The sequence below is a fragment of the Thioalkalivibrio sp. AKL10 genome, assembly GCF_000381845.1.
GTDB lineage: Bacteria > Pseudomonadota > Gammaproteobacteria > Ectothiorhodospirales > Ectothiorhodospiraceae > Thioalkalivibrio > Thioalkalivibrio versutus.
Genome location: NZ_KB907142.1, coordinates 1137398 through 1192747 on the forward strand (window position 1 = coordinate 1137398; position 55350 = coordinate 1192747).

Below are 55350 nucleotides of genomic sequence, written 5' to 3' on the forward strand. Positions count from 1 at the left end.
GTTGCGCGAGCAGCGGCGGGTGCATGCTCACTTCGAGCAGGTATTCAGTGCCCCGCAGCGTGCGGACGGGGAGGCCATGGAGGCCTCGCCCGAGACCGGGCGCGAGCAGCAGCTCAATCGTCTGTGGCAGGGCTCGCTGCCGGAGGCGGATGCCCGGGCGGTGCTGGGGGCGATGGACTTTCAGGATGCGGACGAGGCTCTGCGCGGGATCGCCGATCTGCGCGAGAGTCCGGGCGTGCGCGCGATGAGCGTGACCGGGCGCCAGCGCCTGGACCGCCTGATGCCGTTGCTGATCGGGGCGATCGCGGAGATGGACGCGCCGGATGCGGTATTGCCGCGGGCGCTGCAGATGGTGCGCACGATTGCCCGGCGCTCGGTGTACCTGTCGCTGCTGGTGGAGAACCCCCTGGCGCTGTCGCAGCTGGTCAAGCTGGTGGCCGCCAGCCCGTGGATCAACGAGCAGTTGACCCGCCACCCGGTGCTGCTGGACGAGCTACTGGACCCGCGCGCGCTGTACGCGCCACCTGATCGTGACGGGCTGCGCGAGGAGCTGGAGGCCGAGCTGGCGCAGTTCCCCGGGCAGGACCACGAGCAGATGCTGGACCGGCTGCGCCAGTTCAAGCAGGTGCAGACGCTGCGCGTGGCGGCCGCCGACATCATGGGCTTTCTGCCGCTGATGAAGATCTCCGACCATCTCACCTGGCTGGCCGAGGTGCTTCTGGAGCGGGTGCTGCAGCTGGCCTGGGACAAGATGGTGGAGCGCCACGGCGAGCCGCAGTGCGGGGCCACGGATGCGCGCCGCGTCGCGCGCTTTGCGGTGATCGGGTACGGCAAGCTGGGTGGCTTCGAGCTGGGCTATGGTTCGGATCTGGACGTGGTGTTCCTGCACGACAGCGAGGGCGACGAGGCGCAGACCGCGGGGCCCAAGGTGATCGACAACACCGAATTCTTCGCCCGCGTCGCCCAGCGGGTGGTGCACCTGCTGGGGGCCTTTACCCCGGCGGGCCGCTTGTACGAGGTGGATACCCGGTTGCGCCCTAGTGGTACCGCGGGTCTGCTGGTCAGCGGCTTGCAGGCGTTCCGGCGTTACCAGGACGAGTCGGCCTGGACCTGGGAGCATCAGGCGCTGGTGCGTGCGCGCTTCGTGACCGGGGATGCCGAACTGGGCGAGCAGTTCGATGCCCTGCGTCGCGAGGTGCTGACTCGTGAAAGGGATACCGATGCACTGCGCGCCGAGGTGGTCGAGATGCGCAACCGCATGCTGGCCGAGCACGCCTCGAAGCGGGGCCACGGCTTCCATCTCAAGCGCGACCGGGGCGGTATCACTGATATCGAATTCATGGTTCAATACTGGGTTTTGGTATCTGCTCACGATCATCCCGCCGTGTGTGACTGGCCGGACAAGATCCGCACGCTGGATGCACTGGGGCGCGAGGGCGTGATCGACGCGGCGTTGAGCGAGGCGCTGGCGGATGCATACCGCGATCTGCGCAACCGCATCCACCGCCTGACGCTGGCGGGCCTGGACGCCCGGGTCGAAAAGCCCGACGACGAGCTCTGCGCCGTGCGCGATGGCGTGATCGATGCCTGGAATGACCTGTTCGGCGAGCCGGAATCGGCCGCGAACGAGCCCACATAGAGGAACAAGACAATGTCGATGGCCGACCGCGACGGGGTGATCTGGCTGGACGGGCAGATGGTGCCCTGGCGTGAGGCGAAGACCCACGTGCTCACCCACACGCTGCATTACGGCATGGGGGTGTTCGAGGGCGTGCGCGCGTACAAGACCGAGCGCGGCCCCGCGATCTTCCGCCTGCAGGACCACACCCGGCGGCTGTTCAACTCGGCCAAGATTCTCGGCATGACCATCCCCTATGCCGCCGAGGTGCTGAACGATGCCCAGATCGCGTCCGTGCGCGACAACGGGCTGGAAAGCGCCTACCTGCGTCCGATGTGCTTCCTCGGCTCCGAAGGGATGGGCCTGCGCGCCGACAACCTCCTGGTGCATGCGATGGTTGCGGCCTGGCACTGGGGCAGCTACCTGGGCGACGAGGGTATCGAGAAGGGGATTCGGATTCGCACCTCCTCTTTCAGCCGGCACCACGTCAACGTGACCATGTGCAAGGCCAAGGCCAACGGCAACTACATGAACTCCATGATGGCCCTGCAGGAGGCCACCCGCTGTGGCTACGACGAGGCCATGCTGCTGGATACCGAGGGCTACGTGGCCGAAGGCAGCGGCGAGAACATCTTTATCGTGCGCGACGGCGTGCTGTTCACCCCGGACCTGACCTCCGCGCTGGACGGCATCACCCGCCGCACGGTCATCGAGCTGGCGCACGAGGAGGGCCTGGACGTCATCGAGAAGCGCATCACCCGCGACGAGGTGTACATCGCCGACGAGGCCTTCTTTACCGGTACCGCCGCCGAGGTGACTCCGATCCGCGAGGTCGACGACCGCCCGATCGGCTCCGGCACCCGCGGACCCATCACCGAGCGCCTGCAGTCGCGCTACTTCGATGTGGTACAGGGCCGGGACAGCCGCCACGAGGGCTGGCTGACCTTCGTCTGAGACGCCCAATTTTCCGTCAACCGGATGCGAGAAAAACCATGGTGAACCCCGATACCGCCCACCACCAGGATCAGTACCCGACCGCGAACGCGCAGACCGAAATCACCGTCACGCGCAAGGACCTGCCGCTGCACTGCCCCACGCCGACGATGGCGCTGTGGTCCTCGCACCCGCGCGTCTTTCTCCCGATCGACGAGACCCCCGACGGCCGCTACCTGTGCCCCTACTGCGGCACCCAGTTCATCCTGAAAGACGACGACTAGTCGCGTGTATGACACGCTGACCGGTCGCGGGCACATTCCGGCTAGTCCTGTTCGCGCCAGCGCTCACCCCCGATGAAGCTTTCCCTCCCCTCATTTGATCAGGCCCGTGTGCTGGTGATCGGCGATCTGATGCTCGACCGCTACTGGCACGGCGGTACGGACCGCATCTCCCCGGAGGCTCCGGTCCCGGTCGTCCACGTGCGCGACATCGAGCAGCGCCCGGGTGGTGCCGGCAACGTTGCCCTGAACCTCGCCGCCCTCGGTGGCCATGCCGATCTGGTCGGTGTTACTGGCGAGGACGAGGCGGCCTCCGAACTCGCCGGGCTGCTCGAGGGCGCGGGCGTGGCCTGCCATTTCCGCCGCCAGCCGGGCGCGGCCACTATCACCAAGCTGCGCGTCATCAGCCGCCATCAGCAACTGATCCGCCTCGACTTCGAGGACGGCTTCCCGGGTATCCGCGCCGCCGACCTGCTGCCGCAGGTCGAACCGTTGTTGGCGGGCTCCGGTGCAGTGGTCCTGTCGGACTACGCCAAGGGTGCGCTGCGCGACCCCCAACCCTTGATCGAGGCTGCGCGCGCCGCCGGGGTGCCCGTGCTGGTGGACCCCAAGGGGCGCGATTTTTCTCTCTATCGCGGTGCGACACTGATTACTCCGAATCTGACCGAGTTCGAGGCCGTGGTTGGTCGTTGCGCCGACGAAGCCGAGCTGGTCGCGCGTGGCGAGGCGCTGGCTCGCGACTGCGGCATTGACGGGCTGCTGGTGACGCGCGGCGAGGATGGCATGAGTCTGATTCGTCCGGGCGCAGTTCCGGTGCATCTGGGAGCTCGGGCGCGTGAGGTGTTCGACGTGACCGGCGCCGGCGATACCGTAATTGCGACTCTGGCGGCCGGGCTCGCAACCGGCCTGGAACTCCCGCAGGCAATGGCCCTGGCCAATATCGCGGCCGGTATTGTGGTGGCCAAGCTGGGTACCGCGACCGTCAGCGTTGCGGAGTTGCGTCGAGCTTTGCAGGACCAGGAACAGACGGGGCGCGGCGTGTTGACCGAGGACGAGTTGCTTCGCGCAGTGGCGGATGCCCGGATGCATGGCGAGCGCATCGTGATGACCAATGGCTGCTTCGATCTTCTGCATGCCGGCCATGTCGCCTATCTCGAGCGTGCACGCAGTCTGGGCGACCGCCTGATCGTGGCGGTGAACGATGACGAGTCCGTGCGCCGGCTGAAGGGTGAAGGGCGACCGGTGAACCCGGTTGAGCAGCGTATGGCCGTGCTTGCCGGCCTTGCGTCGGTGGACTGGGTCGTCCCGTTTTCCGAGGATACGCCGGCGCGTCTGGTCGGGGAGATCCTTCCGGACCGACTGGTCAAGGGTGGCGACTACCGTCCGCAGGACATCGCCGGGCACGATGCGGTGGTTGCGCACGGCGGACGCGTGGACATCCTCGACTTCCTTGATGGTTGCTCGACCTCGTCGATGATCGAGCGCATGCGCAAGCCCGCGGACTCCTGACGGACCGCTGCCCTGCACGTCGCTTTCCCCGCCTTTCGTGCGCCGCGTACAATGCGGCGCATCCCCAGCTTTTTCAGGAGTCGTCCCCGTGATCATCGTTACCGGCGGTGCCGGATTTATCGGCAGCAATCTGGTCAAGGAACTCAACCGTCGTGGTCGCACCGACATTGTCGTGGTCGACAACCTGACCCACGGCCAGAAGGCGCTGAACCTGACCGACTGCATCATCGCGGACTATCACGACAAGGAAGACTTTCGCGACCTGATCGAGGCCGATGCCCACCTGGGGCCGGTGGAGGCGGTGTTCCACATGGGCGCCTGCTCGGCCACCACGGAGTGGGACGGGCGCTACATCATGCGCAACAACTTTGCCTACACCCGCGAGCTGTTCCACTGGTGCCAGGATCGTCGCATTCCGTTTATCTATGCCTCCTCGGCCGCGGTGTACGGCGGCAACGACACCTTCCGCGAGGAACCCGCTCACGAGCGCCCGCTGAATGCCTACGGCTACTCCAAGCTCGCGTTCGACCAGTACCTGCGCCGGCACATGGACTCACTGACGGCCCAGGTCGTGGGCCTTCGCTACTTCAACGTCTATGGTCCGCGCGAGGGCTACAAGGGGGGGATGGCGAGCGTGATCCATCACTTCAGCAACCAGTTGCGCGAGGGCAATACGGTCCGCCTGTTCGAGGGCTGTGATGGCTATGCCGATGGCGAACAGCGCCGCGACTTCGTCGATGTCCGCGACTGCGTGAACCTGAAGCTGTGGCTGCTGGAACATCCCGAAGTGAATGGAATCTACAATTGTGGGACCGGGCGCGCGCGGACCTTCAACGACATGGCGCGTGCGACGATCGACTGGTTCGGGCGCGGCGAGATCGAATACATCCCGTTCCCGGATCACCTGAAGGGCCGCTACCAGAGCTATACCCAGGCGGATCTGTCGCAGCTGCGCGCGGCCGGCTGTGACCTGAAATTTCACGATATCGAGGACGGTGTGCGCGCCTACCTCGATGCGGTCGCGGCCGATCAGGCCGACTGACCCCGGAGAAGGACCATGACTGACCAGCCCCTGCATCGCGTTCGCGCGGACGAGTACGAAAGCCCCGGTGATCGCCTGGAACGCTCGCTGGAAGAGGGCCAGGTGCTGCTATTCGAGCCGGGGCGGCTGCCACTTCCGAACGAACAGGACCTGGCGTTTCTGCGAGACGAGGTCGGCCGGCTGCTCAGCCTGAAGAACATCAGCTATCACCCGCATGGCGACTTTATCAGCGGCCTGAAAAACGAGGGCGATGCCGGCGAGCGCGTGCGTCGCATCCTGCGCGAGTATGGCGAGCGGGTGGAGGGTTTTCTAGGGCACTTGCTGCCGGGGTTCACCAGCGGCTGGAGCCCGCGCAAGATAAACTTCCGCCCAGTGCAGGAGAAGGGCCGGGTGATCAAGCGACACTCCAATAACGAGTTGCTGCATGTGGACGCCTTTCCGGCCGGGGCCACCCACGGCTGGCGGCCGCTGCGCTTCTTTACCAACATCAACCCGGAGGAGGCGCGCATCTGGCGGGTGGCCGAGGAATTCGGCGAACTCTACCGCCAGTTCGGCGGCGCCGCCGGCATCGCCCCGCCGCCGTGCCTGCGTCAGGGGCTGGCGGAGCGCGCCTGGACCGGCAGTCTTCGGGCGTTGTCCGCCCTGAACCTTCCGCAGCTCGAGGTGGTCGGCGACACCTCGCCCTATGACCGCGCGATGCGGCGCATGCACAACTGGATGAAGGACAGCGACGATTTCCAGAATGCCCCCGGCCGCGGGACCGAGCTGGCCTTCGATCCCTACCACAGCTGGTGTGTGCTGACCGACCAGGTCAGCCATGCCGCGCTCTCTGGCCAGCACGCGCTAGTGGCGACGTTCTATGTGCGTCCCGAGGCCTGCCATCTGCCCGAGCGCTCTCCGTGGGGAGTGCTGGAGGCTGCCGGCCGGGCCGCCTGAGCGTGGAGGGGCGCCACTGGCGTCGCGGGCGGGTCCGCGTGCTTTTTGATGCCGCGTTGCCCGCATCCCCCGAGCCCTGGTGGTTCGACTTGTCCGGACTGGAAAGCCGCGGTCTGGTGACCGGTCGTGGAGGCGGGCGCGGCAGCGTCGTGTTCTTCCGCAGCCCGCTCGAAAATGGCGAGGAGTGGGTTCTGCGTCACTATATGCGCGGAGGCACAATCGCCCGAGCTCTCGGTGATCGTTACCTGTGGCAGGGCCTTGACGATACGCGACCGTGGCGCGAATGGTTCTATACCGCGCGCTTGTTCGACGAGGGTTTGCCCGTACCGCGGCCGGTGGCCGGGCGGGTGGTGCGGCTCGGGCCGCTGTACGCTGCGGACCTGATCACGGTTCGGGTTCCGGGAGCGCGTTCGCTCGACGAGAACCTCGGCGAGGCAGGGGTCCCCGATGCGACCTGGCATGCAGTCGGGGCCTGCATCCGCCGTTTCCACAATGCCGGGCACTGGCATCCGGATCTCAACAGCCGCAATATCCTGGTGGCCCCCGAGGGTACGGTTTCGATTATCGACTGGGATCGCGGCCGGTATCGTGCAGGCACGGATGGTGACTGGCGGGAAGCCAACCTGCAGCGACTTCGGCGCGACCTGGAAAAGCGCCTGCGAATTCGCGAACGCTGGGTCTACACCGACGCCTGCTTTGCGCAGTTGCGCGCCGGTTACGAGGCAGGGGCGCCCTCGGACGGTTGATCGGTGATCTCCGGCGGCAGGGCGCGCGGGGCACCGGCAGTCATCAAGGCGTCCAATCGTTCGATCACGTCCTCCGGGCGAATCAGTTCCATCACGCCGGGGCGTTCGATCTTGGTCCCCCAGCGGATCTCGCTAGCCGGTTTGCCCAGTTCGCGGCGTGCTGCCTCGTCATAGCGATCCACGCACCACTGGCCGCTGTAGTAAGGGCGGGCCCGGGCGGGGTTGGTGCAGGCATACAGCCCAATTACCGGCGTGCCCATGGCGTTGGCCATGTGGGCGGGGCCCGAATCGGGGCTGACCACGGCCGTGGCGCGTCCCAGGATGGCCAGCATTTCCTTGATCGAGGTTCTCCCGGTCAGGTTTTCGTGCTGTTCCTGGCTTTGTGCCAGCACCGCCTCGCCCATCTCTTGTTCGCTTCGGGACGGTCCTCCAGTGATCAAGACCTTCAAGCCGTGGGCCCGCGCTGCGTGGTCGGCGACCTTTGCGCAGCCCTCGGCAGTCCAGTTGCGCAGGCTGTGACTGGAGCACGGGCTGATCACCAGGGTGGGGACATCGTCCGGGATAAGCTCGCGAGCCCGTTCAGCCGCGTCATCCGGCACGGGGATGTCCCAGACCATGTGGCGCCGGGCGAGCCCCAGGGCCTCGATGAAGCTGAAATAGATGTCAATCACGTGCTGCCCGGGGTGCGGGGGGATGCGCGCGTTGATGAACAGCCCATGCAGGTCGCGCGAACGGGCGCGGTCATAGCCCAGGCGCAGGTCGGCGTGGATGCCGAGGCTCGCGAGGTTGGCGCGCAGCGCGAACTGGTTGTGCAGCAGAACATCGAAGCGCCGGCCCTTCATTTGTTGCCACAGCGCACGGTAGCCGGCCCATCCGGCGCCCTTGTCGAAGATCACGAACTCCACACCCGGGATGTCGCCGACCAGTGCGCGTTCGGCCTTGCCGACGACCCAGGTCAGACGGGTCTGCGGCCACTCGCGCTGGAGTGTGCGAACGGCCGGGGTCATGTGGGTGACGTCGCCCAGCGCGGAAAAGCGCAGGATGCACAGCGACGCCGGCGGCTCGCTCAGGGGGAGTTTCGAAGGCATTTCCGGGTCAACTCCCGTCCCGATGGGACTGCCGACGCTGGCGTCTTTCGCGGCGGTGGTCCTGGACGCCGGGATACATGTCCACGTCGGGGTCAGGCTGGCTCTTGAACCGGCGATGGGCCCAGAAATACTGGTCCGGGTGTTCGCGAACGGCCTCTTCGACGATGCGGTTCATGCGCTCGGAATCGGCCTGGTCATCGCCGGTTGGATAGTTCTCCAGGGCGGGCTTGAGGACAATCTCGTAGCCTTTCCTGTCCGGCAACGCGTGGTAGAACAGTGGCACTACCCGCGCCTTGCTCATCCGCGCGAGCCGCGGGAGCCCCGTCACCGTGGCGGCCGGAATGCCAAAGAACGGTGCAAACACGTTCTGCCGGCTGCGGTAGTTCTGGTCGCCGGCATACCAGACCGGGGTGCCTCGGCGGAGGGTGCGCACAATCCCGCGAACATCGTCCTTGGACAGCACCGGCCCGATACTGGCCCGTCCCTTGCGCATGGTGGCGTCCGCCAGGGGGCGGCGGTCCATGGGCTTGTAGATCACCGCCATGTCGATCCGGCGGCTCAGCAAGCGGCCGGCCATCTCGATCGATGTGAAATGTCCCGACAGCAGGATCACCGGCGCCCCGTCGGCCTGGGCGGCTTGCAGATGCTCCAGACCCCGGATCTGCAGGGGAATGCGATCGACACGCTGGCCGCCGAACCAGGCCAGGGCTAGTTCGGCGAACCCGCGACCTGTGTGCCGGAAGTTTGCCCGTGCCATCGCCTCGCGTTCGGCCGGGGATGCTTCGGGAAAGCACAGGTCGAGGTTGCGTCGGACGATCAGGCGACGTTGACGAGCGAGGGCATAGGTCACGGGACCCAGTGCTTCGCCCAAGCGCAGGACCAGACTTGGGGGCAAGTGCCCCAGAAGCCACAGCAAGCCGACGCCGAGGCTGTGGCCCCAGTTGGACGGGTGCGCCAGATGCGTGCTTTGCGGCTTTGGCATGGGTGGGTGTCGCTGCTTCCAAACGCGCGATTATATCAGGCTCGTTTGAGCCTCCAGGGTACAGGGTCGACTTGTGGAGGAAGACCGTCCGGATATTATTGCGGACCGGTCGATGATGGGCTCAGTTTCGGAAGGGTTTCGAGTATTGACGCGGGCCGTCCTTGAGGCGGCCGCCGACGCGCGCGGGCTGGACGAAAAGATGGCCAGCAATGGCTTTCCAGGAAGGGTGTCCTGGGGAGAAGCCATATCCGAATCTTCGGGGAGACGCTGTTGGGGCTCTTGATGCTCGGCGTCGGCTCGTTCGCCTGCCCTGTCAGCTAAAGATGCGCGGCACCGGTGCGTGACTCCATCTGTTCTGGCTGAGGTCATCCAGCAGGGTCAGTCCTAAAAGAACCCCTCTTGGGCCCCACTGTTTCTAGTCCTCGGCGAACTGGACCTTTTGCAGGGCGGCGTAGGCACCATTCTGTGCGAGCAGTTCGGCGTGAGTCCCGGATTCCACGATCTGCCCAGCGTCCAGCACCACGATGCGGTCGGCGTCCTCGATGGTGGAAAGACGATGCGCGATGACCAGAGTGGTGCGGTTGCGCATGAGCGTCTCCAACGCATCCTGGATCTTCTGCTCGGATTCTGAATCCAGCGCAGAGGTGGCTTCGTCCAGGATCAGGATCGGGGCATCCTTCAGCAGGGCTCGGGCGATGGCCACACGCTGGCGCTGCCCCCCGGAGAGCATGATCCCGTTCTCACCGACGACCGTGTCGAAACCCGCTGGAAGTTTTTCGATGAATTCCAGGGCATTGGCCGCTCGGGCGGCCTCGCGTAATTGCTGTTCGGTCGGCTTTTCCGGCAGGCCGTAGGCGATGTTGTTGGCCAGAGTGTCGTTGAACAAGACGACATGCTGGCTAACCAATGCCATCTGGCTGCGAAGGTCCTTCAGGCGGTATTCCCGGACCGGGTGGCCGTCCAGCCGGATCTCGCCCTGTTCGGGCTCGTAGAAGCGGGGTAGCAGTCGTGCCAGGGAGGTCTTGCCGCTGCCTGATCGGCCGACCAAGGCGACGGTCTCGCCCGGTGCAATGTTCAGACTCACGTCCTTCAGAACCCACTCGGTCTGTTGTGGGTAGCGCAGCCAGATACGGTCAAACTCGATCTTTCCCTCGGCGTGCTCCAGGGGGCGCTTGCCGTTATCTGCCTCCGGAGGGGTGTCCAGGACCTCGAATACACTCTCGCCTGCGGCCAGTGCTTTCTGGATCTCGGCATTGACGCCCACGATGCGCTTGAGTGGGGGTAGCAGCAGGAGCATGGCGACGACAAACGAGACCATCCCTCCAGGCGAAATCGTCTCGAGTACCAAGTCCATGGTTGCGAGGTAGACGATGAGGGCCAGGGCAATGATGGCTCCGAATTGCGATAACGGCTGGGCGGCGGCCTGTACGGCCTTATGGCGCATGGCCTGGCGGTGAAACCGCTCGTTGGTATCACCAAAGCGTCGGGCTTCATAGTCCATCGCGCCGAAGATCTTGACCTCCGTCTGGCCTCGAATCCCGTCTTCAGCGATTTGCGCGTAATCCCCGGTTGACTGCTGCATGCGGCGGCTGATCTTCCGGAATTTGTGGTTGGCGCCCGTAATTACCAGGCCGACGATAGGCGCCACGGTGAAGACGATGAGCACGAGCCAACCGCTGAGGTAGGTCATGTAGGCCAGAAGAAACAAGACGGTGAAGCTGTCCCGAATCAGGACGACGATGGCCTTGGATGCGGCCGAACTGATCTGCGTCACGTTGTACGTGAGCTTGGCCAGCAGGGTGCCGGGGGAGTGCCGGTCGAAAAACGAAGATGGCAATCGGAGATAATGTTCGAACACCGCTTGGCGGATGTCTTTCACTACCTTGCGCCCGATCCAGGCGACGCTGTAATCCGAAGCGAAGGTGGTCAAGCCGTGAAAGAGGAAAATCCCGATCAGGGCAGCCGGTACCCACAGGCGAGCGCCGGCGTCTTGCTCGATAAAGGTGCCGTCAACGAGTGGCTGGATAATCCAGGCGAACGCGGCCTGACCGGCGGCGGCCAGGATCATCGCTGTGATCGCCAGGACGCCCAGGCGCCAGTAGGGCTTGATGAACGCAAAGATGCGTTTGTAAAGGTGCCAGGACTTGCCAGCGGTCGGGTGGTTCGGGTTCTGGTCGATCGAGCGGGCGCCCATCTGGGTTCCTTGGCAGGCTAGGTGCTAGGCTTGGCGACACTGCATTGATGTGCGGCGCACCTGGGCAAGCGGAGCGCAAGCCGGGTCAGTAAGCCGAGATGGTGCGCATGATAACAGACGTCCGGATCCGTCCCAGGATCAGGGACGCGATACTGGCCGCATGGTAGCATGCGCGCCTGACCTGCCATGTCCCCTGATGTGGGCGCTTGTGCGCAGCCTATCCGGAGTAGTTTATGTCGAGCCATACCATTGTTCCCGGTCGTATCAGCATCTCGATTCCTCACTGGCAGGTCCTGCCTCTGCTGCAGCCGTGCCTGCGTTCGATCCGCAAGAACACGCGCGGCAAGGATGTGGAGGTCATCGTCATCGACAATGGTTCGAAAGACGAAAGCCTGGAGTACCTGCGTTCGCTGGAATGGATCCGCTTGATCGAGCGACCGGAAGAGGGGCTGTTCAATTTCCCGCACAACGTCTGGACCTCGCACGATATCGCGTTGAAAGAGGCCACAGGCGAGTTTCTGGTTACGATGCATACGGACCTGTTTGTAAAGCGCGAGGACTGGCTGGACGAATACCTCAAGGCGATGGGAGATGATCCCCGTCTTGGTGGTGTGGGCACATGGAAGCTGGAGCTGAAGAACCCTGTCTATGAGTTCCAGAAGCGTGTCTTTCACGTGATCCGTAGCAACATCAAGTACGCTCTTGGGCTGCGCAAGAAGCGCTACGTGTGGAAGCAGGGTCACTATCCCAAGGACTTCTGTGCGATGTATCGCCGCCAGATTCTGCTGGACGAGGGGCTCACTTTCCGCAGTGTTGAGGGCAAAAAGGGTTTCTACGACCAGAGTGGTGGCTACTCGATTTCCGCCCAGCTCTGGGACAAGGGGTACCCGACCAAAGTTGTTCCAGTGCGTACCATGATGCCGCGCATCGTCCACCTTGGGCATGGCACTGCTGCTGTCTCCCCCGAGAAGACCCATCGCCGGAACCAGCAGAAGCTCGAGACCCGACGTGATTCGCTGTTTGACGAGGCTTGGGTGCAGGAGCTGCAAACCAATACGGCTCTTGATCGATGAGCACAGAATCCCGCTGATCGGGCGAGGCTGATGCCGTGAATGCTGGCGCACTCTTCCGGGGGCGCGGATTCTGGTTTTTTGCCCGGTTCCGTGCCTGGGTCAGGGATTCCCAGTGGCTCGGCTGGGCGCTGGCTATATTCCTTGCGGGGTTCCTTGCCGCTTGGAGTACCCGCTTTCATCGCGATGTTCTCTACCTCCTGATAGTGTTGCCGTTCCTGATAGCCATGAGGTGGCAGGACTGGGGCTTCCTCCTTTCTTCTCGAGTCTTCCAGTTTCTGATCCTGTGGGTCGGAGTGCTCTCGGCCTCGATGTTTTGGAGTGACCCAAGTCTAGTTAACGCCGACGAACTCTATGACAGGATCCGCTATGCGCTACTGACGCTCATTTTTGTCTCGGCGACAGCCTGGGTTGTAGCCACCCGTGACGACTGGTTCGATCGTCTGGTGCTGGTATTGATACCCATAGCGGCTGTTGTTCTCGTGTATTCCATCGGGGTTTACTACGCGGATCATCCGTTTCCCTCGGCGCGACTGAACAACATGGCCTTTTACCGCGACAGTCCGAATCGCGGTTCCGTCGGATTCTTGCTGGTAGCGCTAATCGGATTGGCCGTCGCCTTGAATCGGGACAAGGGGTATCTGCGGATTCTGGGCTGGGTCGGCGTCGCAGTCGGGGTGGCGTTTATTCTTCTTGCGCAAAGCCGTGCGCTACTGCTCGGATTCTCGGTCGGGGCGGTCGTCCAGCTTGCATATTTTCGATACTGGAAGGTGCTGTTGGGGCTCGTCTTCGGGGTGGGGGCGTTTGTAGTCGTAACTCACGTCATGGATTTTGGGTTCCGAAGCTTCATCGAACGTGCGGATGCTAATCGCTTTACTGTCTGGTCGGCCGTTGTCGATCGCATCATGCAGAACCCCTGGTACGGCGAGGGGCTCATCCTGGATCGTGCCGTCATGGGCGGTGATGGCCGAACGTATTACAGCCCACACAGTATCTGGCTGATGTCGATGCTGGTAGCCGGTATTTGGGGGGCACTCGCTTGGGCACTCTTGGTGCTAGTTGCTACCCGAGAGGCTGTTCAACAAGTGGGGATGACGAGTCGGGAACGTATTGCCGGACTAGCGTTTGGTATATCGATGTTCGTCGGCGGTATCGTGATGTTGTCGTTTGATGGCCACGAGATCATTCACCGGGTAAATCCGCATTTCTGGCTTGGCCTCTGGGTTCCTCTCGCACTGCTGATTGGGTACGAACTACGATGCCGTCCCACTTGAGGATAAGGATATCGGGCGGAACCTGATTCCCAAAAAATGCTTCAGCGTTAGCTAGATTCGGTTCCGGCTGTGGTTTTCGTTTCCCTCGCCTCCATAATTGAGGCGCCTCAGTTCCTTTAGAGAGAGTTCTCCATCCGTCTGACTTTTTTGAGTTTTAGGCCATCGAAGCTCGCAAAGGGGGCTGGTCGTTCTTGTCCAAGCTCTTTGCATACCCGAGCAGCTCGAAGTCTTGCTTGTACGTTTCAAAAACGCAGATCCGACTTTCATCGTCGTATAGTTCAAATAGGCGCGACGAGGCGCCTGTCTTGCCATGTTTCCAGTCGGATCGGCCGGTTTCGCTTGTAAGTGAGAGTTGGGTGCGGATGGCGTTCAGATCCTTCGTGAGTGTTTCGACGGAGCCCAGGTAGTCTAGACGGTCAATTCCGCACGGAATCAGATCCGTTTGGCGAAACCAGTGGACGTCGTCGCGATAGCCGCCTTTCGCGAGGTATGCGCAGAACTCTTGGAAGGTGATTGGAGCGGTGCTCGCGCGGCCCAGCGCTCTCGCGACGGGGGTTCTTTGACGCTTTTGCCCTTGGATCTTGTCCAAATATGCTGATGCTACGCGGGTATATGGGTTTCGAACAACCGAAAAGAGGAAGAACCGCTGGTGAAGGCGGTAGGTCTCCAAGAACCCCAATGAGCTCGCACGATCGTATCCGGATTTGTAGGCTCCGGCGCTGTCGCCGTTTTCGGTTTCGATATTGCTGATGGCATAGCTGACAGTGGAATTGGCCGCTTTTGGTATGCGGAAATAGATGAAACGCCGTTCTCGGTCCACGGCAATTCGAGTGTCGACCCTGGTGGTACCGTATCGACACGGGTAGCGGAGAAAGAAAGGCGACAGGTGGACTTTCAGATGCGTTCGCAACCCCATGGTCGGTACCTTTGCTTCATCTGGCGCAACAGTTGGAAATAGGCTCGATCAGGTTCGTGATGTCGCCGGTCAGGGGGACAGGTAGTGTGCTGCGGCCCGGGCGGCGGTGAACTGGGAGGCCCGGTCTTTCAGGAGCAAGCGATCGGGGGGGGAGTCGATCGTGGCCAGCAGGGCCTCTGAGATCTGTACCGGGTCGGATGACACCATGGTGCCGAAGCGACCGTGATCCAGGATTTCAGCGGGTCCCCCCGGGCAGTTGGTGGCAACAACAGGGCAGCCCGATGCCAGCGCTTCGACGAGCACGTTACCAAAACCTTCCCAGCGCGAGGTGAGGACGAAGACTGATGCCCGAACCATATACTTTAGCGGGTTCGCGGCGAACCCCGGCATGTGGATATCCTGTCGAATACCGAGTTCGTCAGCCAGTCTCTCCAGATTGGCGCGCTCTGGTCCGTCACCCAGGATCATTAACCGGAGTGGGCGCGTTTGTCGCGCGGCCGCGAATGCCTGGATCAGCGTAGCCTGGTCCTTCTGAGCGGTCATCCGCCCGACATTCAGGATCACTGGGGGGGAGCTTTCGGCGAACCAAGGGTGATCGAGTGGCTCGCGGATCCGCTCCCACAGGGCATCTGTGACTACCGGGTTGTAGACGGTCTTGATGCGGTCTCTTGGCAGATCGAGCGTGTTCGCCAGATCATCGGCTACTGCGTCAGAGATCGCCACGAGCGAGTCGGCCTGCAAATACATGCGCCGCAGCAGGGGGCGCAGGTGGTACCAGCGCCAGAGTCGACGATGTTTTTCTGTCGTAAGCGTGTTCGATAAAGGGTTATGTTCGCTAAGGGTCAGGCGAGGTTTGTGCGCTGTGCCGGATCGAGCGATGGCAAGTGTCAGGTTTTCCTGGGTTCCTCCTCCGATTATCCGCTCGGGGCGATACCCTTCGATATATTGCTGGATGCTTCTTAGATAGCGAAGCGGCTTGGCCCCTTTTGCTGGGAGGATCACGGGCTTGAGTAATTCCTTCCAGGTATCGGGCGCGCTGTTGAGCGCGCGGATGCGCGTTGCTATTGGGTGTTCGCGCCGCAGACGAATGGCATGCCGATCGGGTTGGTCGGCAAGGTGTTCCAGCCCGTCCGGATTCAACACCAGCAAGTCCACCTTGATGCCCATGCGGAGAAACTCGTTGGCGAGGTTCCAGCGATTTCGTTCGAGCCCTCCACCGGCGCCGTAAAGGTGGCGCATGTGGGCAAATACGATCCCCACACGCTCGGGGTATTGGTCAGGCCCTTGCGGCCCTTTTTCAGAAGGTTTCATCGCTGGGTCAGGCGCAGGCGCAGGCACAAGTGATCGACAGGCATCTACATGCCATCAGGCTGAAGCGTTCGAGCTTGCATCATGCTCCCGCTCAGGGCGCCGAGTAGCTGATGTCGGAGCCTCTCCCGCGTGAATCGGATCTCCGACTCCTCCCGCCCCTTCCGCCCAGCAGCGCATCGCTCATCCGGAGAAAGGCGGATGAGTTGGTCGAGGACCTCGGACAGCGCGGCCGGATCGCGGGGAGGGGCGATGTAGCCGGTCGTTCCGAGGACTTCGGGTGTTCCGCCGCCGCGTACCCCTACGACAGGGATCTCGGCCGCCATCGCTTCGAGGAAGACCCTGGCGAAGTTGTCACCTTCGGACGGCAGAACGAATACGTCGAATGCCTGCATGTATCGGTTGGCACCTGCTAAAAAGCCTGTGAACAGGGTGCGTGAATGAATACCCAGATCTCTGGTCTCGGCATGAAGAGCTGCGCGCTCTTTCCCGTCGCCTATTATGACGAGTTGCGCTTGGGCGGCGCCTTGTGTCTGCAGCTTCGCAAAGGCCTTTAGTAGATCAGTGATGCGTTTGTAGCTGTCAAAACGCGCCACACAGCCGAAGACGAACTGGTCTTGATCCAGTCCGAGTCTTGCGCGTGCTTCTGTCCTGGGCAGCATTGTCGTGCGCAGGCGGTGGGCGTCGATATAGTTATGGACCACGGAGATTCTGTCTGTTGGATACCATGGCATGTTCGCGATGAAGCGGTCTCTCTGTGCGACGGTCAAGGTCAGTATGCCCGTGAGGCGCTTGCGGAATGCTTGGTAGTAGCGCCGACGGCTTCTGGAATCCGTTGCATAGTATCCGCGCAGCAGTGCGTAGATCGGGCGGCCATGGCGAGCGATGACGCTGGCAAGTAGCAGACTCGCGACGCATTTGTACTGATCCCCAATCATGACGTCTGGTCGGTCCCTTCGCAGGACTCGCGCCAGGCGCCATGCGGTTGCGATTCGGTTCCGTCTGGTTGCCTTGTCGCTGAGACGCAGTCCGGTAACGTTGTCATCCGGGCAGTCGGACTGGTACTCCGAGCCGTCGCCGGTCAAGAAACACAGAGTGAGGCGGGCGCCTGCCTCGCGGTAGACGCGAAAGTGTTCTCGGACGTTGGCACCCACATGGCCCTTTTTCTCCAGCACGATGAGGATATGCTGGTTGGCGAGGGGCCGCTCTTCTGGTGTATCGGTCATGACATCATGTAGTGGCTTGTGGCCCGCTGTAATCCGCGCGCTCTTGCGGGGGGTGCCGGGGCAGCGAGGTCGTTATTGGGAGAGAACGTGCAATCGTCAACGCGAATGGATCGAACGCAGAGTCTACCATCTGGCGTTCGCGATCGGCTGTCCGAGCAACTCCGTACTCCGGCTATTCAGGTGGAGCGGCTGGTTCGCGAGGTATTTCTGGTGCGAGCCGGCCAGGAGACCCTGGTGGTCAAGAGCACAGTTGATGCGGACAAGGAGGTCACCGTTAGCGAGGTGCTCTCCGCGCTGGGAGTGCCCGCTTTCCCGGTTCAGGTGATCGATGCTGGCTGGGTGGCCATGCCTTACAGCCCCGCAAAGTCCGTCGCTGCCATTGTCGATCGGGAGCCTGGCGGCCCTGAACGAGAGAAGCTGTTTTATGGCCTGGGGCAATCGCTTCCAGCAGCCTTCATTGCGGGAATGAAGGACCGCAATATGGACAATGTGCTCTTCGATGTCAGCCGCGGCCGTGCGATGCACCTGGATTATGCGGCCGCATTCGCTGAACCCCTCTGGCGTCGAACTCTCGCTGGCCACCGCCTGCTGGGGTACCTGTACCGGCGTTTGCTTCTGGATCCGCTAGTTCATCTGGAGGAAGGGGATCCGGTGGAAGCTCAGCGAGCCTTTCTGGAGGGAGTTCGAGAAGAGAGTTCTCGGCTGGCGGCCATTCCGTTTCGCACCTTTCGGGGGGTGGCGTTTCGCAGAAGAGTGTATTGCACCCTGGGGCTGGCTCACGCCTCACGGATTCCACGGGTCTGGCCGCGGGCAGCCAGGTTGATCCAGCGAAAATACCTGCCCGGCATTCGACGCGCGGTACAAGAGCCGCTACGAGAGAATTTGGTGAGTGGTGGCCACGCGCTTGGTCGAAGGACTTAAGGTTCTTCCAGCTACTTTGCAAAGCGCTTCTCGGAGAGGCGAATGGCGTTCACCACGTCATCGACCTGGACGCTGTCCATTCGGCGACCGTCGGCAAACTTCTTCTTTCCTTGTTCCGGCGGTATATGTTCCGTGCCGCGAACGATCAGGGCCCGGTTGGTTAGAGGGCCCCAGCGGACGGGATCCGTCGGCCCGAACAACGCAACAATCGGTGTGCCCGTTGCGGCAGCCATGTGCATGGGGCCACTGTCGTTGCCAATGAAAAGAGACGCGCGCTCGAAGAGAGCGATGAGGCTTCCAATGCCCAGTCGCTGCACCAGGTTGACCGGCGGGTCCTCGCACAGAGCCTGAACCTCCTGCGCCGCTGTGCGGTCAGGCCCCGCACCGATCAGAATGGGCTGTTTCCCTTCGCGGCGTAATGTGTTGATTACCTGAGCATATTTCGGCAACGGCCAGTGCTTGTATTCCTTCCCTCCGGCTACATGCAGGCAGATCATCGGGCGCTCCGAGTCTATTTCGTGCGCACGCAGAGTCTCTTCAAGGTTTGCGTGGTCAGAAGACAGTGGCTCAAGCTTGGGCCATCCCCATTCCAGTTCGGGTACGACAGCTCGCCCTATGGCGCCGTAGATTTCGATGCGGTGTTGCATCCCCTCTGGCTTTGCTACGTGCTCACTGAAGCGCCGAGCATACGGTGCGCTGTCTCGACAGATTCGCCGTGGGGCGCCACTCATGGCTCCGAGCCAGCCCCCGCTGCCGCTGCCGCCGAAATCGAGGGCAATCGTGGGTCTTGTGGAGCGGACTGTATGGAGTAGCTTGATGAATCCGATGAAGTCCCTTGCCGGGCTGCCCGTTCTGGGCAGTGTGACAATCGGGCCCTTTAGCGTTGGGATCCGTTTCGCGAGTTCGGCGTGAGGTTCATGAATGACGATGAGATTTTTCTCGTGTTGGGCCAGAGCAGAGAGGACCGGTGTGGCGACGAGAAAATTTCCCAGGTGCCGATCCAGCATGAGTTGTACAAGTCGATCTTGGTTTTTCACTTCGATGTCCAAAGCTCAGGTCAGGCTGACAGGGGGGCGACGATAGCGCTTCTGGTGCCGTTTGCTAATGACGGTGACGGAGCGGGCGACCGCGGGAAGAAGCCGTTCAACGGGAATGCCGCGAATCTTGCAATAACGGCCGATGAAGGACCGCGCCCAGCTTTGCGTCAGGCCAACCTCGAGCCCGTTAACGGAGAAACGGGCCAAGTCGCGGGCGAGATCCGCCCGGCGCGGCTGGTGATGGAACCGCGCGCCATCCAGGTCGGCGATGATGAGGTCTCCTGTGGCTGAGAACAGCACGTTTCCCCACTTGAAATCACGGTGTACAACCCCCGCGTTGTGCAACGTGGCGATCGCTTGAGCGGCCTGTTCACTGAGTAGGGCCGCGTCCGGTAGCGCATCGTCTTCTAGCCATTGATTCAGGCTTGGGTGTTGGGGCAGAGCTTCGCAGAAGAACCAGCTTTCCGCCGAGCCGTCCAGGTAGGCCAGAGGTGTGGCAACCGGCGCGTTATGTCCTTTCAGGTAGGTCGAGAACTCCCAAACCCGGCGGGCACGGGAGCGAATGCCAAGATGCCCAAGAATCCGGTTTCTCCATCGGGATGGATACCGCTTGTAAAAGACAGGGTCGGGCGAGAAGTCCGAGAAAAGGAGCCCGCTCTCGGCCTGGGCATTGGTCTTCAGGCATTCGCGCCGAGCCCCGTCGAGTACGGGGTGCCCCGCCTGGAGCGCTTTCACGACAGGGTGGTCGGGATTGCCGGCACCGCAAAACCCGGAAGTTAGCCGGATGCTTTGGCTGTTCGAGTTCATTGCTATTTGGCTGAAAAACGCGCTTTGGAACCACCACGTCGCAGCCGTTCCTGGTGGCGCGCCTCGGTTGCCTGGGCAATCCGAATAGCAAGGTGGCGGAATGCGACCCGCCCCATGCCGCGCTGTGTTGCATAGTGGCTCAGAAACCGAACACGACTGGTTCGAGGCAGAAAAGACGGATGAGTCATGTTGAGTTGGACCAGGTTTTTCTGGCCGTCACATGGTCTGCCATGTTTTTTGCTTCTTTCGTTGTCCAGGAACACCAACCGTCCGGTTGCGGAGGGGGGTGACACGAGGATATTCCCAAGTCGGAGGTCGCCATGGGTCCATCCGGACTCATGGAGGTGAGCAACGGTTTCTGCGAGTCGGCGGTGAACAAGATGACGGTCCGCAATGGCCAGGAACGGTTCCCCATGGCGGGAAGTGATCAGGTGTGAAAGGCTGGCCCCATTGATGTCCTCCATTACCAGGCACTCGTTCACCCCGATCCAGCCATAGGCGAGTGCGCGTGGTGTATCGAAACCATCTTCACTCATTTGGCGCCCATGCCGAATGGCCCGCATGCCGCGACTGCCCCGGCCGATGGACTTGACGGATTCCCATGGCCCCCTTGGAAGAAAGACCTTTATTACAACTGCCTGACTTTGCCACTGGCCGCGCGCGACGCGGGCCTGCGCCGAGCTGTCCAGGACGGTCCAGCCCGCCTTTGGTTGGTTTTCCAGGAGGGTGAGGCCGGCGTTCTTCAGGTCTTCGTCAAGAGGGGCGACTCCTTTCACGCTTGAACCTCGCCCGATGCCTGCGAGCCATTGCATCAGCCATGACATGGGAGGCGCCCGTGTTCTTTGCGGTATTGCGTTCGGGCTCGCTGTGCCACCCGAGCCCAGAGCGTGTGTCTTTCCAGCAAGGTGGCACGGAGTCTGGTGCCATGATAGAGGCGCATGAAACGGAGGATATCTCGTGGCTTGAGGCCGATATCCATGGCGGAGAAGTACAGACCTCCGAGATCCTTGATTTGCGCGCGGGCCGGCAGGCGGGCGTGGAACTGAACGCGGTGCAGATCCATCAGGTGCAGGCGCGGCGGGATGCGGCCGGACCGGATGGCGTTCTCGTTCGAGTTCAGGTCGAGTCGGAAGTGGCACAGGTAGAAGTCGCGGTGATTCATGCCGCTCCCGTGTAGGGTGCGGGCAATGCGGGCGACCTCTCGGATCAACTGCAGGCGAAAGGCGAAGGCCGGTGGTTGTTCGGGCCAGCTCAGGCATTCCTGTTCCAGGGTGCGGGTGCGCCCCAGGTCGCGGGTAATCACGAACGAGCGTTCCCGTGCCAGGTTCAGTCCACGCCGGATGCCGAATGCGACCGGTGGCGTGGTCGGGATCTCCAGCTTCCGCAGCCGGTGGATTGCACGCCATTCGGGTTCGGCACCCAGCACCGGGATGCGGAACTGGCTCAGCTTGCGCAGGATGCGTCGCCACGGCATGCCGTTGTGCACCTTGGCGAAGTAGGGCTGCCCGCCCAGTTCGAAACGGAAAGTGCGCCGCCCGTCGACGTTGCGGACGACCTCGCCATCCAGCGCCATGGCCTGCTCGAAGGGGTCTCCCGGGCCGTAGCGTGCGGTTAACGCCGCGTGTAAGGCATCGTCCATCACCAGTTCATTGCGCCGGAGCACACTCATGCCGCCACCTCGCCATAGCGGGGGCCTTCGATGACCCGCAGCGCGTGCTCGGCGCGTGCGCCGAGTTCGGTGCGAACGCTGTAGCGCAGGGCCGCATCACGCCAGGCCTGCAGTTTGGGCTGGCTCAGCATGCGGGCCAGGGCGGCGTCCATCATGGGCTGCTCGAACGGCGTGGTCAGCACCTCACCACAGTTGGCGCACTCGATGTGGAAGGCGTATCCGCAATTGGCTGTAACCAGGGCGGGCAGACCTGCCGCGATCGCCTCGACGATCGCGGTCCCGGTGTTCTCCTGGTAGGCGGGGTGCAGAAGCAGGTCGGCTGCAAACAGGAAGTCGGCCACGTCGTCGCGGCCCTGCAGGAAATGCACCTGCCTCGAGACACCGAGACTTCGGGCCAGGCGCATCAGTGGGGCCGCGCGCCCCTTGCCCAGTACGTATAGCGATGCCTGTTCCCGCAAGCCGTCCGGCAGTGCGGCCAGCGCCCGGATGCTGCGGTCCACACCCTTGCGTCGGAAGTCCGACCCAACCATCAGGAGCATGAGCGAGTCGTCCCCCAGGCCGAGCTGTTTGCGAAGAGCGTGCCTTCGTTGCGGGCTGTCGGCATTGGCGAAGCGGTCAGCCGAGACATACGGTGGCATCAGGTGGAAGCGGTCCTCGGGAGTCGCATGCCAGCGCTGGAACAGGGGCTTCTCGGCCTCGGATAGCAGCAGGATGTGGTTGTTCGCCTCGGTGCGAAAGACCGCCCGCTCAAGGGCCGCATGTACGCGGTAGCGCCCGGAGAGGCGATAAAACTGGCTGCGAGCCTGCGCCCGCTCGATGAAGCAGGGGTCTGCGTTGTAGTATACATCCAGCCCGGGCAGCTTGTTGAACCCGACGACGCGATCGGGCTGTAGTGCCTGGACCTCCGATTGAACGCGGCGGGCGAAATGGCGATAGCGTGTGTGGTTGCGCCAGCCAGGCACCCGCAGTACATGCAGCTTCAGGTGCGGGTGCTCCGGGGTCCAGCCCTCCCATGCGAGTGTGAATACGTCGATCTGATGGCCGCGCTCCAGGGCAAGCTCGGTGATGCGGTGGAAGTTGCGCTGCAGCCCGCCATGCGGGAAGTACTTGAACAACACGAATGCCAGATGCATCAGTGCCTCTCCGCATGCAGGGCGTCGGCGGCCTCCAGTACCTGCTCGGGCGCCAGCTTGCGCAGGCAGTTCAAATGCCCCAGGGGGCACTCGCGCTGAAAGCAGGGGCTGCATTCCAGACCTAGATGCAGGATGCGCCGGCGGGGGGTTAGCGGCGGCGTGTAGCCAGGGTCGGAGGCCCCGTAGACAGCGATCACCGGGCGGCCGGTGGCCGCCGCAATGTGCATGAGCCCCGAGTCATTGGTGATGACCAGGTCTGCGCAGGCAAGCAGGTCAATCGCCTGGCCCAGCTGCGTGCGCCCGGCCAGGTCTGCGCAGCCCGGGGCGGCCTCGGCAATCGCCTGGGTCACTGGACGGTCCTTCCGTGAACCGAACAGCCAGACCTGCCAGCCTGCTGCCAGGCGGGCCCGAGCAATTTCTGCATAGTGCTCGGCGGGCCAGCGCTTGGAGGGGCCGTACTCCGCGCCGGGGCAGAGTGCCAGAACCGGTGCCTCCTGGTTGCCCAGTCCCAGTGCAATGCGTGCCTCGTCCCGACCGCGTTCGGAGATCACCAGCCTGGGTTCCGGAATCGGGGGTGGTTGTGGTGCATCCGGGGCGTGCGCGAGCGCGACGAACCGATCGACCGTTCGATACAGGCGCTGACGGTCCAGTGGGCGGATGTCGTTGAGCAGGCCGTAGCGGAACTCGCCGCGGTAACCGGTCCGTCGGGGTACCCCACTGGCGAAGGCCGGTACTGCCGCCTTTGCTGAACGCGGCAGTACGATCGCCTGCTGATAGTTCGCGTCCCGTAGTGACCGCCCTAGATGCCAGCGCCGGCCGAGTGCAAGCTCCCCGTGGCCCACAGGCAACGGAATGGGACGGCGCACCTCGGGCATGCGCTCCAGAATCGGCAGGCTCCACGCGGGCGCAATCACGTCCACAGCGGGTGCGGGTTCGCGTTGCTTGAGCGTCATGAACAGGCTCTGGGCCATCACCATGTCACCCACCCAGGCCGGGCCGATGACCAGGACAGCCGGGACGTGGGCGCCGCTTGAACTCAACATGATCTCCCGGCCAGCACGAAAGCACCCCCGGTCGCGCCCGGGGCTTGCTGGGCGGCAGGGGCTGCGGAACATGGGGCAAGGCTGCCCGGCATGTGGCTTGCGGGTGGCACGAAACTCGGACTGGCGCTGAGAGACATTCCCAAATTGTACATGGCCCTGTGATACCGCGACGTGCGGTTGCTTGTGGCCTCAAGGATACGCGGTGTACTTTGCCCGGCATCGGCGGGCGTGCCCCGCTGACCATTTACATTGTTCAGTGTTTCCCTGGCGGAGAGCGCAAGTGCGGGAAGGAATCATCGAGGAGCTCACGGCGGCCAGCCGGCTGTTCGGGCGGCTGGCGGAGGACCGGGCGTTTGTTGCCGAGGTCGAGACGGTTGGGCAGCGCTGGCTGCAGTGCATCCGCGACGGCGGCAAGGTGCTGCTGGCGGGCAATGGTGGCAGCGCGGCGGATGCGCAGCACATTGCGGCGGAGATTGTCTGTCGTTATCGGGCGGTGCGCCCGGGGGCGGCGGCGATCGCGTTGACGACCGACACCTCGGTGCTGACGGCGATCGGGAACGATTTTGGATACGAGCATGTGTTCTCGCGTCAGGTCGAGGCGCTGGGGCAGCCGGGTGATGTATTCGTCGGGATCAGCACATCCGGGCATTCGCCCAATGTGCTCGAGGCCATCGGGATGGCGCGCAAGCGTGGGCTGGTTACGGTTGCCCTGACCGGCGAGAAGGGGCTGCCGGAGACGCATCCCGCAGATCATGTGCTGCGGGTGCCCGATGCCGCTACCGCGCGGGTTCAGGAGGTCCACGGGCTGATCGGGCATCTGTTGTGCGGGATCGTCGAGGATGCGCTGGTGACCGATCAGGAACGTTCGGGGTCGGCGTGAGTGCGCGCGCCCTGTTTCTCGACCGCGACGGGGTGATCAATGTCGACCATGGCTACGTGCACCGCCCCGAGCAGGTTGATTTTGTCCCAGGGATTTTCGAGCTGGTTGCAGCGGCCCGCGCCCGCCAGTGGGCCGTGGTGGTGGTGACCAATCAGTCGGGTATTGGGCGCGGCTATTACGACGAGCATGCGTTCCGACACCTCAGCGAGTGGATGCGGGGCCGGTTTGCCGAAAACGAAGGGCGGATCGACGCCGTCTATCACTGCCCCCATCATTCGCGCGATGCGCTTCCCGAGTACCGGAAGGACTGCACTGATCGCAAGCCGGCCCCGGGGATGTTGCTGCGTGCGCGAGACGATCTGGGGCTCGACCTGGCCGGTTCGGTGCTGATTGGTGATCGCCCATCCGATCTCGAGGCCGCGCGGCGGGCCGGGGTCGGGACGCGACTGTTGTTCGATCCGGAGGGCGCGGAATCTCTGCCCGATGAGCCAGGCGTGGCACGCATCCGCACCCTGCCCGAGGCGATTGCGTGGCTCGACTGAGCGTGCATGTGGATCCATGTCTCCCTGAGCGCCCGGAGTAGTTCGCGATGCGCCACGCGCTGTACACCACCCTGTTGCGCCTGGCTGTTCCCGTGTTGCTAACGCGGCTGGTCCGGCGGGCGCGGGCCAGCGGTGTGCCGGCAGACCGCTGGCGCGAATGGATTGGGTTGGGTGAGCCCGAGCCGCCCGGCGCGATCTGGCTGCATGCGGCCTCGGTGGGTGAGGTGGAGGCGGCCCTGCCCCTGGCGCGAGCGCTGCAGGAGAAACACCCGGGACGTCACCTGCTGGTCACGACCACTACGCCCGAGGGTGCGATGCGGGTGACGGCGGCTCTGGGGGATGCCGTGAGCCACCGCTTCCTGCCGCTGGATCTCCCGGGGGCGGTCCGGCGCTTTCTTCATCGCGCCCGCCCGGCCGTGGCGGTGATGTTCGAAACCGAGTTATGGCCCAATCTCTATCGTGGCTGCGAGCGCGCGGGTGTGCCCCTGCTCCTGGCCAGCGCGCGAATGTCGCCGCGGTCCTCCAGGCGCTATCGCCGACTGCAGCCGCTGGTGGCCGAGACGCTGGCGCGGCTGGGGGTCCTGCTCGTCCAGGACGAGAGTGCCGCGCGGGCATTTCTTGATCTCGGGGCTCCGGCTGAGCGCCTCCGGGTCGGAGGCAATCTCAAATTCGACCGGGAACTGCCACCCGGCCATGAACAGGGCGCGGCCTTCCGGCAGGAGTTCGCTGGGGCGGCGCCGGTCTGGGTTGCGGTGAGTACCCGAGAGGGCGAGGACGCGGCGGTGCTGTCGATTCACCGACTGTTGCGCGCCGAGTTTCCGGACGCGGTGCTGGTGTGGGTGCCCCGCCATCGGGAGCGGTTCGAGCCTGCATTCGAGGCTGCGCGCGCCGCAGGTTTTCGGACCGGGCGGCGAAGCGACGGGCCGACCGGGCCGGTGGATGTGCTGATCGGCGATTCCATCGGCGAGGTGGGTCTCTACCTCGGGGCCGGGGACGCCGCATTTGTGGGGGGCAGCCTGGTCCCGCTTGGTGGTCAGAACGTGCTGGAACCGGCGGCGTTGGGTCTCCCGGTAGTGACCGGCCCGAGTACCGAACACTTCGAATCCGTTGTGGCGCGGATGGAGGCGGTCGGGGCCTTGCACCGGGCGCAGGATGCCCATGGGGTGGCCTGCGAGCTGGTGCGTCTGCTGAAGTCGCCGGATGCACGCCGAGCGATGGGGGAGGCGGGCCGTGGAGTTGTGGACTCGGGGCGTGGAGCTGTGGGGGAGGCGGTCAGCGCGATCGAGCACTGTCTGGAACGCGGACGTGCGAATTAATCAGCGTTTCCCTGGCTATTTCGAACAGGGACGGCTGCGGTGTGGCAGCTGCATTCTCAACACACTCCCCGTGTGACCGATGCCTTGTTTGTTCGGGCCGGTTTGTCGAGAGTTCGATGAACCGATTGTTTGGGGCGCCGGTTTGCGTGTCTCGCTCGATTGCGGAGTGTTCACGAGGGCGAGGCCGCGAGCAGAGTGGATCCGTGCGTAAACCGGCAGACTAATCAGCCGCTCCCCTGGTGTTCTTCCCGGGCCTTAGCGTTGCCCCGCACTGCCGGCACTGATAGCGGTAATGCTTGCGTTGAATCAGGTGGTGCCGTCGGGCGCTGAGCAGGTGGTGTCGGCAGTCGCAGGCGTAGTCGTGGGTTTTCATTTTGCGCCCGGACAGGGGCGTGTCATGTGTGACCCGGGGTTCGCAACCGAACGCCCGCATGCGGGCCTGCCACTCGGGACCGTGGGGGCGCGCGCCGCGCGGCCCATGATCGCGATACACGAGCGAGTGGGCGATTTCGTGTGCCACGGTGGCGGGGAAGTGGGCGTCCCAGTCAAGAACAAAGGCCTGCGGGTTGAAGCGCAGCTGCTCTTGTCCTCCCGTCATCCGCCATTGGCCCGCTGCGCGCCCTTTCAGGTTGAAACACACCTCGGGGACTTCTCCCTTCGATCCCGATTGGTTGTAAAGTTCGCGGGCCTTTTCGAGAATTCGTTTCTTCTTTTCATCGGATAAGGTCCCCGCGGGATCTTGTAATCCTCCGCGTGAGTTATCATATTGTCCATCTCGGCAGGTCCCAGACTGGACTTTGGTTTTTTCTGCTGCGGATTTCATCTTTTCAACTCTACTCGAAACCCCGGGAGTTCTGTATGAGCATGGATAACAAGAAGGCCTCCGATCTGTCGGCCGAAGAACTGTACGCCCTCGCGCGCCAGCGGGAAAAGGAAGAAGCCGAGGGCAAGGAAGCCGAACGCCGCGAGAAGCGCGAGAAGCTGATGGAAAAGCGCAAGGAGATGGTGGCACGGCATCGCAAGGAACTCGGCGAGCTCGAGCGCCAGATCCGTGAACTGGGCGGGCGCGTGGGTCGTACCGCGGGCGGCGGACGTCGCGGGCGCCGGGCCGGTGGCGAGTCCATCAGCCAGAAGCTTTGCGATATCGTCGCCACCCAGCCGGAGATGGGGATCAAGGAGATCAAGGCACAGGCCGAGAAGGCCGGCCTGGATACCAAGAACATCAGCCAGACCCTGGCCTACCTGAAGCGCCAGGGTCGCCTGACCTCGCCGCGCCGCGGGATCTACAAGGCCGCCTGACGCTACCGCTGCAGATCCGCCAGGACGGCGGTTACGGGCGGATCTGCAGCCCTTCCTCCGTACGTGTCAGCTCACCATCGCCCGCAAACCAGCGGGCGATGGTCTTTCCGGCGATCTCGTGACGCCAGCCGCTGCCCAAGCGGCCGCTCGTGCCGTCGCCCTTCAGGAGTTCGATGACGTCCTTGCGCTGCGCAATCGCGCCGGCGGTGATCTGGTTGCGTCGCGCGCACTCGCGCAGCAGGGCCATGCCGATGTCCGCCAGGACCTCTTCCGCCTCGGTCAGCTTGGCCTTGTCCGGTAGTTGTGGCCATTCCTCGCGGGGCAGGGCCTGGCCTTCGCGGATCGCCTCCAGCAGCTCTTCCTGACGTGGCGGCTTCATGCCGTCAGGGAAGCCGCGCAATTGGTGCAGGGCGGCGGCGTCCTCCGGCGTGCGCCGGGCGATATCGATCAGGATGTCGTCGGCCAGGATCCATCGGCGCGGGCGGTCGCTCGCCTGCGCCGCGCGTTCGCGCCAGGCGGCCACGGCCTTGAGTACGCCGCGCTCGCGCGGCTTGAGCCGCTTGGCCCCGGAGACCCGCTGCCAGGCCGCCTCGGGGTTTGGTTCGTACAGGCCCGGGTCGCTCAGGGCCTCCATCTCCGGGCGCAGCCAGTGCATGCGGTCATGGCTTTCCAGTTCGTGCAGCAGGCGCATGAACACCGTGGCCAGGAAGCGTACGTCATCGGCGGCGTAAAGGATCTGTTCCTTGCTCAGGGGGCGGCGTGCCCAGTCGGTGCGGGTCTGGCTCTTGTCGAGGTCGCGATCGAGGATCGCCTTGACCAGGTTGGCGTAGCCGATCTGCTCGCCGTGGCCGAGCATGCTGGCAGCGATCTGGGTGTCGAACACCGGGGCGGGCACGCGTCCGAGTTCGCGATACAGGACCTCGAGATCCTGCGAGGCCGAGTGGAAGACCTTGGTTACGCCGGCATCGAACAGCAGGGGTTCCAGCAGCTTGATGTCGAGTTGCAGCGGGTCGACGCAGGCGATCTGGTCCAGAGTTGCCAGCTGGATCAGGCACAGGCGCGGGTAGTAGGTCTTCTCGCGCATGAACTCCGTATCCAGCGCGATCCAGTCGGTCCCGGCGATGGTGTCGAGGAAGCCCTGCAGGGCCTCCGGGGTCTCGATCAGGCCGTGATCATGCATGGGGCGATTTCTGGCTGGCCTCGAAGGCCGCCTTCTGCTCCGGCGTCGCCTCCTTCTGGTAGCGCTCCTTCCACTCGCTGTAGGGCATGCCGTAGACGATCTCGCGGGCGCTCTCGTAGTCGATGGACTCGCCGCGTTCTTCGGCGGCGGCCACGTACCACTTGGACAGGCAGTTGCGGCAGAAGCCGGCCAGGTTCATCAGGTCAATGTTCTGCACGTCCTTGCGTTCGTCCAGGTGCTGCAGCAGGCGGCGCAACACGGCGGCTTCGATCTCGGTTTGCTTGTTCGGGTCCATGCAAGGCTCCTTGTTTCGGTTCGGACACAGTATGCGTGACAGTCCCGGTTTGCTTCGACCGGGATGGGGTCGGCGTTTTCCTCAGGTGAGGTGCAGCAGCCAGCGCCGACGCAGGTCGCGCAGCAGGGAGAAGATCAGGGGCCAGACCAGGGCGCTGGTGAGGACCGGCGCCCAGTACCAGAGGCTGCCCGGCGGAAATCCGGTGATGCCCTGTGGCCACAGGGCCAGAAGCTTGAACAGGGCCATCAGGATGGCGACCACCATCATCTGTTGCCAGACCGGATAGACCCGCAGGCGCGGGTGGATCTGCAGCACGATGTAGATGACCACTGCCAGGGCGATGGCGTTCTGTCCCAGCAGCTGGCCCTGCAGGGTGTCCAGCAACAGGCCGGCGACGAAGGCGGTCAGGATGCCGATGCGCGACGGGAAGGCCATGGCCCAGTAGATCAGGATGAGCGCCAGCCACTCCGGGCGCGCCGGGCGCAGGATATCCGGGACCGGCACGATGGCGAGGGCCAGAGCTGCCAGCAGGGTCAGCGCCACCGGCCAGGGGATGCCGATGGCACGGGTCACGGTGTCCCTTCGGCCGGTTCTGATTCGAGCGCGTTCGGAGCCGCCTCCAGGTCGTTGTCCAGATTGAGCGGAGCGATCGCTGAAACGGCGCCGTCGGTCCACAGCAACAGGACCTCGCGGGAGCGGTCCAGGGCCGCCAGCGGTTCGGCCTCGATGCTCAGGAATGGTTGGCCCTGTGGCCGCTCGACCGAGGTGACCCGGGCCACTGGGTAGTCGGCCGGGAAACGGCCGCCCAGCCCGGAGGTCAGCAGCAGGTCGCCGGGCTCCACATCCTCCTGCAGCGGAACGTGGCGCATCTCCAGGCGTTGCGGGTTGCCGGTGCCGACCACCAGACCGCGCAGCCCGGTGCGTGCGCTCAGTACCGGCAGCGCGTGGCTGGGGTCGGAGATCAGCAGAGCGATCGAGCTGGTCAGGCGGGTCGACAGGACCTGGCCAATCACGCCGTCGGCATTGATGACCGGCTGGCCGGCATAGACATCGTCATTGCGCCCCTTGTTGAGCACGATCTGCTGGCGAAAGGGGTCGAGATCCACGGCCAGCAGCTTGGCGATCTCGACCCGCTCTTCGGCCTGCTCGGCGGTATTCAGCAGGGCGCGCAGGCGGTCGTTCTCCAGCTGCAGGGCCTCGAAGCGCAGCTGACGCGCGCGCAGCTCGGCATTCTCGCTGCGCAGGATGCGGTTCTCGGTGATCAGGTCTTCGCGGCTGGTGAACGACTCGAACACCCGGCTGACCGCGCGGACCGGTGCGTCCACCGCGACCTGCAGCGGGTAGGTGACGGTGGCCAGGGCGCCGCGGACAAACTGCAGTTCGTTGACGCGGTGATCCAGCGCCATCAGCGCCAGGCCCAGCAGGATCACCGCGAGCAGGCGCAGAGTGGGCGAGACACCCAGTCTGAACAGCGGCTTGCTGATGGCGTGACCTCCGGTTCCGGATCGCGTCGACAAGGCAAAGCCGCTGCGGAACCCCGTCCCGTGCGGCTTTGCCGACCTGTTGCGGCCCGGAGTGTAACCCGAACCAGACCCGCGCCGTGGCGACGCGGGCGGGGTGGTCCGGCCTTATTCCATTGCGAGGAAGTCGACCCGTTTCTCGTCGAGCATCTCCAGCACCCGGCCGCCGCCGCGGGCGACGCAGGTCAGCGGGTCGTCGGCGATGACCACCGGGATGCCGGTCTCTTCCATGATCAACCGGTCCAGCTGCTGCAGCAGGGCGGAGCCGCCGGTCAGCACAATGCCGCGCTCGGCGACGTCCGCGCCGAGTTCCGGCGGGGTCTGCTCCAGGGCGGTGCGTACGGCAGAGACGATGCCGTACAGCGGATCCTGCAAGGCTTCCAGGATCTCGTTCGAGTTCAGGGTGAACGAGCGCGGCACGCCCTCGGCCAGGTTGCGGCCCTTGACCTCGATCTCGAGCAGTTCCTTGCCCGGATAGGCCGAGCCGACGGTGTGCTTGATGCGTTCGGCGGTGGCCTCGCCGATCAGTACGCCGTAGTTGCGGCGTACATAGGCCATGATGGCCTCGTCGAAGGTGTCGCCGCCGATGCGCACGGATTCGGAATAGACAATGCCGTTCATCGACAGCACCGCGACTTCGGAGGTCCCGCCGCCGATATCCAGCACCATGGAGCCGACCGCCTCGTCCAGCGGGATGCCGGCGCCGATGGCTGCGGCCACGGGCTCCTGCAGCAGATAGACCTTGCGCGCCCCGGCGCCGAAGGCGGATTCGCGGATCGCGCGGCGTTCCACCTGGGTGGCGCCGCAGGGCACGCAGACCAGCACGCGCGGGCTGGGGCGGAAGATCCGCCGCTCGTGCACCTTCTTGATGAAGTACTGCAGCATCTTTTCGGTCGTGGTGAAGTCGGCGATGACGCCATCCTTCATCGGGCGCACCGTCACCACGTGCTCCGGTGTGCGGCCGAGCATCTTCTTGGCCTCGATCCCTACGGCCTCGATGGAGCGCGGGCCGCCCGGGCCGCGGTCCTGACGAATCGCGACCACGGAGGGTTCGTTCAGGACAATGCCCTGGCCGCGCATATAGATGAGGGTGTTGGCGGTGCCGAGATCGATGGAGATGTCGTTGGAGAACAACCCCAGAAGGCGTTTGAACATGAAGAAGAAACCTGCTTGAGTGGGCGGGCGGGAAAGCCGTCGACTCTAGCAAGCGCCCGGGGTTTGGGCAACAACGGCTTTGTGGTAAGTTTGCGCTCCGTTTCGCCCAATGAATCCGAACGCTACAGGACCCACGCCGCCATGTCCGTCGATACCTCCGAAGTCCGGCGCATCGCCCATCTCTCCCGTCTGGCCATGAACGATGACCAGGCCCGGGATTTCGCGGGTGGGCTGAGCGACATCTTTGACTTTGTCGAACAACTGGATGGTGCGGCCATCGAGGGTGTCGAGCCGATGGCCCACCCGCTGGACGCCGAGCAGCGCCTGCGCCCGGATGCGGTGACCGAGCCGGATCGGCGCGAGGTCTTCCAGGCCATCGCCCCGGCTGTCGAGGGTGGTCTGTACTTGGTCCCGCGCGTCATCGAATGATCCGCGCCGTCGCCGTTCTGTTGAACCCGTCACGCTTCTAGCCAGCAAGAGTCCCCGAAACCATGGCCCAGGAAACCCTGTCCGGCTGGGTGCGCAAGCTCCAGGCCCGCGAGATCAGCTCGCGCGAATTGACCCAGCTGTATCTGGACCGGATCGAGCGTCTCGATCCGCAGTTGAACAGCTTCATCACCGTGACCGCCGAGCAGGCGCTGGCGCAGGCCGATGCCGCCGATGCGCGCCTGGCGAAGGGTGAAAAGACCCCGCTGCTGGGCGTGCCGGTCGCGCAGAAGGACATCTTCTGTACCGAGGGTGTGCGCACCTCCTGCGGTTCGCGCATGCTGGATCCGTTCGTCTCGCCCTACAACGCCACCGTCGTCGAGCGCATGAATGCCGCCGGTGCGGTGATGCTGGGCAAGACCAACATGGACGAATTCGCGATGGGCTCGTCCAACGAGACGAGTTTCTATGGTCCCGTTCGCAACCCCTGGGATACCGAACGCGTCCCGGGTGGTTCCTCCGGCGGCTCCGCCGCCGCGGTGGGGGCGCGCCTGGTGCCGGGTGCCACGGGCACCGACACCGGCGGTTCGATTCGCCAGCCGGCAGCATTCTGTGGCATCACCGGGCTCAAGCCGACCTACGGCCGCGTCTCGCGCTACGGCATGATCGCCTTCGCCTCCAGTCTCGACCAGGGTGGCCCGATGGCCGCGACTGCCGAGGACTGCGGGCGGATGCTGAACGCCATGGCCGGCTTCGACGAACGCGACTCGACCAGCGTCGAGCGCCCGGAAGAGGACTTTACCGCCGGACTGGAACAGGACCTGAAGGGCCTGCGCATCGGCCTGCCGACGGAATTCTTCGGCGAGGCCGGTCTGGACGAGCGCGTGCGGGGCGTGATCGACGCCGCCATCGAGGTGCTCAAGGGCCGCGGCGCCGAGGTGCGCGAGGTCGGCCTGCCGAACAGCCACCTGTCGGTGCCGGCCTATTACGTGGTCGCCCCGGCCGAGTGCTCCTCCAACCTCGCGCGCTTCGACGGCGTGCGCTACGGCTACCGCTGCGAGAATCCCGAGGACCTGATGGACCTCTACACCCGCTCGCGCGGGGAGGGCTTTGGCGACGAGGTGAAGCGCCGCATCATGGTCGGTACCTACGTGCTGTCCGCCGGGTACTACGACGCCTACTACCTGAAGGCGCAGAAGGTCCGGCGCATCATCGCCGACGACTTCCGCCGCGCCTTCGAGGACGTCGACGTGCTGCTGGCGCCGACCACCCCGGAGCTGCCGTTCGCGCTGGGTGCCAAGGCCGACCCGGTCAGCATGTACCTGTCGGATATCTACACCATCGCCGCGAACCTCGCGGGGCTGCCGGCGATGTCGCTGCCGGCCGGCGAGATCGACGGCCTGCCGGTCGGGCTGCAATTGATCGGCAACTACTTTGACGAGGCGCGCCTGCTGGGCGTTGCTCACCAGTATCAGCAAGAGACCGACTGGCACGCCCGCGTGCCGGCGGCCTTCGCCTGAGGGCCCTGCACATGGAATGGGAAACCGTCATCGGGCTGGAGATTCACGCCCAGCTCAATACCGTCTCCAAGATCTTCTCCGGGGCGCCCACCGCCTACGGCGCCGAGCCCAACCGCCAGGCCTGCCCGGTGGATCTGGGCATGCCCGGCGTACTGCCGGTGCTGAACCAGGGCGCGGTGGAGCGGGCCGTGATGCTGGGGCTGGCGATCAATGCCGAGATCACCCCGCGCTCGGTGTTCGCGCGCAAGAACTACTTCTATCCGGACCTCCCCAAGGGCTACCAGATCTCGCAGTTCGAACTGCCGATCGTGGGCCTGGGGCATCTGGATATCGAACTGGAAGACGGCACCATCAAGCGCGTTGGCGTGACCCGCGCCCATCTCGAGGAGGACGCTGGCAAGAGCTTGCATGAGGGCTTCGAGGCGATGACCGGTATCGACCTCAATCGCGCCGGCACCCCGCTGATCGAGATCGTCTCCGAACCGGAGCTGCGCTCCGCGAAGGAGGCCGTCGCCTACATGAAGAAGATGCACTCGCTGGTGCGCTATCTGGATATCTGCGACGGCAACATGCAGGAAGGCAGCTTCCGCTGTGACGCCAACGTCTCGGTGCGGCCCAAGGGCCAGACCGAGTTCGGCACCCGCGCGGAGCTGAAGAATCTGAACTCCTTCCGCTTCGTCGAGCGCGCCATCAACTTCGAGGTCGAGCGTCAGATCGACCTGATCGAAGGCGGCGGTTCGGTGGTGCAGGAGACTCGCCTGTACGACCCGGACCGCGATGAGACGCGCTCCATGCGCAGCAAGGAAGAGGCGAACGACTACCGCTACTTCCCCGATCCGGACCTGCTGCCGCTGGTCGTGGATAACGCATTCATCGACTCCGTGCGCGAGAAGCTGCCGGAACTGCCGGATGCCAAGCGGGCACGCTTTGTCGAACAGTACGGCCTGTCCGACTACGACGCCGGCGTACTGACCGCCGCGCGCGACATGGGCGATTTCTACGAGGTCGTGGCTGCCGGTTGCGGCGCGCCCAAGCTGGCCGCCAACTGGGTGATGGGCGACTTCTCCGCCGCGATGAACCGCTCCGAGGTCGAGCTGGCGGATGCCCCGGTCAATGCCGAGGGTCTGGCCGGCCTGCTCGCGCGCATTCAGGACGAGACCATCTCCGGCAAGATCGCCAAGGAAGTCTTCGAGGCGATGTGGAACGGCGAAGGCGACGCCGATGCCGTGATCGAGGCCAAGGGGCTCAAGCAGATCACCGATACCAGCGCGATCGATACCATCATCGACGAGGTCATGGCCAGCAACCCGCAGCAGCTCGAGCAGTATCGCGGCGGCAAGGACAAGCTGTTCGGTTTCTTTGTCGGCCAGGTGATGAAGGCGACCCAGGGCAAGGCGAACCCGGCCCAGGTCAACGAGCGCCTCAAGTCCAAGCTGGACGGTTGATGCCGTTGCGTATTTCGGAGTCCTGCCACCATGCGTGAGACCGATACCCTCCACCGCTTCATGCTGGAGGAGGCCGGGGTACGCGGCGAGTGGGTGCACCTGGACGCCTCCTGGCAGGCCCTGCTGGAGCTTCACGAGTACCCGCCAGTGGTACGCGACTTGCTGGGCCAGGCCTATGCGGCCGTTGCCCTGACTGCCGCCACGCTCAAGTTCGACGGCTCGTTGATCCTGCAGATCACCGGCCCCGGGCCGGTGCACATGATCGTCGCCCAGGCCGATGGCCAGGGGCGGCTGCGTGGCCTGGCGCGCTTTCGCGAGACCCCGCCGGAGGGCGCGACCCTGGCCGAATGCGCCGGCGAGGACGCACGGCTGATGCTGACGCTGGACCCGGGCGACGGCAGCGAGCGCTATCAGGGCGTCGTGGAGCTGGAGGGCGATTCGCTGGCGGAGGCGATGAACGTCTACTTCGAGCGTTCGGAACAGCTGCCGACCCGGTTGTGGCTGGCGAGCGGGGCGCAGTCCGCCGCCGGTCTGCTGTTGCAGGCGCTGCCGGCCGAGGGTGGCAATGCGGTGACGCGCGACTCGGAGGAGTGGAACCGCGCCACGATCCTGGCCGAGACCACCACCGCCGACGAGTTGCTGAAGCTGGACGCTGGTGCCCTGCTGGGCCGGTTGTTCGCCGAAGAGCGGGTGCGCCTGTTCGACGGCACGCCGGTGACTTTCCACTGCCCCTGCTCGCGCGAGCGCATCGCCGAAACCCTGCGCAGTCTGGGGCGTGACGAGATTCGCAGCATCATCGAGGAGCAGGGCGCGGTGGAGGTGACCTGCGAGTTCTGCAACGCGCATTACCACTTCGATCCGGTCGACGCCGAGGCCCTTTGTGCGCCCGAGGTTGCCCAGCCGCCGATCCCGGACACCCGCCAGTAGACAGGGCTTTCCGGGGTGCCCCCGATCCCGAAGCCTTTCCCGGACTCCCCTCGTTAGCCTGTCGTGACGTTCGGCAACTCTGCCGCAGGGACCCGTGGTCCCCATCGTCCCCCGGCCTTGCTATAGAACAGACTGACCTTGCAGCAGTCTGCAGACGAGGGCGCGATGTATTCCCGGCACACCGAAATTCCGACCCTGGATGTCCGCCCCGGCTGGCTGGTTGAGGCGCGCTATTTCAACCAGGTGCGTCGCGCCCTGGCTCGGCTGGGACCGGAGATCCGCCTGTCGCCGTCGGGGCTCAAACAACTGGACCTGATCCTCCAGCGCGATGCCTGGATCGTCGTGGACCGGGTGCTGAACGATATGCCGGTGGTTGCCTGGACGGCCTTCCATTCCCGTGGTCGGCGCAGCCTGCATCGCCCGGTCGCCTGCGAGCTGTTGCTGTTCCATGCCATGGCCAGCATGGTGATGAACCGCACGCTGTCTGCGATGGAGGCGGAGCTGAGCGCGGCGATTGCCGAAGCTGCCCCACCGCCCTCACGTGGCAAGGTTCTGCCCTTTCATCCCCGCTCCTGTGCCTGATCCGCGCGTATCCGTTCGCTTCAGGCCGGGGCGTGGCGGTGGCTGCACGCTGGGCAGGCGGGGTCGCGGCGCAGCCGGATCTCGCGGAACTGCATGGCGAGCCCGTCGAGGATCAGCAGCCGGCCGCTCAGGATCGGCAGACCCATGAGCAGCTTCAGGGCCTCGGTTGCCTGCAGGCTGCCGACCACACCGGGCAGGCTGGCCAGCACGCCGTTGGCGGCGCAGGTGTCCTCGTCGCCGCCCCCCTCGCCGTACAGGCAGTGGTAGCAGGCCGCCTCCGGATCGCGGTAGTCGAAGGTGGTCAGTTGTCCCTCGAAGCGGATTACCGCCCCGGAGACCAGCGGCGTGCCGGCCGCCAGTGCGGCGCGGCTGATGGCCCCGCGCGCGGCGAAGTTGTCCGTCCCGTCCAGCACGACGTCGGCGCTGGCGAACAGCCGGGTCATCGCCGCGTCATCCAGGCGCTCGGCGCGCGTCTCCACCTGGCAGCCGGGGTTCATGGCCGCCACGCGATCGGCGGCCGAGGCCACCTTGTCGCGGCCGATGTCCGCATCGGTATGCAGGATCTGGCGCTGAAGGTTGGTTACCTCCACATGATCCGGGTCGACCAGCGTCAGCCGGCCCACCCCGGCTGCGGCCAGGTAGGCGGCCACCGGGGAGCCCAGCCCGCCGAGCCCCATGATCACTGCATGCGCCTGCTGCAGGGATTCCTGCCCTTCGATGCCCACGCCGGGGAGCATGATCTGGCGGCTGTAGCGCAGGAGTTGGTCGTCATCCATGGGGCAATCTCCGGGGTAAGGCCGAAATTGTAACCGGCGTCACGCTCGTGGACGGGCTCAGTTAGGAGCCATTCAGGAACGCTGCATACGCTTGATCCTGGCAATCCTGCCACAACCCCGGGCCGTCGATGCTCTCTCAAGGCGGCCTGCATGGAAGGAGGGATCCCTCATGAAACGACTCGCCATTCTGGCGCCGGCCGCGCTGCTGGCATTCGCCCTGTCCGCCCCGACGCATGCGGCCCATCCGGTCGCGGCGGCGGGTGCCTCGACCTTCGATGCGGGTGCCCTGCAGCACGTGCGTCACGGCCATTCGAGCGGGCACAAGGACTACCGTGGCCATCCCGGCGCGCGGGGGCACAAGCAGGCGAAGCGCGCGAAGAGTCGTGGGCGTGGCCATCAAAAGCATTCACGTGGTCACGAGCATCATCACTATCACTACTACGATCATCGTTCGAGCCGCTACCGCCACCGGTCTTCGCCCAGTGGCTCGGTCAACCTGCACTTGCGTCTGCCGTTCTGACCCGAGAGCGACTGTCACACGTTGGGCCCCGGCCATCTGGCCGGGGCCTTTTTTGTGGTCGGGGCATGGGCGTCACGTTGACGTCGTTCAGTGTCTCCCCAGGCTGGTCCGTTCGTGGCCGGCGGGATCCTTCTGGGTGTGGACGTCCCGATAGCCTGCCTGCTGCAGCCGTTGTCGAACGCGTTCGCCCTGGTCGAAGCCGTGTTCCAGGAGCAGCCAGCCGCCGGGCTTCAGGTGGGGGCGGGCGTTGTCGATCACCCGGTGCAGGTCGGCGAGGCCGTGTTCCGCCGCAGCCAGGGCGGTGCGTGGCTCGAAGCGCAGGTCGCCGCGCGTCAGGTGCGGGTCGTCCGGGTCGATGTAGGGCGGGTTGCAGGTAATGACGTCGAAGTGCGGCAGCGGGGTCAGTGCGTCGAGCCAGTCGCCCTGCCAGAGCTGAACCGGGAGCCCCAGCGCGTGCGCATTGGTCTGCGCCTGCTGCAGGGCGCCCTCGCTGCGGTCGCTGGCAAAGGCCTGGATGCCCGGGCGTTCGCTCTTCAGCGCCAGGATGATGGTGCCGGGGCCGGTGCCCAGATCGAGTACGCGGGGTGCGTCGGTGTCGAGCTCGTCGATCACGGCCAGCGCCTGTTCCACCAGCAGCTCGGTCTCGGGGCGTGGGATCAGGCAGGCGGGGGAGACGCCCAGCTCCAGCGTCCAGAAGGCGCGGCGCCCCAGGATGTGCGCCATGGGCTCGCCGGCGCAGCGGCGCTGGCAAAGCGCTTCGGCGTGGGCGGCCTGTGCGGTACTGGCGGGGTCGCTACCGCGCGCGATCAGCTGCGCGGTGTCGAGGCCGGTAGTGGCACTCAGGAGCATGCGCGCCTCCAGCCCCGGGCTCTCGACGCCCGCCTGCTGAAGGCGGGTACGCAGGCCCTGCAACAGGGTATCCAGCGTGGGTGGGGCCTCCATTACGCCTCCGCGAGGGTGGCGAGCTGCTCGGCCTGGTATTCGTGGATCAGCGGGTCGATGACCGGGTCGAGGTCACCGGCCATCACCTGTTCCAGCTTGTACAGGGTCAGGTTGATGCGATGGTCGGTCACCCGGCCCTGCGGGAAGTTGTAGGTGCGGATGCGCTCGGAGCGGTCGCCGCTGCCGACCAGACCCTTGCGTTCGGCGCTCTGCGCGGCCGCCTGGGCCTCGCGCTCGGTCTCGAAGATGCGCGCCGCCAGGTAGGTGAGCGCCTTGGCCCGGTTCTTGTGTTGCGAGCGTTCTTCCTGGCACTCGACCACGATGCCGGTGGGCAGGTGGGTCAGGCGCACGGCGGAGTCGGTCTTGTTGATGTGCTGTCCGCCGGCGCCGGAGGCGCGGAAGGTGTCCACCCGCAGGTCGGCCGGGTTGATCTCCGGCATCTCGACCTCCTCCAGTTCCGGCAGGATGGCGACCGTTGCGGCGGAGGTATGGATGCGGCCCTGGGATTCGGTCTCGGGGACGCGCTGCACGCGATGAGCGCCGGATTCGAACTTGAGCCGCGAGTAGGCGCCTTGCCCTGCCAGGCGCGCGATGACCTCGCGGTAACCGCCGTGTTCGCCCTCGCTGGCGCTGAGGATCTCCAGCTTCCAGCGCTGGTTTTCGGCGTAGCGGGTGTACATGCGCAGCAGGTCGCCGGCGAAGATCGCGGCCTCGTCACCGCCGGTCCCGGCGCGGATCTCCAGGAACACGTTGGCGTTGTCGTGCGGGTCGCTCGGGATCAGGTGGCGATAAAGCTCCGCCTCCAGCGCCTCCGTCTGTTCGGTCAGGGATTCGATCTCGGCCTCGGCCATGGCGCGCAGATCGGCGTCGTCGTCCTCGAGCATCGCGCGCGCCTCTTCCAGCGCCGCGTGGTTGTCGTGCCAGGCCTTCCAGGCCTCGGCCACCGGTTCCAGCTGGCTGTATTCCTGTGACAGGCGGCGCAGCTGGTCCGGGTCCTCGGCGGCGTCGGGGGTGGCCAGCAGCTGCGCGATCTCGGCATGGCGTTCAGTCAGGCCCTCGAGCTTGGTGCGGAACGAGGCCTTCACGAACGGGTGCCGGAGTCGGAATCGTCGCCGGGGTCGTCTTCCGGGGCGGGCAGCTGGAACAGCCGGTGCGCGGCCTCCAGCAGGCGGGCGTCGCCCTCGTGCGCGGCGGTGTTCAGCGACTTGCAGGGGGCATGCATCAGCTTGTTGGTCAGGTTGTGCGCCAGCAGCTGCATGGCCTCCTCGGGCGACTTGCCGGCGCGCAGCATGGCCTCGGCCTTGGCCAGCGCCTCGGCCTTCACGCTGTCGGCGCGCTGGCGCAGGTGGCGGATGCTGTCCACCGAGTCGCGGGCACGCAGCCAGCGCATGAACTCGCCGGCGCGCTGGGTGATGATCTCTTCGGCCTGTTCGGCAGCGGCCTGGCGCGAGGCCATGTTCTCGTCGATGACCTCCTGCAGGTCGTCCACGGTGTAGAGGTAGACGTCCTCGAGCTGGCCGACCTCGGGCTCGATGTCGCGCGGCACGGCGATGTCCACCATGAACATCGGTTTGTGCCGCCGCTTGCGCAGCGCGCGTTCCACCGCGCCCTTGCCCAGGATCGGCAAGGGCGCGGCGGTGGAGGAGATGACGATGTCCGCGTCGGCCATGCGATCGGGGAGCTGGTCGAGGCTGATGGCCTCGGCATCGAAGCGTCCGGCCACGGCGCGGGCGCGCTCCACCGTGCGGTTGGCGACGATGACGTTGCCGATGCCGCCCCCGGAGAGGTGCTGCAGGGCCAGTTCGATGGTCTCGCCGGCGCCGATCACCAGGGCGGTCAGCGGCTTCAGGTCACCGAAGATCTGGCGTGCCAGTGACACCGCAGCGAAGGCGACCGAGACCGCGCTCTGGCCGATGGCGGTCTGGGTGCGCACGTCCTTGGCGGTGGCGAAGGCGTGCTGGAACAGACGCTCCAGCGAGCGCCCGAGCGTACCGGCGTTGTGGGCGTGCTGGTAGGCGGTCTTCATCTGCCCCAGGATCTGCGGCTCGCCGAGGACCATGGAATCCAGCCCGCTGGCCACGCGCAGAGTGTGACGCACGGCCGAGCCATCGTGGTGCAGGTAGAGGTAGGGTTTCAGTTCGTCGCGGTCGATGCCGTGGTAGCCGCCGATCCAGTCGATGACGCGCTGCTCGCTTTGCTGATCGTCCTCGCGGAAGTACACCTCGGTGCGGTTGCAGGTGGACAGGATCGCGGTTTCCGGCAATAGCACGCCGGAACGCAGCGAGTGCAGGGCCTCGCCGAGTTCGTGCTCGTTGACGGAGAGCCGTTCGCGAATGGCGACCGGAGCCGTCTTGTGATTGATCCCGAGAGTGAACAGCATGCTGGCGCGTATTGTGCCGGAAAATGCGGGCGCGTGGCCGAATTTCCCGATAGTGTACTGTGCTGTACGGTTAGCAGGAGGTGGCGCGCGCCGGCCGGACGTCTCCGTATACCCGTTGTGTGGAACCCGCGCTGTGGAACCCTGGGGGCCGCTGCCCCGTCCCATCCGATATGGCCGCAATGATCCCGATTGGACACAACATGATTCGAAGCCTGCTCGCGCTCACCGCCGTGTTCTCCCTGGTGGGTTGTGCGCATACCCCGCTGGACGCCTCCGAACCGCCGGAGTCGGATCGCCCCGAGGTGCTGCCCTTGATGCAGACCCAGGATCCGGAGGCTGTGCTGATGTTCAGCGTCCTGGCCGCCGAGATCGCGGTGCGCTCCGGCGAGCATGCCGAGGCGGCGCGCTATTACGGAGCCGCGGCGTTGCTGAGCGACGATCCGGCCATCGCCGAGCGTGCCACCCGGATCGCCTTGTTCGCGCGCGAGCCGGAACACGCACAGCGTTCGGCCGACCGTTGGCTGCGTCTGGCCCCCGAGAGCACCGATGCCAGCCAGGTCTCGACGGTCCTGCGGATCAACGCCGGTGATGCCGATCAGGCGGCCGAACAGCTGGATTCGCTGATGAATCGCGTCGTGGTGCAGGGTGGCGACCCCTACGCGACCCTGGGTGGTGTGATTGGTCAGGCTCAGGACCAGCAGGCGGCTATGGAGACCATGCACCTGCTGGCCGAGCGCCGCCGCGACGACGTGGGCGTGCATCGCGTGCAGGCCGAGGCCGCGCTGCGCTTTGGCGAGCCAGGTGAGGAGGTGCTTGCGGTGACCGAGCGGGCCGCCGAGCGCTTCCCGGAATCGGTCCAGCTGCGTTTGCTGCATGCACGGGCTCAGAGCGAGGCCGGGCATGACGATGCGGCGGTCGAGACCCTGCGCGCGACCGTGGAGGCGCACCCGGACAATCGCGAGGCCCGTCTGGGATACGCGCGGGTCCTGACCGAGATGGAGGATGACGTCTTCGCCCGCGAAGAGATGGACCGTCTGGTGGAGATGGCGCCGGAGGATACGCAGCTCCTGCTGGCGCTGGCGTTGATGAATCTCGAGGCGGAGCAGCTGGGGCCCGCGCGGGATTACCTCGAACGCCTGGATGCCCTGGGCGAGCGCGAGAACGACGTCGCGTACTACCTGGGGCGCTTGCACGAGATGGCCGACGAGCCGGAGGCCGCCCTGGGCGCCTACGCCCGCGTGGAGGCCGGTGACCATGCCGAGGATGCCCGCCTGCGCAGCGCGCGCCTGACACTCAAACACGACGGGGCCGAGGCCGCTCGTGACCTTTTCGACCCCATGCAGCAAGGCGTGGATGAGGATCTGGCCCGGCGCGCCTATTTGGCCGAGGCGAACGCCCTGCGCGAGCGGGGCGAGTATGCCGACGCCCGCAGCCGGTTGAACCGCGGCCTGGTGCAGTTTCCAGGGAATACGCAGTTGTTGTACCTGCGCGGACTGGTGCACGAGCGCGAGGACGACATCGCGGCGGCCGAGGCCGATTTCCGCACGATCCTCGAGTCCGATCCGGAGAATGTCGCGGCGCTGAATGCCCTGGGGTACACCCTGGCGGATCGAACCGATCGCTATGACGAGGCCTACGAATTGATCCTGCGCGCCTACGAGCGGGAGCCGGATGACGCCGCGATCATCGACAGCTATGGCTGGGTCCTGTACCGCCTGGGCCGTCTCGAAGAGGCCGAGACCCAGCTGCGTCGTGCCTACTCGCTGTCGGACGACGGCGAGATCGCCAGCAACCTGGCGGTGGTGTTGTGGGAGCGTGGCGAGCGTGAAGAAGCCCGGGAGGTCCTCGAGGCCGCGCTGGACCGCGAGCCCGGGCATGAGCGCCTGCAGCGCGTGCGCAACGATCTGATCGAATGAACGGGCACGGGACGACGCGACAGTCGCGGCGGATCCGGGGCGCGGGGTGGCTGGCCGGGCTGGTGGGTGGCTGGGGGCTGTTGCTCGCGGGCTGTGCTGCCCCTCTGCCCGAGGCGGACACCTCGCCAGCGGCCGAGGCGGCCTTCGAGGAGCGCACCGAGCAGCTGGCGGCACTGGACAGCTGGCGGCTGGTGGCACGTCTGGGGCTGGCCTCCGGGGAGGAATACTGGTCGGCCCAGCTCAACTGGCGGGTGCAGGAAGGCCGGCATGTGCTGGACCTGTCCGGCCCGATGGGGCGCGGCGGCGGGCGTCTGACGCTCTCGGATAACGGGCGCGCGCTGCTGGTCACGCGGTCCGGCGAGCGCTTCCAGGCGCAGGACCCGGATACCCTGGTGGCCCGGGTGCTGGGCGAATCCATCCCGGTCAGCGGGATGATCTACTGGGTGCGTGGCCTGCTGCACCCGGAAGCCTCCTACCAGCTGGATATCGATGCGGACGGCCGCCCCCTGGAGATCCTGCAGTCCGGCTGGGCCATCGAATACACCGAGTTCGAGGAGGTTGACGGCGTTTCGATGCCGGTTGCCATGGTCCTCGAACGCGACGAGGTCGAGCTGCGCGCGCGCATCGGCCGGTGGCAGCTAGGGCCGGACGAGACGTGGTGAGTGCGGCGACGGGCGGGGGGTTCGGGATGCCGTTTCCGGCCCCGGCCAAGATCAACCGTTTCCTGCACATCACTGGCCGCCGGCCGGATGGTTATCATGAGCTGCAGACGGTGTTCCAGTTCCTCGGGCTGGAAGACCGCCTGCGCTTCGATCCCCTGCCCGAGGGGCGCTTCGAGATGGCCTGCGAGGCCATCGATGGGCAGGACAACCTCTGCCTGCGGGCGGCCCGGCGCCTGGCCGAGGTGGCGGACAAGTCCTTCGGCGTGCGCATCCACCTCGAAAAGCGGATCCCGGTGGGGGGCGGTCTGGGTGGCGGCAGCTCCGATGCCGCCACCACGCTGGTGGCCCTGAACTACCTGTTCGATCTGGGGTGTCCAGTCGAGCAACTGGCGGCGATCGGGCTGGAGCTGGGCGCCGATGTGCCGGTGTTCGTCGCCGGGCATGCGGCGTGGGCCGAAGGGGTGGGCGAACGACTTGCGCCCGTGGCCCCGGATACCGGCTGGATTCTGCTGATCGACCCGGGCGTTTCGGTTGCCACGGGGGCCATGTTCGGGTGTGCGGAATTGACACGCGACTGCGCCACCGAGACAATTTCGTCCGCGATCGATGCCGAGCGGTTCGTGAACGTGTTCGAACCGGTCGTTCGGGCGCGCTATCCGGAGGTCGATCACGCGCTGGCCTGGCTGGCGGATCAAAGCCCCCGGGCGTATTTGAGCGGGAGCGGCGGCTGTGTGTTCGGGATGTTTCCCGATGAGGGGGCGGCCCGGGCAGCGCAGTCCGCGCAGCCCGGGCCGTGGAAAAGTTGGGTGACGACGTTGCAGAACGCGTCACCCTTGCAGGCCTGGTTACCGCCGTGCGGCGGTAACACCGAAAAAGAATAAGTCCACGCAAGGGTGGCGCGCAGCGCCATCATCCTGCCGGCCCGAATCGGCCTTGCCGATTCGCGGGGTGAGCCGGGCACGGCGCCGGTCAGGAAGTACAATAGAGTTCAGGGAGATATTGGGCCGTAGCCAAGCGGTAAGGCAGCGGGTTTTGATCCCGCCATGCGCAGGTTCGAATCCTGCCGGCCCAGCCATACAATCGCCCCGCGCCGCCGGTGCGGGGCACTGAGTGAACTGCCGGGACGGCAGGATGAGAACCGGGTTCGACTCGAGCGGCGTAGCCGCGAGAGAACGCCGCCGAAGGCGGCGGCCCGAAGGGCGGCGCGCAGCGCCGTAATCCTGCCGGCCCAGCCAACAACCGCTTCGCGCCAGAAGGGCGCGAAGCAAAACCACCAAGACCCCGGTCCCGATCCGGGGTCTATAATTTGGAGCTCGGGCGTTCTAGCGCGCTCGCTCCACTCCATCCAGACCGGGACGAACCGTGGTCGACAAGAATCGCATGATGATCTTCGCGGGCAATGCGAACCCGCGTCTCGCCCAGGCCGTTGCGGAACACCTGGGGCTGCCGATGGGCAAGGCCATCGTGGGGCGTTTCAGCGATGGCGAGGTGCAGGTCGAGTTGCTGGAGAACGTGCGCGGCCGCGACGTCTTCCTGATCCAGCCGACGGGGCAGCCGACCAACGAAAACATCATGGAGCTGGTGATCATGGTGGATGCGCTGCGCCGCGCCTCGGCCGGACGCATCACCACGGTGATCCCGTATTTCGGTTATGCGCGCCAGGACCGTCGTGTGCGCTCGGCGCGGGTGCCGATCTCGGCCAAGGTGGTCGCCAACATGATCGAGGCGGTGGGCGCGGATCGCGTGCTGACCATCGACGTGCACGCCGACCAGGTTCAGGGTTTCTTCAATGTCCCGGTGGACAACATCTATGCCTCGCCGGTGCTGCTGGGCGACGTCTGGCGGCATGTCTCGGGCGATCTGACCGTGGTGTCGCCGGATGTCGGCGGGGTGGTGCGTGCCCGCGCCATCGCGAAGCGGCTGGATGACGCCGATCTGGCGATCATCGACAAGCGCCGCCCGCGTGCCAACGAGTCCGAGGTAATGCATATCATCGGGGATGTGCGCGGCAAGTCCTGCATCATCATTGACGACCTGGTGGATACCGCCGGTACGCTGTGCCAGGCCGCGAAGGCCCTGAAGGCACACGGGGCGCACTCGGTGATGGCCTATGCCACGCACCCCGTGCTTTCCGGCGCGGCAATTGATAATATAAACGGTTCGTCGCTTGACGAGCTGGTGGTGACCGACACCCTGGCCCTGCAGCCCAATGCGCAGGCCTGCGAAAAGATTCGTCAGTTGTCGGTCGCGGAGATGCTTGCGGAGACCATCCGCCGCATCAACCTCGAAGAGTCCGTCAGCTCGTTGTTCATGGACTAGGCCCGTGTGGGCTGGAGCTGTGGACCGGCGATAACCGATTTCGGGAGGCTTGCCTCCCATTCAGCGCCCCGCCTGGTCGCGGGCGGGGTGTGTTCAAGGCGCTTCGGGTGAAGCGCCTTTCATTTTGGAGACCGTAGCAATGAGCATGAGCTTTACCATTGAAGCCGAAAAGCGTGACGAACAGGGTTCGAGTGCGAGCCGCCGCCTGCGTCGCGCTGGCAAGCTGCCCGCCATCCTGTACGGAGCGGACAAGGACGCCGTGGCCATCACGTTGGATCACAATGCGATGGTCCACAACCTCAAGGAAGATGCGTTCTATTCGCACATCCTGAGCGTGAAGCTGGGCGGCAAGACCGAGAAGGCGATCCTGCGAGATGTGCAGCGCCATCCGTTCAAGCCGACCATCTACCACGTCGACCTGATGCGCGTGAGCGCCAATCAGCCGATCCGCGTCAGCGTGCCGCTGCACTTCCACAACGAGGAAGAGTGCAAGGGCGTGAAGCTGGGCGGTGGCATGGTCAGCCGCATGATCAACGAGCTCGAGGTCGAGTGTCTGCCGGGCGACCTGCCCGAGTCCATCGATCTCGACGTGATCGAGCTGGATGTCGGTGACACCGTGCACATCTCCGAGTTGAAGCTGCCGGAGGGCGTGCAGAGCGTGGCCCTGATGCACGGCGAGGAATACGACTACGCCGTGGTCAGCGTGCTGCTGCCGCGTTCCGCGAAGGCGGAAGAGGAAGAGCTCGAAGGCGAAGCCGCGGAAGCCGAAGGTGGCGCAGAAGCCGAGGGTGGCGACGAGGCCGCTTCCGGCGACGAGTCGGAGTCCGGGGACAAGGAGTAAGCCTTGCGGCTTGCCACCTGACTGATGGCGATCCAACCCGAACCGATCCGTCTCGTGGTCGGGCTGGGGAATCCGGGCCCGCGTTATGCCGAAACCCGGCATAACGCGGGTTTCTGGTTTGTGGACACCCTGGCCCGCCGCCATGGCACGGAGTTCCGCCCCGAGAGTCGCTTCGATGGTGAAGCGGCACGTCTGGCCCTGCCGGACGGCGACTGTTGGCTGCTCAAGCCCATGAGCTTCATGAACAAGAGTGGCCTGCCGGTACGCAAGTGCGCGGATTTCTACCGCATCCCGCCCGCGGCCATCCTGGTCGTGCATGACGAGCTGGATCTCGATCCTGGCGTAGTGCGACTGAAGCTGGGCGGCGGCCATGGTGGACACAACGGGCTGCGCGATCTGCACCGCCACATGGGCGGGCCGGACTACGCCCGGCTGCGGGTCGGGATCGGCCACCCGGGGCATCGCGACGACGTGGTGCCGTTCGTGCTCGATCGCCCTGGGCGGGATGATGCCCGGGCCATCGAGGAGGCCATCGATACGGCCCTGGACCAGATCCCGGCCCTGGTGGCCGGGCGCTGGGACGAGGCCGTGCGCAATCTGCATGGGGGTGGGTCGAAGCCGGCCGGCCCCAAGAACTCCGAGGAAGCCCGATGAGTCTGAAATGCGGGATCGTGGGCCTGCCGAATGTCGGCAAGTCCACCCTGTTCAATGCCCTCACGCGCGCGGACATCGCGGCGGAGAACTACCCCTTCTGCACCATCGATCCGAACGTGGGCGTGGTGGAGGTCCCGGATCCGCGGCTGACGCGGCTCGCCGAGATCGTTAAGCCCCAGCGTACGCTGCCGACCACGGTCGAATTCGTGGACATCGCCGGCCTGGTCGCGGGGGCCGCCCAGGGCGAGGGGCTGGGCAACCAGTTCCTGGCGCATATCCGCGAGACGGACGCGATCGCTCAGGTGGTGCGTTGTTTCGAGGATGACGACATCGTACATGTCGCCGGCAAGGTCGATCCGCTGGCGGATATCGAGACCATCAGCACCGAGCTGATGCTGGCGGACCTCGAGACGGTGAACAAGGCGCTTTCCCGTCTGGCGCGTGCGGCCAAGTCGCAGGACAAGACCGCCATCGCCCAATTGCAGGCGGCCGAGAAGGTATCGGCGGGCCTTGATCAGGGCATTCCGGCACGGGCGCAGGGTCTGGACGAGGACGAGCGGCGGGCCCTGTACGACCTGCACCTTCTGACCCTCAAGCCGGCGATGTACATTGCCAATGTGGACGAGGCCTCGCTGTCCGCTGGCAATGCCATGGTCGAGGCCGTGCAGGCGAAGGCGGCCGAGGAGGGCGCCGAGGTGGTCAGTGTCTGCGCCGCCATCGAGGCCGAGATCGCGGTGCTGGATCCCGAGGAGCGTACCGAGTTCCTGGCCGACCTGGGTCTCGAGGAGCCGGGGCTGGACCGGGTGATCCGGACGGCCTACCGCCTGTTGAACCTGCAGACCTTCTTCACCGCGGGCGAGAAGGAGGTGCGTGCCTGGACCGTTCGCCAGGGCTCCACTGCGCCGCAGGGGGCGGGGGCGATCCACACGGATTTCGAGCGCGGTTTCATCCGTGCCGAGGTGGTGGGGTACGACGACTTCGTCGGATACAACGGCGAGCAGGGCGCGAAGGACGCGGGGAAATGGCGCCTCGAAGGCAAGGAATACGTGCTGAGAGAAGGCGACGTGGTACATTTCCGCTTCAATGTCTGAGCGTTATACTAGGAAATAAGTTTGGGGCGTGCCGCGATGCGCGGCTGCGCCCTGTTTTGGCACCAAATTTCGGGAGTACAGTAATGGACGTAATGGATCGCATCCGCCAGCAGGTGGAAGACAATCCGGTGGTGATCTTCATGAAGGGCACCCCGCAGTTCCCCATGTGTGGGTTCTCCAGCCGTGCGGTGGAGGCGCTCAAGCGCTGCGACCAGGAATTTGGCTACGTGAACGTGATCGCGGATCAGGAAGTCATGCAGAATCTGCCGCGCTTCGCCGACTGGCCAACTTTTCCGCAGGTCTATATCGACGGCGAACTGGTCGGGGGCTGCGACATCACCCTCGAGATGTTCGAGAGCGGCGAGCTGAAGAAGATGGTCGACGAGGCCCACGCCAAGCGCGCGGCCAGCTAGGCTGAACTGGTCCGGCGGCCATACGGTCGTCCGGCATATAACCCGTCACCCGGGCGCCCTTATGGCGGCTCGGGCGGCGGGTTTTTTGCGTTCAACTCCCGGGCGGGAGCTCCTCCGGGTCGGGCAGGCGCAGGGCGTTTTGCGGCACCCCGATCCCGTCCTGCCAGCGGTTGGTGATCTGGCAGAAGATGTCCGCCGTCTTTTCCGCATCGAAGGCCGCGCTGTGCGCCGACTCGGTGTCCCAGCCCAGTCCTGCGGCGTCCGCCGCGCGCGCCAGCACGGTCTGGCCAAACGCCAGTGCCGCCAGGGATACCGTGTCCAGGCTGCTGAACGGGTGGAACGGGTTGCGCTTGATGCCGCAGCGCTCGGCCGTCGCGTGCACGAAGCCCAGGTCGAAGTGGGCGTTATGCCCCACCAGCACCGCGCGCTTGCAGTGGTTGACCTTCACCTCCCGGCGCACCTCGCTGAACACCTTGCCCATCGCCTGATCCTCGGGGTAGGCCGCGCGCAGCGGGTGGTAGGGGTCGATGCCGTTGACCTCCAGCGACTTCGGGTCCATTTCCGAACCCTCGAACGGCCGCACGTGCACGCTGACCGTGCGGTCGCGCACCAAGTGGTCGTTCGCGTCGCGGCGCAGAAACACCGCAGCGATCTGCAGCAAGGCATGTCGGTGGCAGTCGAAGCCGCCGGTCTCCACGTCGACGACCACCGGCAGGAAGCCGCGGAAGCGGTTCGCCATCGGGCGGTGATTGGGGTCCAGCTGCAGAGTTTCGGGCATTGAGGTACTCGGTTTCGGGTGCGGCGGTGGTTCGGGATGTCGGTGGCGCCGGGCGGGGATTGTCCCGCGTTCCGGCTGTTTAGGCGGGTTGCGCGCACTTTGCGCACGTTCCCGCAGATTTCCCCGACGATCGGCGCCATAGCGGGCTTTCGCTTGACCTGTTGGCGGGACAGTCGGGATACTTGCGCCTTTTATGCCCGCCCAACACCGGCGCATGGTAGCAAATGCCCGCCTGCCCGGTGGCCCGGCCCCGTAGTGGCAACCCGATTCCCAACCCGTTTTCAGGGGTAGAGCGCATGGACCCGAACGCGATCGAACACGATATCGACCCGCAGGAGACCCAGGAGTGGATCGACGCCCTGGCCTCCGTGCTGGAGACGGATGGCCCGGAGCGGGCCCATGCCCTCCTCGAGCGACTGGTCGACAAGGCGCGCCGCAGCGGGGCCTACCTCCCGTACTCCGCCAACACTGCCTATGTGAACACGATCCCCACCCACCTCGAACCGGAATATCCGGGCGATGGCGCGGTGGAGCATCGCATTCGTTCCTATATCCGCTGGAACGCAATGGCGATGGTGGTGAAGGCCAACCGGGTCTCTGCCGAGCTGGGCGGGCATATCGCCACCTTCGCCTCCGCCGCGACGCTGTACGACGTCGGCTTCAACCACTTCTGGCACGCCCCTGCGCACGACCACGGCGGTGACTTGCTGTTTGCCCAGGGGCATTCCTCGCCGGGCATCTACGCCCGCGCGTTCATGGAAGGACGCCTGAGCGAGGAGCAGCTGGACCACTTCCGCCGCGAGGTGGATGGCAAGGGCTTGTCGTCGTATCCGCACCCGTGGCTGATGCCGGACTTCTGGCAGTTCCCGACCGTGTCCATGGGCCTGGGTCCGATCATGAGCATCTACCAGGCGCGCTTCATGCGCTACCTGCAGGATCGCGGCCTGGCGGAGACCAAGAACCGCCGCGTGTGGAGTTTTGTCGGCGACGGCGAGGTGGACGAGCCGGAGACCCTGGGGGCGATCACCCTCGCCTCGCGCGAGAAGCTGGACAACCTGACCTGGGTGGTGAACTGCAACCTGCAGCGCCTGGACGGCCCGGTGCGTGGCAACGGCAAGATCGTGCAGGAGCTGGAGGCCATCTTCCGCGGCGCCGGCTGGAACGTGGTCAAGGTCCTGTGGGGCCGCTACTGGGATCCGCTGCTGGCCAAGGACACCGACGGCCTGCTGCAGAAACGCATGATGGAGGCGGTCGATGGCGACTATCAGAATTACAAGTCGCGCGACGGCGCCTACGTGCGCGAACACTTCTTTGGCAAGTATCCCGAACTCCAGCGCATGGTGGCCAACATGTCCGACGAGGACATCTGGCGGCTGAATCGCGGGGGGCACGACCCGGTCAAGGTCTATGCGGCCTACAAGGCGGCAGCCGAGCACACGGGGCAGCCGACGGTGATCCTCGCGCACACCGTGAAGGGCTATGGCATGGGCGCTGCGGGCGAGGCCCAGAACCGCACCCACAGCCAGAAGAAGATGGATTCGGACGACATGAAGCAGTTCCGCGACCGCTTCAATATCCCGCTGTCCGACGAGCAGGTGGAGAAGGCCGAGTACATCAAGCCGGATCCCGACTCCGAAGAGATGAAGTACATGAACGCGCGGCGCAACGACCTCGGCGGGCATCTGCCCGTGCGCCGGCCGCTGGCCACGCCGCTCGAAGTGCCCGGGCTGGATGCGTTTAACGGCCTGCTGGAGGCCTCCGGCGAGCGCGAGATGTCGACCACCATGGCCTTCGTGCGCCTGCTGACCCTGCTTGCCCGCGACAAGAAGATCGGCAAGAACGTGGTTCCGATCGTGCCCGACGAGGCCCGCACCTTCGGCATGGAAGGGTTGTTCCGTCAGCTGGGGATCTACTCCTCGGTCGGTCAGCTCTACGAGCCGCAGGACAAGGACCAGGTGATGTATTACAAGGAGGACAAGAAGGGCCAGATCCTGGAAGAAGGGATCAACGAGGCCGGTTCCATGTCCTCCTGGATCGCGGCCGCGACCTCCTACTCCACGCACGGCGTGGCGATGGTGCCGTTCTACATCTTCTACTCGATGTTCGGCTTCCAGCGTATCGGCGACCTGATCTGGGCCGCCGGCGACATGCGCGCCCGGGGCTTCCTGATGGGCGCGACCGCCGGGCGCACCACGCTGGCCGGCGAAGGCCTGCAGCATGATGACGGCCACAGCCAGATGATGGCGGCCAACGTCCCCAACTGCATCGCCTACGACCCGACCTTCGCCTACGAGCTGGCGGTGATCGTGCAGGACGGCATGCGCCGCATGTACGCGGAGCAGCAAAGCGTCTTCTACTACATCACCGTGATGAACGAGAACTACCCGCAGCCGGCCATGCCGAAGGGTGCCGAGGAAGGCATCCGCCGCGGGCTGTATCGCTTCCAGGCGGGCGGGCGCAAGAAAAAGAAGGTGCGTCTGCTGGGCTCCGGCACCATCCTGCGCGAGGCCATCGCCGCCGCCGAACTGCTGGACAAGGACTTCGGCGTGGCCGCCGAGGTGTGGAGCGCGACCAGCTTCAACGAACTGGCCCGCGACGGCCGCGATGCCGACCGCCATGCGCGCCTGAATCCGGAGGCCAAGCCGCGCAAGTCCTGGGTGGAGGAGTGCCTGGGTGGTTCGGACGACCCGGTCATCGCCGCGACCGACTACGTCCAGGCCTACGCCGACCAGATCCGCGCCTTCGTGCCGGCCGACTATCGCGTGCTGGGCACCGACGGCTTCGGCCGCTCGGACACCCGCGCGGCGCTGCGCCGGCACTTCGAGGTCGATCGTTACCACATCGCGGTCACGGCCCTGAAGGCCCTGGCCGACGCCGGGACCGTCGAGGCCAAGACCGTCACCGACGCGATCAAGAAGTACAAGATCGACGTCGAACGGCCCAACCCCTTGCAGGCCTGAGGCCGCCGGTACCGAGGCAGGAGCAGACATGAGCAACACGACTACCGTGCACGTACCGGACATCGGTGACTTTAAGGACGTCGAGATCATCGAGGTGATCGTGAGCCCGGGGGACACCATCGCCCCGGAGGATCCGCTGATCACGCTGGAATCGGACAAGGCCTCCATCGAGATCCCGGCCCCGCAGGGCGGGACCGTGAAAGCAGTCAAGGTAAAGGCCGGCGACCGCGTCAACGAGGGCGATCCGATCCTGGAACTGGAACCCTCCGACGAGGGTGCCGCCGAGGACAAGTCCGCGAAAGACGAGCCGCCGAAGCAGGAAGCATCCTCTTCGGATGCCAAAGCCGAATCGGCCCCCGAGGCCGAAAAGCCGCAGCCCTCCGAGGCGCCGAAGGCCGCCGACCGGGCCGACCCGCGCCCGTCGCCCACCGAGCACATCCGTGACGAGTCGGCCTTCCGCAAGGCGCATGCCTCGCCGGTGGTGCGCAAGTTCGCGCGCGAGCTGGGCGTCGACCTGAGCAAGGTCGACGGATCCGGGCGCAAGGGGCGCATCCTGCGCGAGGACGTGCAGGGCTTCGTCAAGCGCGCCTTGAGCCAGGGCGCTGGTGGCGGGCTGGGGGTCGAGCCGATGCCGGAGATCGACTTCTCCGAGTTTGGGCCGACCGAGACCCAGCCGCTGTCGAAGATCAACAAGCTCACCGGCAAGAACCTGCATCGCAACTGGGTCACCGTCCCGCACGTGACCCAGTTCGACGAGGCCGACATCACCGAGCTCGAGGACTTCCGCAAGTCGCTGAAGGCCGAGTACGAAAAGAAGGGCGTGAAGGTCACCTTCCTGCCGTTCCTGATGAAGGCGGTGGTCTCCGCGTTGAAGCAGTACCCGCGTTTCAACGCCTCGCTGGACGCAACCGGCGAGAATCTGATCATCAAGCAGTACTACAACCTCGGCATCGCGGTGGACACCCCGGACGGCCTGGTGGTCCCGGTGGTACGCGACGTGGACCGCAAGAGCCTGGTCGACATCGCTTCCGAACTGATGGACCTGTCCCAGCGTGCCCGTGACAAGAAGCTCAAGCCGGCGGACATGCAGGGCGGATGCCTGACCATCTCCAGCCTCGGCGGGATCGGCGGAACCCAGTTCACTCCGATCGTGAATGCCCCCGAGGTCGCGATCCTGGGCGTGTCGCGCTCCAGCATGAAGCCGGTCTGGAACGGCAAGGAGTTCGAGCCGCGCCTGATTCTGCCGCTGGCACTGTCGTACGATCACCGGGTGATCGACGGCGCCCTGGGCGCGCGCTTCGCTACCACGCTGAGCGGACTGTTGTCCGACATGCGCCGCATGCTGCTGTAACCGAATTCGAACCGGAGCGATTGGATGAGCCAGACCAAGACCATCGAGGTCCCGGACATCGGGGATTTCAAGGACGTCGAGATTATCGAGGTCCTGGTGCAGCCGGGCAGCGAGATCGCCCCGGAAGATCCGTTGATCACCCTGGAGTCCGACAAGGCGACCATCGACGTGCCCGCCCCCGAGGCCGGCACGGTGAAGAAGCTGCACGTGAAGGTCGGAGACAAGGTGTCCAAGGGCAGCAAGCTCCTGGATCTCGAGGCCAGCAGCGACGCTGCTGGCACCGAGGAGCAGGGCGCCTCAGGCGGTGATGCCAAAGCCGAATCCGCGAAGGCGGAGTCCGGCGCCGCGAGTGAGCCGAAAAAGGCGGCGGCCCCCAAGGCGGCCGCCGACCCGAACACCGACAGCCAGTGCCAGGTGCTGGTTCTGGGTTCCGGCCCCGGCGGTTATACCGCCGCCTTCCGAGCCGCGGATCTGGGCCTGGACGTGGTGATGGTCGAGCGCTACCCGGAGATCGGCGGCGTGTGCCTGAACGTCGGCTGCATCCCGTCCAAGGCGCTCCTGCATGCCGGCGAGGTGCTGCACGAGGCCGAGCGTTTCGCCGCGTTGGGTATCAAATTCGGCGAACCGGAGATCGATCTGGAGGGCCTGCGCGGCTACAAGGGCGGCACGGTCAAGAAGCTGACCGGCGGGCTCAAGCAGCTGTGCAAACAGCGCAAGGTGCGCGTGGTCCAGGGCGTCGGCGAATTCACCGGCGCCAACAGCATCGCGGTGGAGGGCAATGACGGCCGCGAGGTGATCGGCTTCGAGCACGCGATCATCGCGGTCGGTTCGCAGGCGATCAAGCTGCCCGGCTTCCCCTGGGACGACGAGCGAGTGATGGATTCCACCGACGCGCTGGACCTGGCGGAGATCCCGGACCGCATGCTG

The 55350-nt window shown here is 65.2% G+C and carries 53 protein-coding genes, 1 tRNA gene, 1 other RNA gene and 1 pseudogene (2 of these 56 only partly in view); 33 read left to right on the forward strand and 23 right to left on the reverse strand.

All coding sequences use genetic code 11. The annotated features are described in order from the left end of the window. The 7 genes from glnE to G333_RS0105480 all read left to right on the forward strand — a co-directional run. Positions 1-1639: the 3' portion of a bifunctional [glutamate--ammonia ligase]-adenylyl-L-tyrosine phosphorylase/[glutamate--ammonia-ligase] adenylyltransferase gene (gene glnE, locus G333_RS0105450; protein ID WP_019627900.1), read on the forward strand. 1289 nt of this gene lie to the left of the window's left edge; 1639 of the gene's 2928 nt are visible here — the last part of the coding sequence; its start codon lies off the left edge, out of view; it ends in the stop codon at positions 1637-1639. A 12-nt stretch (positions 1640-1651) separates the two neighbouring features. Beyond that, positions 1652-2572 (forward strand): branched-chain amino acid transaminase, encoded by a 921-nt coding sequence (locus tag G333_RS0105455; protein ID WP_019562766.1) that lies wholly within the window; start codon positions 1652-1654, stop codon positions 2570-2572. A 38-nt stretch (positions 2573-2610) separates the two neighbouring features. Continuing rightward, positions 2611-2835, forward strand: coding sequence for a zinc-finger domain-containing protein (locus tag G333_RS0105460; protein ID WP_018145221.1), 225 nt, complete (start codon positions 2611-2613; stop codon positions 2833-2835). A 72-nt stretch (positions 2836-2907) separates the two neighbouring features. After that, positions 2908-4341, forward strand: a complete 1434-nt coding sequence (hldE, locus tag G333_RS0105465) for a bifunctional D-glycero-beta-D-manno-heptose-7-phosphate kinase/D-glycero-beta-D-manno-heptose 1-phosphate adenylyltransferase HldE (protein WP_026182083.1) — start codon at positions 2908-2910, stop codon at positions 4339-4341. A gap of 88 nt (positions 4342-4429) precedes the next feature. Beyond that, a complete protein-coding gene (rfaD, locus tag G333_RS0105470) occupies positions 4430-5383 on the forward strand; it encodes an ADP-glyceromanno-heptose 6-epimerase (protein ID WP_019562768.1) in 954 nt (317 codons plus the stop codon). A 15-nt stretch (positions 5384-5398) separates the two neighbouring features. Beyond that, positions 5399-6319, forward strand: a complete 921-nt coding sequence (locus G333_RS0105475) for a Kdo hydroxylase family protein (RefSeq protein WP_019627901.1) — start codon at positions 5399-5401, stop codon at positions 6317-6319. A 2-nt stretch (positions 6320-6321) separates the two neighbouring features. Further along, positions 6322-7065 (forward strand): 3-deoxy-D-manno-octulosonic acid kinase, encoded by a 744-nt coding sequence (locus G333_RS0105480; RefSeq protein ID WP_019562770.1) that lies wholly within the window; start codon positions 6322-6324, stop codon positions 7063-7065. Here the strand turns inward: G333_RS0105480 and G333_RS0105485 are convergent. The 3 genes from G333_RS0105485 to msbA form a co-directional block, all read right to left on the reverse strand. Beyond that, complete coding sequence (locus G333_RS0105485; RefSeq protein ID WP_019627902.1) at positions 7035-8153, reverse strand: glycosyltransferase family 9 protein; 1119 nt, start codon at positions 8151-8153, stop codon at positions 7035-7037. The genes G333_RS0105480 and G333_RS0105485 overlap by 31 nt on opposite strands. Before the next feature lie 7 nt (positions 8154-8160). Further along, on the reverse strand, positions 8161-9135 hold the full coding sequence (locus G333_RS0105490) for a lysophospholipid acyltransferase family protein (RefSeq protein ID WP_019627903.1): 975 nt from the start codon (positions 9133-9135) through the stop codon (positions 8161-8163). Positions 9136-9550: 415 nt separating this feature from the next. After that, entirely contained in the window at positions 9551-11329 is a 1779-nt protein-coding gene (gene msbA, locus G333_RS0105495) for a lipid A export permease/ATP-binding protein MsbA (protein WP_019627904.1), read from the reverse strand. 233 nt (positions 11330-11562) lie between these two features. Between msbA and G333_RS0105500 the strand changes: the two genes are divergently transcribed. Then, positions 11563-12402 (forward strand): glycosyltransferase, encoded by an 840-nt coding sequence (locus tag G333_RS0105500; protein ID WP_019627905.1) that lies wholly within the window; start codon positions 11563-11565, stop codon positions 12400-12402. Between the two features lie 35 nt (positions 12403-12437). After that, positions 12438-13673 (forward strand): O-antigen ligase, encoded by a 1236-nt coding sequence (locus tag G333_RS0105505; RefSeq protein WP_019627906.1) that lies wholly within the window; start codon positions 12438-12440, stop codon positions 13671-13673. A gap of 154 nt (positions 13674-13827) precedes the next feature. Here G333_RS0105505 and G333_RS0105510 read toward each other — a convergent pair whose 3' ends face one another. The 3 genes from G333_RS0105510 to G333_RS0105525 all read right to left on the reverse strand — a co-directional run bounded on the left by G333_RS0105510 (position 13828) and on the right by G333_RS0105525 (position 17123). Continuing rightward, positions 13828-14493, reverse strand: coding sequence for a sulfotransferase family protein (locus tag G333_RS0105510; protein WP_019627907.1), 666 nt, complete (start codon positions 14491-14493; stop codon positions 13828-13830). A 165-nt stretch (positions 14494-14658) separates the two neighbouring features. Further along, complete coding sequence (locus G333_RS15160) at positions 14659-15900, reverse strand: glycosyltransferase (RefSeq protein WP_231373021.1); 1242 nt, start codon at positions 15898-15900, stop codon at positions 14659-14661. 44 nt (positions 15901-15944) lie between these two features. Continuing rightward, positions 15945-17123, reverse strand: a complete 1179-nt coding sequence (locus tag G333_RS0105525) for a glycosyltransferase (RefSeq protein ID WP_019627910.1) — start codon at positions 17121-17123, stop codon at positions 15945-15947. A gap of 105 nt (positions 17124-17228) precedes the next feature. On the opposite strand from G333_RS0105525, the gene G333_RS0105530 reads away from it, so the two are divergent. After that, positions 17229-18044, forward strand: a complete 816-nt coding sequence (locus tag G333_RS0105530; protein WP_019627911.1) for a hypothetical protein — start codon at positions 17229-17231, stop codon at positions 18042-18044. Positions 18045-18055: 11 nt separating this feature from the next. Here G333_RS0105530 and G333_RS14635 read toward each other — a convergent pair whose 3' ends face one another. From G333_RS14635 to waaF, 6 genes are read right to left on the reverse strand one after another with little or no spacing between them, the layout of a single operon-like run. Continuing rightward, the gene (locus G333_RS14635; RefSeq protein ID WP_231373022.1) at positions 18056-19081 is read right to left on the reverse strand and encodes a glycosyltransferase family 9 protein; all 1026 of its coding nucleotides are present in this window, start codon (positions 19079-19081) and stop codon (positions 18056-18058) included. A gap of 15 nt (positions 19082-19096) precedes the next feature. Next, positions 19097-19888, reverse strand: coding sequence for a lipopolysaccharide kinase InaA family protein (locus tag G333_RS14640; RefSeq protein ID WP_081624500.1), 792 nt, complete (start codon positions 19886-19888; stop codon positions 19097-19099). Between the two features lie 2 nt (positions 19889-19890). Continuing rightward, the gene (locus G333_RS14645) at positions 19891-20712 is read right to left on the reverse strand and encodes a lipopolysaccharide kinase InaA family protein (RefSeq protein ID WP_081624501.1); all 822 of its coding nucleotides are present in this window, start codon (positions 20710-20712) and stop codon (positions 19891-19893) included. Further along, positions 20700-21557, reverse strand: a complete 858-nt coding sequence (gene rfaP / locus G333_RS0105555; protein ID WP_019627912.1) for a lipopolysaccharide core heptose(I) kinase RfaP — start codon at positions 21555-21557, stop codon at positions 20700-20702. Before rfaP ends, G333_RS14645 begins: the two co-directional genes overlap by 13 nt. Then, a complete protein-coding gene (locus G333_RS0105560) occupies positions 21554-22690 on the reverse strand; it encodes a glycosyltransferase family 4 protein (RefSeq protein WP_019627913.1) in 1137 nt (378 codons plus the stop codon). The genes rfaP and G333_RS0105560 overlap by 4 nt, the downstream gene beginning before the upstream one ends. After that, positions 22690-23733, reverse strand: coding sequence for a lipopolysaccharide heptosyltransferase II (gene waaF / locus G333_RS0105565; protein ID WP_019627914.1), 1044 nt, complete (start codon positions 23731-23733; stop codon positions 22690-22692). Before waaF ends, G333_RS0105560 begins: the two co-directional genes overlap by 1 nt. Positions 23734-24013: 280 nt before the next feature. Here waaF and G333_RS0105570 point away from each other — a divergent pair, with 280 nt between their 5' ends. Genes G333_RS0105570 through G333_RS0105580 form a run of 3 tightly spaced genes read left to right on the forward strand, consistent with a single transcriptional unit; the run spans position 24014 to position 26471 of the window. Then, a complete protein-coding gene (locus tag G333_RS0105570; protein ID WP_018994576.1) occupies positions 24014-24613 on the forward strand; it encodes a D-sedoheptulose 7-phosphate isomerase in 600 nt (199 codons plus the stop codon). Next, complete coding sequence (locus G333_RS0105575) at positions 24610-25155, forward strand: D-glycero-beta-D-manno-heptose 1,7-bisphosphate 7-phosphatase (protein ID WP_019627915.1); 546 nt, start codon at positions 24610-24612, stop codon at positions 25153-25155. Before G333_RS0105570 ends, G333_RS0105575 begins: the two co-directional genes overlap by 4 nt. Positions 25156-25202: 47 nt before the next feature. Continuing rightward, positions 25203-26471 carry a 3-deoxy-D-manno-octulosonic acid transferase gene (locus tag G333_RS0105580; protein ID WP_019562788.1) on the forward strand — a complete coding sequence of 423 codons (1269 nt, stop codon included), beginning with the start codon at positions 25203-25205 and terminating at the stop codon, positions 26469-26471. 220 nt (positions 26472-26691) lie between these two features. Here G333_RS0105580 and G333_RS14650 read toward each other — a convergent pair whose 3' ends face one another. Then, positions 26692-27294 carry a SprT-like domain-containing protein gene (locus G333_RS14650; protein WP_081624502.1) on the reverse strand — a complete coding sequence of 201 codons (603 nt, stop codon included), beginning with the start codon at positions 27292-27294 and terminating at the stop codon, positions 26692-26694. Positions 27295-27329: 35 nt separating this feature from the next. Between G333_RS14650 and G333_RS0105590 the strand changes: the two genes are divergently transcribed. After that, the gene (locus tag G333_RS0105590) at positions 27330-27770 is read left to right on the forward strand and encodes a hypothetical protein (protein WP_018145243.1); all 441 of its coding nucleotides are present in this window, start codon (positions 27330-27332) and stop codon (positions 27768-27770) included. Positions 27771-27801: 31 nt separating this feature from the next. On the opposite strand, the gene rnd is transcribed toward G333_RS0105590, so the two are convergent. From rnd to G333_RS0105615, 5 genes are all read right to left on the reverse strand, one after another. Beyond that, complete coding sequence (gene rnd / locus G333_RS0105595; protein WP_019627917.1) at positions 27802-28950, reverse strand: ribonuclease D; 1149 nt, start codon at positions 28948-28950, stop codon at positions 27802-27804. Then, on the reverse strand, positions 28943-29245 hold the full coding sequence (locus tag G333_RS0105600) for a DUF1244 domain-containing protein (RefSeq protein ID WP_019627918.1): 303 nt from the start codon (positions 29243-29245) through the stop codon (positions 28943-28945). The genes rnd and G333_RS0105600 overlap by 8 nt, the downstream gene beginning before the upstream one ends. Before the next feature lie 81 nt (positions 29246-29326). Further along, positions 29327-29818 carry a rod shape-determining protein MreD gene (gene mreD / locus G333_RS0105605; RefSeq protein ID WP_018169025.1) on the reverse strand — a complete coding sequence of 164 codons (492 nt, stop codon included), beginning with the start codon at positions 29816-29818 and terminating at the stop codon, positions 29327-29329. Then, positions 29815-30762, reverse strand: a complete 948-nt coding sequence (gene mreC, locus G333_RS0105610; protein WP_018169026.1) for a rod shape-determining protein MreC — start codon at positions 30760-30762, stop codon at positions 29815-29817. Before mreC ends, mreD begins: the two co-directional genes overlap by 4 nt. 111 nt (positions 30763-30873) lie before the next feature. Continuing rightward, on the reverse strand, positions 30874-31920 hold the full coding sequence (locus G333_RS0105615; protein WP_018142132.1) for a rod shape-determining protein: 1047 nt from the start codon (positions 31918-31920) through the stop codon (positions 30874-30876). Between the two features lie 141 nt (positions 31921-32061). On the opposite strand from G333_RS0105615, the gene gatC reads away from it, so the two are divergent. The 5 genes from gatC (at position 32062) to G333_RS0105640 (ending at position 36820) form a co-directional block, all read left to right on the forward strand. Next, positions 32062-32349 carry an Asp-tRNA(Asn)/Glu-tRNA(Gln) amidotransferase subunit GatC gene (gene gatC / locus G333_RS0105620; protein ID WP_018169027.1) on the forward strand — a complete coding sequence of 96 codons (288 nt, stop codon included), beginning with the start codon at positions 32062-32064 and terminating at the stop codon, positions 32347-32349. A 62-nt stretch (positions 32350-32411) separates the two neighbouring features. Further along, complete coding sequence (gene gatA, locus G333_RS0105625) at positions 32412-33866, forward strand: Asp-tRNA(Asn)/Glu-tRNA(Gln) amidotransferase subunit GatA (RefSeq protein ID WP_018951645.1); 1455 nt, start codon at positions 32412-32414, stop codon at positions 33864-33866. An 11-nt stretch (positions 33867-33877) separates the two neighbouring features. Further along, positions 33878-35311, forward strand: a complete 1434-nt coding sequence (gene gatB, locus G333_RS0105630; RefSeq protein WP_019627919.1) for an Asp-tRNA(Asn)/Glu-tRNA(Gln) amidotransferase subunit GatB — start codon at positions 33878-33880, stop codon at positions 35309-35311. 30 nt (positions 35312-35341) lie between these two features. Beyond that, positions 35342-36238 (forward strand): Hsp33 family molecular chaperone HslO, encoded by an 897-nt coding sequence (gene hslO / locus G333_RS0105635; RefSeq protein ID WP_018145251.1) that lies wholly within the window; start codon positions 35342-35344, stop codon positions 36236-36238. A 165-nt stretch (positions 36239-36403) separates the two neighbouring features. After that, positions 36404-36820, forward strand: a complete 417-nt coding sequence (locus G333_RS0105640) for a hypothetical protein (RefSeq protein WP_018937291.1) — start codon at positions 36404-36406, stop codon at positions 36818-36820. A 20-nt stretch (positions 36821-36840) separates the two neighbouring features. Here the strand turns inward: G333_RS0105640 and G333_RS0105645 are convergent, their stop codons facing one another. Continuing rightward, on the reverse strand, positions 36841-37596 hold the full coding sequence (locus G333_RS0105645) for a molybdopterin-synthase adenylyltransferase MoeB (protein ID WP_018951641.1): 756 nt from the start codon (positions 37594-37596) through the stop codon (positions 36841-36843). Positions 37597-37765: 169 nt separating this feature from the next. Here G333_RS0105645 and G333_RS0105650 point away from each other — a divergent pair, with 169 nt between their 5' ends. Further along, positions 37766-38116: a hypothetical protein gene (locus tag G333_RS0105650; protein ID WP_019562796.1), complete on the forward strand. Its 351-nt coding sequence runs from the start codon at positions 37766-37768 to the stop codon at positions 38114-38116. Between the two features lie 87 nt (positions 38117-38203). Here G333_RS0105650 and prmC read toward each other — a convergent pair whose 3' ends face one another. Genes prmC through hemA form a run of 3 tightly spaced genes read right to left on the reverse strand, consistent with a single transcriptional unit; the run spans position 38204 to position 41438 of the window. Further along, entirely contained in the window at positions 38204-39058 is an 855-nt protein-coding gene (prmC, locus tag G333_RS0105655; RefSeq protein ID WP_019562797.1) for a peptide chain release factor N(5)-glutamine methyltransferase, read from the reverse strand. Then, the gene (prfA, locus tag G333_RS0105660) at positions 39058-40143 is read right to left on the reverse strand and encodes a peptide chain release factor 1 (RefSeq protein ID WP_018951638.1); all 1086 of its coding nucleotides are present in this window, start codon (positions 40141-40143) and stop codon (positions 39058-39060) included. Before prfA ends, prmC begins: the two co-directional genes overlap by 1 nt. Continuing rightward, on the reverse strand, positions 40140-41438 hold the full coding sequence (gene hemA / locus G333_RS0105665; protein ID WP_019627920.1) for a glutamyl-tRNA reductase: 1299 nt from the start codon (positions 41436-41438) through the stop codon (positions 40140-40142). Before hemA ends, prfA begins: the two co-directional genes overlap by 4 nt. Before the next feature lie 170 nt (positions 41439-41608). Here hemA and G333_RS0105670 point away from each other — a divergent pair, with 170 nt between their 5' ends. From G333_RS0105670 to grxD, 10 genes are all read left to right on the forward strand, one after another. Next, the gene (locus G333_RS0105670) at positions 41609-43354 is read left to right on the forward strand and encodes a tetratricopeptide repeat protein (protein ID WP_019627921.1); all 1746 of its coding nucleotides are present in this window, start codon (positions 41609-41611) and stop codon (positions 43352-43354) included. Continuing rightward, on the forward strand, positions 43351-44016 hold the full coding sequence (gene lolB, locus G333_RS0105675) for a lipoprotein insertase outer membrane protein LolB (RefSeq protein WP_019567628.1): 666 nt from the start codon (positions 43351-43353) through the stop codon (positions 44014-44016). Before G333_RS0105670 ends, lolB begins: the two co-directional genes overlap by 4 nt. 26 nt (positions 44017-44042) lie before the next feature. After that, positions 44043-44897, forward strand: coding sequence for a 4-(cytidine 5'-diphospho)-2-C-methyl-D-erythritol kinase (gene ispE, locus G333_RS0105680; RefSeq protein WP_051080802.1), 855 nt, complete (start codon positions 44043-44045; stop codon positions 44895-44897). A gap of 119 nt (positions 44898-45016) precedes the next feature. Continuing rightward, a tRNA-Gln gene (locus G333_RS0105685) sits at positions 45017-45091 on the forward strand. A gap of 35 nt (positions 45092-45126) precedes the next feature. Beyond that, positions 45127-45251: non-coding RNA, RtT sRNA (locus tag G333_RS14655), on the forward strand. A 145-nt stretch (positions 45252-45396) separates the two neighbouring features. Continuing rightward, positions 45397-46335 (forward strand): ribose-phosphate diphosphokinase, encoded by a 939-nt coding sequence (locus G333_RS0105690; protein WP_196800520.1) that lies wholly within the window; start codon positions 45397-45399, stop codon positions 46333-46335. A 139-nt stretch (positions 46336-46474) separates the two neighbouring features. After that, positions 46475-47176 (forward strand): 50S ribosomal protein L25/general stress protein Ctc, encoded by a 702-nt coding sequence (locus G333_RS0105695; RefSeq protein ID WP_018169038.1) that lies wholly within the window; start codon positions 46475-46477, stop codon positions 47174-47176. A gap of 24 nt (positions 47177-47200) precedes the next feature. Further along, positions 47201-47830 carry an aminoacyl-tRNA hydrolase gene (gene pth / locus G333_RS0105700; RefSeq protein WP_019567630.1) on the forward strand — a complete coding sequence of 210 codons (630 nt, stop codon included), beginning with the start codon at positions 47201-47203 and terminating at the stop codon, positions 47828-47830. Beyond that, entirely contained in the window at positions 47827-48921 is a 1095-nt protein-coding gene (ychF, locus tag G333_RS0105705) for a redox-regulated ATPase YchF (RefSeq protein ID WP_018937282.1), read from the forward strand. The genes pth and ychF overlap by 4 nt, the downstream gene beginning before the upstream one ends. Positions 48922-49004: 83 nt before the next feature. Beyond that, positions 49005-49334, forward strand: a complete 330-nt coding sequence (gene grxD / locus G333_RS0105710) for a Grx4 family monothiol glutaredoxin (protein WP_018145267.1) — start codon at positions 49005-49007, stop codon at positions 49332-49334. Positions 49335-49425: 91 nt separating this feature from the next. Here the strand turns inward: grxD and rnt are convergent, their stop codons facing one another. After that, complete coding sequence (rnt, locus tag G333_RS0105715; protein ID WP_018145268.1) at positions 49426-50112, reverse strand: ribonuclease T; 687 nt, start codon at positions 50110-50112, stop codon at positions 49426-49428. A 296-nt stretch (positions 50113-50408) separates the two neighbouring features. On the opposite strand from rnt, the gene aceE reads away from it, so the two are divergent. From aceE to lpdA, 3 genes and pseudogenes are all read left to right on the forward strand, one after another. After that, positions 50409-53072: a pyruvate dehydrogenase (acetyl-transferring), homodimeric type gene (aceE, locus tag G333_RS0105720; protein ID WP_019627924.1), complete on the forward strand. Its 2664-nt coding sequence runs from the start codon at positions 50409-50411 to the stop codon at positions 53070-53072. Continuing rightward, positions 53068-54423 (forward strand): annotated as a pseudogene (gene aceF / locus G333_RS0105725) (dihydrolipoyllysine-residue acetyltransferase); the annotation flags it as partial. The gene aceE and the pseudogene aceF, both read left to right, overlap by 5 nt. 24 nt (positions 54424-54447) lie before the next feature. Next, positions 54448-55350: the 5' portion of a dihydrolipoyl dehydrogenase gene (gene lpdA / locus G333_RS0105730; protein ID WP_019627926.1), read on the forward strand. It continues 885 nt past the right edge of the window; the window shows 903 of its 1788 coding nt (coding positions 1-903); its start codon is at positions 54448-54450; its stop codon lies beyond the right edge, outside the window.

What these genes read in the sequence shown, in the direction of transcription:
- hldE (WP_026182083.1), top strand. Translation starts at nt 2,908, where the DNA reads ATGAAGCTTTCCCTCCCCTCATTTGATCAGGCCCGTGTGCTGGTGATC.
- G333_RS14650 (WP_081624502.1), bottom strand. Translation starts at nt 27,294, where the DNA reads ATGAAATCCGCAGCAGAAAAAACCAAAGTCCAGTCTGGGACCTGCCGA.
- G333_RS0105500 (WP_019627905.1), top strand. Translation starts at nt 11,563, where the DNA reads ATGTCGAGCCATACCATTGTTCCCGGTCGTATCAGCATCTCGATTCCT.
- hslO (WP_018145251.1), top strand. Translation starts at nt 35,342, where the DNA reads ATGCGTGAGACCGATACCCTCCACCGCTTCATGCTGGAGGAGGCCGGG.
- G333_RS0105485 (WP_019627902.1), bottom strand. Translation starts at nt 8,153, where the DNA reads ATGCCTTCGAAACTCCCCCTGAGCGAGCCGCCGGCGTCGCTGTGCATC.
- G333_RS0105645 (WP_018951641.1), bottom strand. Translation starts at nt 37,596, where the DNA reads ATGGATGACGACCAACTCCTGCGCTACAGCCGCCAGATCATGCTCCCC.
- G333_RS0105460 (WP_018145221.1), top strand. Translation starts at nt 2,611, where the DNA reads ATGGTGAACCCCGATACCGCCCACCACCAGGATCAGTACCCGACCGCG.
- gatC (WP_018169027.1), top strand. Translation starts at nt 32,062, where the DNA reads ATGTCCGTCGATACCTCCGAAGTCCGGCGCATCGCCCATCTCTCCCGT.
- G333_RS0105455 (WP_019562766.1), top strand. Translation starts at nt 1,652, where the DNA reads ATGTCGATGGCCGACCGCGACGGGGTGATCTGGCTGGACGGGCAGATG.
- G333_RS0105690 (WP_196800520.1), top strand. Translation starts at nt 45,397, where the DNA reads ATGATGATCTTCGCGGGCAATGCGAACCCGCGTCTCGCCCAGGCCGTT.
- lolB (WP_019567628.1), top strand. Translation starts at nt 43,351, where the DNA reads ATGAACGGGCACGGGACGACGCGACAGTCGCGGCGGATCCGGGGCGCG.
- pth (WP_019567630.1), top strand. Translation starts at nt 47,201, where the DNA reads ATGGCGATCCAACCCGAACCGATCCGTCTCGTGGTCGGGCTGGGGAAT.
- prmC (WP_019562797.1), bottom strand. Translation starts at nt 39,058, where the DNA reads ATGGAGGCCCCACCCACGCTGGATACCCTGTTGCAGGGCCTGCGTACC.
- G333_RS0105615 (WP_018142132.1), bottom strand. Translation starts at nt 31,920, where the DNA reads ATGTTCAAACGCCTTCTGGGGTTGTTCTCCAACGACATCTCCATCGAT.
- G333_RS0105530 (WP_019627911.1), top strand. Translation starts at nt 17,229, where the DNA reads ATGGATCGAACGCAGAGTCTACCATCTGGCGTTCGCGATCGGCTGTCC.
- G333_RS0105580 (WP_019562788.1), top strand. Translation starts at nt 25,203, where the DNA reads ATGCGCCACGCGCTGTACACCACCCTGTTGCGCCTGGCTGTTCCCGTG.
- rfaP (WP_019627912.1), bottom strand. Translation starts at nt 21,557, where the DNA reads ATGAGTGTGCTCCGGCGCAATGAACTGGTGATGGACGATGCCTTACAC.
- grxD (WP_018145267.1), top strand. Translation starts at nt 49,005, where the DNA reads ATGGACGTAATGGATCGCATCCGCCAGCAGGTGGAAGACAATCCGGTG.
- G333_RS15160 (WP_231373021.1), bottom strand. Translation starts at nt 15,900, where the DNA reads ATGAAACCTTCTGAAAAAGGGCCGCAAGGGCCTGACCAATACCCCGAG.
- G333_RS0105650 (WP_019562796.1), top strand. Translation starts at nt 37,766, where the DNA reads ATGAAACGACTCGCCATTCTGGCGCCGGCCGCGCTGCTGGCATTCGCC.
- rnt (WP_018145268.1), bottom strand. Translation starts at nt 50,112, where the DNA reads ATGCCCGAAACTCTGCAGCTGGACCCCAATCACCGCCCGATGGCGAAC.
- gatA (WP_018951645.1), top strand. Translation starts at nt 32,412, where the DNA reads ATGGCCCAGGAAACCCTGTCCGGCTGGGTGCGCAAGCTCCAGGCCCGC.
- waaF (WP_019627914.1), bottom strand. Translation starts at nt 23,733, where the DNA reads ATGTTGAGTTCAAGCGGCGCCCACGTCCCGGCTGTCCTGGTCATCGGC.
- G333_RS0105670 (WP_019627921.1), top strand. Translation starts at nt 41,609, where the DNA reads ATGGCCGCAATGATCCCGATTGGACACAACATGATTCGAAGCCTGCTC.
- G333_RS0105695 (WP_018169038.1), top strand. Translation starts at nt 46,475, where the DNA reads ATGAGCATGAGCTTTACCATTGAAGCCGAAAAGCGTGACGAACAGGGT.
- ychF (WP_018937282.1), top strand. Translation starts at nt 47,827, where the DNA reads ATGAGTCTGAAATGCGGGATCGTGGGCCTGCCGAATGTCGGCAAGTCC.
- rnd (WP_019627917.1), bottom strand. Translation starts at nt 28,950, where the DNA reads ATGCATGATCACGGCCTGATCGAGACCCCGGAGGCCCTGCAGGGCTTC.
- gatB (WP_019627919.1), top strand. Translation starts at nt 33,878, where the DNA reads ATGGAATGGGAAACCGTCATCGGGCTGGAGATTCACGCCCAGCTCAAT.
- G333_RS0105475 (WP_019627901.1), top strand. Translation starts at nt 5,399, where the DNA reads ATGACTGACCAGCCCCTGCATCGCGTTCGCGCGGACGAGTACGAAAGC.
- G333_RS0105490 (WP_019627903.1), bottom strand. Translation starts at nt 9,135, where the DNA reads ATGCCAAAGCCGCAAAGCACGCATCTGGCGCACCCGTCCAACTGGGGC.
- ispE (WP_051080802.1), top strand. Translation starts at nt 44,043, where the DNA reads ATGCCGTTTCCGGCCCCGGCCAAGATCAACCGTTTCCTGCACATCACT.
- G333_RS0105525 (WP_019627910.1), bottom strand. Translation starts at nt 17,123, where the DNA reads ATGACCGATACACCAGAAGAGCGGCCCCTCGCCAACCAGCATATCCTC.
- G333_RS0105640 (WP_018937291.1), top strand. Translation starts at nt 36,404, where the DNA reads ATGTATTCCCGGCACACCGAAATTCCGACCCTGGATGTCCGCCCCGGC.
- hemA (WP_019627920.1), bottom strand. Translation starts at nt 41,438, where the DNA reads ATGCTGTTCACTCTCGGGATCAATCACAAGACGGCTCCGGTCGCCATT.
- G333_RS0105600 (WP_019627918.1), bottom strand. Translation starts at nt 29,245, where the DNA reads ATGGACCCGAACAAGCAAACCGAGATCGAAGCCGCCGTGTTGCGCCGC.
- G333_RS14645 (WP_081624501.1), bottom strand. Translation starts at nt 20,712, where the DNA reads ATGTCATGGCTGATGCAATGGCTCGCAGGCATCGGGCGAGGTTCAAGC.
- G333_RS0105560 (WP_019627913.1), bottom strand. Translation starts at nt 22,690, where the DNA reads ATGCATCTGGCATTCGTGTTGTTCAAGTACTTCCCGCATGGCGGGCTG.
- aceE (WP_019627924.1), top strand. Translation starts at nt 50,409, where the DNA reads ATGGACCCGAACGCGATCGAACACGATATCGACCCGCAGGAGACCCAG.
- msbA (WP_019627904.1), bottom strand. Translation starts at nt 11,329, where the DNA reads ATGGGCGCCCGCTCGATCGACCAGAACCCGAACCACCCGACCGCTGGC.
- G333_RS14640 (WP_081624500.1), bottom strand. Translation starts at nt 19,888, where the DNA reads ATGAACTCGAACAGCCAAAGCATCCGGCTAACTTCCGGGTTTTGCGGT.
- G333_RS0105590 (WP_018145243.1), top strand. Translation starts at nt 27,330, where the DNA reads ATGAGCATGGATAACAAGAAGGCCTCCGATCTGTCGGCCGAAGAACTG.